This is a genomic window from Rhodococcus sp. A14 (assembly GCF_011603105.1).
Classification (GTDB): domain Bacteria; phylum Actinomycetota; class Actinomycetes; order Mycobacteriales; family Mycobacteriaceae; genus Rhodococcus_F; species Rhodococcus_F opacus.
Window position 1 is genome coordinate 1 of the sequence record NZ_JAAOQS010000069.1, and the last position, 49,661, is coordinate 49,661.

Sequence of the window (49,661 nt, forward strand, 5' to 3'; positions counted from 1 at the left end):
CCGCAGGGTGGTGGCCGTCCCCCCGGCCCGCCGCCTCGTCGTCCCGGTCCGCCGCCACAGGGTGGTGGCCGTCCGCCGGGTCCCCCGCCGCGTCGTCCGGGCCCGCCGCCCGGACGCCCCGCAGGCGCTCCCCCGGTGGCGCGTAACCAGTCGGGCCCCGGTGGGCGCCCGCCGGGACCTCCGCCGTCGAACGGTCGCAAGACCGGCGGCGGCCGCGGTGGCGAACCGCCCAAGGGTGGAAAGAAGACGGCTGTGAAGAAGTCGCGGTGGAAGATCGTTCGCCGGACGGCGTACGCGTGCGTCGCGATGGGTCTGATCATCCCGATCCTGCTGTTCATGGCGGCGTACGTCGTCCAGGACGTCCCGCGGCCCGGCGACCTCAAGACCAACCAGGTGGCCACGATCTACGCATCCGACGGAACGTCGGTGCTCAGCAAGGTCGTGCCGCCGGAGGGCAACCGCACCGAGGTGACGCTCGACCAGATCCCGAAGCACACCCGTGACGCGGTGCTCGCTGCCGAGGACCGGGACTTCTACTCGAACCCCGGCTTCTCGATCGGTGGTTTCGCGCGTGCCGCCCGCGACAACGTCCTGGGTAAGGACAGTGCCGGCGGTGGCTCGACCATCACGCAGCAGTACGTGAAGAAGACGATGGTCGGTTCCGAGCGTTCGCTGACGCGAAAGATGAAGGAACTCGTCATCTCGTCGAAGATGGCCCGCGAGTGGTCCAAGGACGACATCCTCGCCGCCTACCTGAACACCATCTACTTCGGGCGTGGTGCATACGGCATCGCGGCCGCGTCGAAGGCGTATTTCAACAAGCCCGTCGACCAGTTGACGGTCGAGGAGAGCGCGGTGCTGGCGTCGTCGATCCAGCTGCCGTCGCTACTCGATCCGGAGACCAACCCGGAGGGTGCGCAGGCGCGCTGGAACTACGTGCTCGACGGCATGGTGTCGGCGGGAACGCTCGAGCAGTCCGCCCGGTCCGTGATGCAGTACCCGCCGTATGTGCCGATCGCGCAGGTCGACAACGGCAACCAGGATTCCGGACCGGAGGGCCTGATCAAGAACCAGGTTCTGCGTGAGCTGGGTGAGGCGGGGATCAGCGAACAGCTGCTCAACACCGAGGGCCTCGAGATCACCACGACGATCGACCCGGTCGCCCAGGCGGCGGCGGTGGATTCGGCGCGCTCCAACATGGAGGGTGAACCGGACAACCTGCGTACCGGTGTCGTGTCGGTAGACCCGAAGACCGGCGCGGTGCGCGCGTACTACGGCGGCGAGGACGGCGGCGGTTACGACTTCGCGAACGCCGGACTGCAGACCGGTTCGTCGTTCAAGGTGTTCGGTCTGGCCGCGGCCCTGGATCAGGGCATCCCGCTGTCGCAGATGTACGACAGCTCGGAGCTGACGGTCAACGGCATCACCATCAGCAACGTCGAGGGCGAGGGCTGCGGCACCTGCACCATCGCCGAGGCGCTGAAGCGGTCGCTGAACACCAGCTTCTACCGTCAGGAACTCGAACTCGACGGTGGACCGCAGGCGATCGCCGACATGGCCCACAAGGCGGGCATCCCGAAGGAGATCCCCGGCGTCGGGCCGTCGCTGACCGAGCCGGACGGCAGCGGTCCGAACAACGGCATCGTGCTCGGCCAGTACCAGTCGCGGGTTCTCGACATGGCGTCGTCGTATGCCACGCTGGCCGCCTCGGGTACGTACCACGCCCCGCACTTCGTGCAGAAGGTCGTGAGCGCGGACGGAACGGTCCTGCTCGACCGCGGCGGCGACACCGGTGAGGACCGCATCGACAAGGACGTCGCCGACAACGTGACGTCGGCGATGGAGCCCATCGCCGGGTACTCGCGCGGCCACAACCTGGCGGGCGGACGCCCGTCGGCGGCTAAGACGGGTACTGCGCAGCTCGGTGACACCGGAAAGAACAAGGACGCCTGGATGGTCGGGTACACCCCGTCGCTGTCCACGGCGGTCTGGGTGGGCACCACCGACGGTCAGGCGCTGGAGAACAGCAGCGGCGCCATGATCTACGGTTCCGGTCTGCCTTCCGACATCTGGAAGGACACGATGGACGGCGCCCTCGAGGGCACCGACGTCGAGAAGTTCCCGAAGCCGGGTGCGATCGGTGGCCAGTCGGGTATCCCGGCCTATTCGGCGCCGGCACCGACCAAGACGTCGGCGCCGCCGGCGAGCACGTTCCAGCTGCCGACGGAGCTCGTGCCGCCGGTGGTCGTGACACCGTCGCCGGTGGAGATCCTGCCCGGGATCACTATTCCGATTCCGGGTCTGGCACCGAGGCCGACCACGGCGGCCCCGGCCGTTCCGGCGGAACCGGAGACGACCACGCCGCCGAACGCCGGTAACGGCAACGGCCAGCAGCAGGTTCCGGCCCGTTAACGGCGACCGGTAACCTCGCGGAGTGGCCGACAACCCTGACGCGCACGCCGTCCGCGACGCGGGCGAGACGGGATTCGTCTCGCCCGCGCCGCTGGCTGAGGATCGGCGTTCCGCGGATTGGCGGGACCTTCCCGGGCGCACCGACCCGCTGACCGCCGACCTCTCCGGGGTGATCGGCGGTCCGGTCGGACGGCATGCGGTCGTCGGGCGCAGCCGGTTCTTCACGCCGATGCGCGCCATTCTGTTGCTGGCGATCGTGTTTCTCGCGCTCGGCTGGTTCGCGAAGGCGCCGTGCATCCAGCAGGCGCCGGTCGGTGAGAACGGCGCGCTCGGGCTCGACTGGAGTGGCAGCAGGCAGTACGTCGCCATGTGCTATTCGGACACGGTGCCCCTGTACGGGGCGGAACGGTTGAACGAGGGCGCCTTCCCCTACAAGAAGTGGTGGGAGGAAGACGCCGGCAACGGCCAGATTCAGCGCCGCTACATGGAGTACCCGGTGATCTCCGGGCTCTACCAGTACGGTGCGATGACGATCGCGAAGTCGTGGGATGCGGTGCACTGGCTGCCCGGTGCGCTGCAGGTCGCGATCTATTTCAACGTCGTCGCGCTCGGTCTGGCGCTGGCGTGGCTGGTCACCGTCTGGGCGAGTGCGCTGCTGGCCGGACGCCGCATCTGGGACGCCGCGCTGATCGCCGGTTCCCCGCTGGTGATCGTGCACGCGTTCACGAATTTCGATCCCCTCGCAACGGCTTTCGCGGCGGGTGGGCTGCTGGCGTGGTCGCGGAAACGTCCGGTGCTCGCCGGGATCCTGCTCGGGCTCGGTGGTGCCGCCAAGCTGTATCCGCTGCTGCTCCTTGGACCTCTGCTGGTGCTGTGCCTGCGCACGGGCAAGGTCCGCGAGTGGTCGGTGACGGCACTGACCGGTATCGGCGCGTGGCTGGCGGTCAATCTGCCCATCGCCCTGCTGTTCCCACACGGCTGGGCCGAATTCTTCCGGCTCAACTCCGAACGCGGCGCCGACCCGGACTCCGTCTACAACGTGATCTCGTCGTTCACCGGCTGGACCGGATTCGACGGCATCCTGTCGGCCGGTCAGGCGCCCACCGTGCTCAACGCCGTGTCGTTCCTGCTGTTCGCCGTCGTGTGCGTCGGGATCGGGTACATCGCGCTGACGGCACCGAGACGGCCGCGACTGATCCAACTGTGCTTCCTGCTGGTCGCGGGTTTCCTCCTCACCAACAAGGTGTGGAGCCCGCAATATTCGCTCTGGCTGGTGCCGCTGGCCGTGCTCGCGTTCCCACACCGGCGGATCCTGCTGGCCTGGATGACGATCGACGCGCTGGTGTGGGTGCCACGGATGCTCTACTACCTCGGCGTGTCCAACAAGGGACTCCCCGAGCAGTGGTTCACCGCCGCGGTGGTGGTCCGCGACGTCGCGGTCGTGGTCATCTGCGCGCTCGTCATCCGCCAGATCTACCGGCCCGACGAGGACCTCGTGCGGTACGGCTTCATCGACGATCCGGCGGGCGGCGTGCTCGACCAGGCGACCGATGCACAGCCACGGTGGCTGCCCGCCTGGCTACGGCCGCGGCAGCCGGTAGAAGCGGCTCCCGCTCACAGCGTTTCGCCGGCAACCGGTTAGGGCGTCGACAGCACCAGAGCCGCCCCGACCGCGAACACCGCGATCGACAGACCGAGGGCGAGCGCGCGGATCGACCACTGACGGGCGTCGGCGGCGGCGCGCACCGAGAGGTCGTACTCGCCCCGCTCCCACAGTCGGTGGACCGTGAGCGAGCGCAGCAGTGCGACGACGCCGAACGGCACGAACGCGATGATCGCAAGAATGGCGAGCGGCAGACTGCTGGCGGGCGGCGGTGCCAGCGGTCCGCCGAGGTCCGCCGAGGTGTCCTGCTGCTGCGACGTCATGCGTTGCCTCCCCGTGGTGGAGCCCACGACCGTGGGCGACGAGGTGGAGTATAGACCGTCGAGATTCCCGACTGTGCAGGGCCTTTCGCGCTGTCGGCGGTTACGTCCCGGCTATCGGCCGGTCTCCACTACGGGTGGATGTGCCCGGGCCGCGACCCACGCCGCCACCTGGGTGCGGGAGCTGACGGCCAGCTTGTCGAAGATGTGCTCGACGTGTCCGTCGACGGTGCGCCGCGAGATCACCAACGACTCGGCTATCTGCCGATTGCTGAGGCCCTGGGCGAGCAGGCCGGCGATCTCCTGTTCCCGTTTGGTGAGCGGCGACGCCTCGGCGCGGGGTGGCGCCCTGTGCTCGGTGGGGGTTCCCAGCGCGAGATCGACGGCCTCCTCGATCGTGAGCCGGACCGCAGGCGTTGCGAGTTGGGCGAACTCGTCGGGTCCCACGATGCGGGCAGCGTCGCGCTCCGACGACAGCGAATCGTCGGTGATGTGCGGGCCGAACGCCGCGACGGACGTGCCGAGCCGATGCCACACACCTTTCGCGGCTCCGCACAGCCTCGCCGCCGCGTTCGCGTCGCCGCTCGACGTGGCCACCCACGACAGCACCTCGATCGACAGGGCCGTGCAGATCTTGTCCTTGAAGTCGCGTTGGATCCGCAGCGCTTGCTGGGCGGCATCGACGGCGTCGTCGCTCCGGCCAAGGTGGAAATACGCGACGCTCGAAACCCACAGGGCGTAGGCCTTGTTCCACTTCTCACCGTGCGCATCCGCCACCGCGATCACGTCACGGCACGTCTCGAGGGCATCGTCGAGCCGGCCGTCGTAGGTCTGCGCCATGCCCATCTCGAACGACGCGGTCAGCACCGAGGCAGTGTCGCCGACGGCGCGGTGGACGGCGATGGCGTCACGGAACAGCCGGATGGCGTCGTCGGGATGGCCGGAGAACACGGCGTGGATCCCCGCCCAGTGGTCGGCGTGCGCGCGCAGTCGTTCGTCACCGAGCGCGGTCGCGATCGCCGTGCATTCGTCGAGGTGTTCGCGCGCGGCGTCGCGGTCGCCCTGGATAAGTGCGGTCCACGCGGTCACCCACAGCACGTCGCCCCGCTCCCGGGTGGGTTCGGTGAGCCGTAGCAGTATCCGTTCGAGCCGAATCCGCCCGTCGGACAGGTTGCCGCCTGCGATCCAGTGGTACCGCAGGGCGACGGCCAGTTCCGCGGCCGCCGCCCGCTGTGAGTCGTCGTGCAGGGCCCAGTCAAGGGCAGCCACGAGATTGGGGTGGTCGATCCGCAGTCCCGCGAGGATCTCGGATTGTCCTGGCCCGCACCAGTCGAGCGACGACCGGCGGGCGCGCTCCGAATAGTGCTCGAGATGTCGCCGGTACAGCTCGTCGTGCTCCCCGCTCAGCACGAGGAGCTCGTGCCCGTACTCCCGTACCGTCATCAGCTGCGAGTAGCGGAGTCGCTCGGTCGAACGGTCCACGGTGACAAGACATTTTCCGACCAGCCGATCGAGAACGTCGATGACCGGCGTGTCCGTCAGCGCGCCGAACCCACTGATCGCCTCCGCGGCTTCGAGATCGAAGCTTCCGGGGAACACGGCGAGCCGGGACCACAGCAGCCGCTCGGTGTCCGAGCACAGTTCGTAACTCCAGTCGATGAGGGCGCGCAGCGTCTGCTGCCGGGGCATCGCCGCCCGGTCGCCACCGGTGAGGAGCGCGAAACGCTGGTCGAGGCGTTCGACGAGCTGCGACGCGGACAGCGACCGCAGCCGGGCCGCGGCGAGTTCGATCGCGAGCGGGATCCCGTCGAGCTGATTGCACAGCTGCGCGACGGCGGGGGCGTTCGCGTCGGTGAGGCGGAAGTCGGCGACCACGCCCTGCGCGCGTTCCACGAGCAACGACACCGATTCGAACGGGGCGATGTCCGCGGCGCGGCAGTCCTCGATGTCACCCGGAGTGTTCAGCGGTGGAAGGACGTACGTGAATTCGCCGGCGATCCCGAGCGGTTCGCGACTCGTGGTGAGGATCCGGACCTCCGGCGCCGAGGCGAGGACGGCACCGACGAATTCGCTTGCCGCGGACAGTAGGTGCTCGCAGTTGTCGAGGACGATCAGCAGGTGCCGGGACTGCAGCTGGTCGATCACCTTGTCCATCACCGCACGGCTCGACTGGTCGGTGACGCCGAGGGCGGCCGCGGCCGCGGAGGGCAGCGCGGCGGGATCGCGGACGGGCGCGAGGTCGATCCACCGGACGGAGTCGCGGAAGGCGCGCGCGGAGCGGACCGCGAGTTCCTCGGCCAGCCGTGTCTTGCCCACGCCGCCGGCACCGAGCAGCGACACGAGCCGGGACTGTTGCAGTCGTGCGCGGGCTTCCTCGATCTCGCGGCGCCGGCCGACGAAGCTGGTCATCGACCTCGTGAGTTCTCTCGAGTGAGTCAGTGGATCTCTCCCGTGTCCGGTTGGCCAGGTGGCACGAACCTACCCCCACTGGATGTGACGGACAACACAGGTAACCGAGGGGGTGATTTACCCGGTGTGGGGGTGATGTGACGTGGGTCATTGTCGTTGGCATACCCCGGTTGCCCGCTCGACTCCAGCCGGAACCCATCGCCTCGAGGAGCTCAACACCATGTCAAAGACCCTTTCTTCCGCCGACGTCGATGTCGTCGTCGTGGGTGCCGGATTCGCCGGCCTCTACGCGCTGCGCAAGTTGCGCGACACGATGAAGCTGTCGACGCGGGTGTTCGAGGCCGGCTCGGACGTGGGCGGCACCTGGTTCTGGAACCGGTACCCCGGTGCCCGCTGCGACATCGAGAGCGTTCACTACTCGTACTCGTTCGACGAGGATCTGCAGCAGGAATGGCAGTGGAGTGAGAAGTTCGCCGGACAACCGGAGATCCTCCGCTACCTCGAACACGTCGCCGACCGCTTCGACCTGCGTAGAGACATCACGTTCGACACCCGCGTGGTCGGCGTGCATTGGGACGACGAGAACTCGGTGTGGACGGTCCGCACCGACGACGGCGCCGTCGTGCGTAGCCGGTACTTCATCTCGGGGGCGGGCAACCTGTCCGTGCCGAAGACGCCGGAGTTCGGCGGCATCGACAACTTCCGCGGGGAGGTGCTGCTCACCGGCAACTGGCCGCGTGAGGGCGCCGACTTCACCGGCAAGCGGGTGGCCGTGATCGGGACCGGGGCCAGCGGCATCCAGGCCATCCCGTTCATTGCCGAGGACGCGGCCGAACTGGTGGTCTTTCAGCGCACCCCCAACTTCGCGACCCCCCTCGGCAACGGTCCGATCGACCCGGACGAGATGGCCGGCGTCAAGGCGAACTACGGTGCGGTGCGCGATGCCGCCCGCAACCACTTCCTCGGGGTCCCGTTCGACCAGGTGCAGCCGTCCGCGCTCGCCGTCGACGCCGAGGAGCGCCGCCGCACCTTCGACGCGCGCTGGAACGCCGGCGGGTTCCGGTTGTTCATCGACTCCTACCAGGACATCCTGTTCGACAAGAAGGCCAACGACACGATCGCCGACTACATCCGGGATCGGATCCGCGAGCGGGTGCAGGATCCGGAGAAGGCCGCGACGCTGGCGCCGACGGGCTATGCGTACGGCACCAAGCGTCCCCCGCTCGAGACCAACTACTACGAGGCGTTCAACCGCGACTCGGTGAGCGTCGTCGACGTCAAGTCCACCCCGATCGACGAGATCACCGAAACCGGGGTCCGGGTCGGTGACCGCGTCTACGAGGTCGACACCATCGTGCTCGCAACCGGGTTCGACGCGATGACCGGACCGTTGATGGCCATGGACATCCGCGGTCGCGGTGGGCTACCGCTGGCGCAGAAGTGGGAGCACGGTCCCAAGACCTACCTCGGCATCATGGTCAACGAGTTCCCGAACCTGTTCCTCATCACCGGACCGCAGTCGCCGTCGGTGCTCTACAACATGCCCCTCGCCATCGAGGACCACGTCGACTTCGCGACCGACGCGATCGACTACCTGGACCGCCGCGACCTCGACGTCATCGAGCCCACCGTGCAGGCCGAAAGCGATTGGGGTGCTTTGACGAACGACATCGCCAACCAAACCCTGCTGCCGGAGACGAACTCCTGGTACATGGGCGCGAACATTCCCGGCAAGCCTCGTGCCTGCATGGTCTACCTCGGCGGAGCCCCCACCTATCGGGCGACGTGCGCAGAGGTGGTGGCCGGCGGTTACTCCGGTTTCGCGCTCACCCGGGCGGAGGCCCGCGTGGCCTCCACCGTGTCCTGAACCCCGAACCCCGAACCCCGACGAAGGAGACCGACATGGCACTCGACGCACACGCAGCAGAACTGATCGCCGGACTACAAGCGCAGGGGCTGAAGGCTTTCGAGCACAGCACCGTGGAGGAGGTGCGGGCGGTCGTGGCGACGTTCGCCGGACTGCAGGCGCCGCCCGAACCCGTCGCCCGGGTGGCGGACGCACACTACGAGAGCGGCGGAGCGCAGATCGCGCTGCGGGTCTACGTGCCGGAGGGCGAGGCTCCGCACCCAGTGGTCCTGTACTTCCACGGCGGTGGGTTCGTCGCCGGTGACCTCGATGTCATCGACGAACCGGCCCGCGCGGTCGCGAACGGCGCCGGCGCGATCGTCGTCGCCGCGACGTACCGCCGCGCACCGGAACACCGGTTCCCGGCCGCCGCCGACGACGCGTCCGCTGCCCTGCAGTGGGTGGCCGACCACGTCGGAAGCTACGGCGGTGACGCCGGCAACGTCGTCGTCATGGGCGACAGCGCCGGCGGCAACCTGGCCGCCGTCACCGCGCTGCGGGCCCGGGACGAGGACGGGCCGCGCCTGCGGGGACAGGTGCTGATCTACCCGGTGATCGATCCGAACGCCGACCTCCCGTCCCGGCAGGAGTTCGCCGAGGGCTACGTGATCGGCGACGGGGACCTCGACTGGTTCTGGAGCAACTACCTCTCCTCGCCCGAGGACGCGGAACATCCGTATGCGGTACCGAGTCGCGCCGCCGGCCTCGAGGGGTTGCCGCCGGCCCTCGTGCTCACCACCGAGAACGAGGTGGCCCGCGACGAGGCGGAGGCGTACGCCGAGTCGTTGCGACAGGCCGGGGTCGACACCGAGGCGATCCGCTTCGACGGGCTGATTCACGGCGCGTTCTGGATGTCCGGGGCGGTTCCGCGCAGTGCCGAGATGCGCTCGGCGGTCGCCGAGTTCGTGAAGAGGGTGACGGCCACCGCGCCCGTCGCGTGACGTGACCGACCGTGTCAGCCCTCGACTCGTGCCTCGAGTCGGGGGCAGACACGTGGCCACTCCTCGTCGATCATCGAGAACAGTGCGGTGTTGCGCCAGGTCCCGTCGCGGCGACGCCGATGCTTGCGCAGGATTCCTTCGAACTCGGCCCCCAGTTTCGCGATGGCGCCGCGGGAGTGGGCGTTGCGTTCGTCGGTGTGCCATTCGACGCGGACCGCGCCGAGGTCTTCGAACGCCCGCCGCAGCAACAGCAGTTTCGCCTCCGGATTGATGAGCGTGCCCTGCGCGGAACGGGACAACCAGGTGTGCCCGATCGCGAGGCTGCGGTTCTTCGGGTCGATCAGATACAGCGACGTCGAGCCGACGATCCTCTCGGTGGTGATGTCGATCTGCGCGTACGCGAGGCGGGTCGGATCCTCGTCGGCGGTGCGGACGAACGCCACCGCGTCGTCGCGGTCGGCGATCGCTGCGGACGTCCAGTGGAAGATGCGGGGGTCGTCGACGGCGTCCAGCAGGCCGTCGACGTGGTCCTCGCCCAGTGGTTCGAGTCGTACGTGCCGTCCGGTCAGCGTGGGGTGCGCGAACCAGGATTCGCTCATCGCACCGGCTCGGGAGATTTCAGCACCGGCCGCCTGCCGGATTCGGGACCGGTGCGCCCACGGACGGGCGGATGCCGTTGGGCGGCGCGCAGGAACACGAAGAACAGCACCACCAGCAGTCCCGCGCGGCCCCACACCCCGAACTTCACCAGAACCTCGAACGTCGACGCGTCGGTCTGGGCGGCGAGGGCGCCGAAGTATTTGAAGACGCCGATCCCCATCGACAGGTCGGCCACGAGATACGCCGCGACGAGCCCCCACGGGACGCGCAGCAGGACGAAGAACGGGATGAGCCACAACGTGTACTGCGGCGAATGCACCTTGTGCAGCAGCAGGAATCCGCAGAGCATGGCGGCGCTGACCGCGATCCACGGGTAGACGCCGTCGCGTTGGAACCGCAGCCAGCCGAGCCGCAGGGCGATCGCGAACGCGGCGCAGACGAGGAGTGGCGACAGCAGGCTCACCGTCTGGTCGTACGCGGGGAGCGGGACGTCGTCGGCGACCGGACCGAACAGCGGCCGCAGGCCCCAGTACCAGATGGAGTTGGTCGTGAGGTCGGCCTGACGGTTCTCCTGGAACGTGAACGACGCCCGCCATCCGCTGTAGGAGATGAGGGCGAACGGCAGGTTCACCGCCACGACGGTGGTGATCGCGGCCACCGCGACCATCACCGCGCCGCGCACGTCGTAGCGCCGCCCGGCGATGCCGTTCCGGGTGAGGACGTAGGCGATCAGCGGCAGCACGAACGCACCCGGATACACCTTCAGGCAGAAACCGACGGCGAGGAGCACCGCCGCGAGGACGGCCCGGCCGCGGAGCGGGACCCGTTCGAGTGTCATGACGAAGATCGCGGCCACCGACGTCGCGACCACCGGCAGTTCCCAGTTGTGGAACGCGTACAGCACCAGCGGCGGAGTGGCCGACCACAGCAGCGCCCACCAGCCGGCCAGCCGTCCCAGCATCCACGCCGTGAGCAGGCCGAACGGAGCGAGGATCAGCGCCGAGTGCAGCAGGAAGTCGGCGTCGGTGTGTGAACCGATGCCGCCGAGCCACATCAGCACACCGCTCAGCACCGGGTACTCCACGGTGCCGCCGGTGAGGATGCCGTCGGCGTTGATTCCCCCGGTGACGTACGGAAAGACGTGCAGGTTGACGTCGCGTCCGAGCCACAGGAACTGGATGTCGGAGTAGCAGACCTGTGTGTCCTTGATGCGGTCGAAGATCAGGCTTCGCCCGACGCCGTCGAACGGCGCCCCGGCGCACCGCGCCTTCTGCAGGTAGCCGGCGAGCATGGAGAGGCCCGCCAACCCGACGACGAGCGCCGTGATCGGCGACCGCTGCCGAGCTCCGATATGCATGAATCCACATTAGGGTGCGCGGGCCTCCGCGTGCGAAGCGGAAACGCCGCGGGTGCGGACGTCAGTCGCTCGGCCGGCGCAGGGCGTCGGGTTTGTGGACGGCGTCCCGCCCGCTCTTGTCGCTGACGACGCGGTACTGCGGGTCGTCCTCGGACGCCCGCACCGTGCGGCCTGCCGCCTCGGTGTCCTCGGTGATCTTCTCCTCGACCGTCCCCGACGTGGTGGTGCCGTGGGTCTTCCACTCCACCTCGTCGCCCTGTCGGAATTTCTTCTCTTCTGCCATCGTGTCGGCGTACCCCACGGTTCCCGGCGTCACACCGGTCGGGCTGATTTCGCTGGTCAGGGGCTCGTCGTGTAACCTGCAAAGGTTGCTGACGCAACGACCCTCCTGCCACGGACAGTCCGTGGCCGTTTTCACTAGTCCATAGGAGGTGATGAGGTCTTATGCGTCATTACGAATTGATGGTCATCCTTGACCCCAGCCTGGACGAGCGCACTGTTGCTCCTTCGCTGGATACGTTCCTCAATGTTGTTCGCCAGGACGGCGGCAAGATCGACAAGGTCGATGTCTGGGGTAAGCGTCGTCTCGCCTACGAGATCCTGAAGCACAGCGAAGGCATCTACGCGGTGATCGACATCAGCGCTACTCCCGCCACCGTCGCAGAGCTCGACCGTCAGCTCGGTCTGAACGAGTCGGTGCTGCGTACGAAGGTTCTGCGCCACAACAAGTGATTTCTGTCGGTCACCAGCCCTAGGCTCGTGCCCAACCGAACTCCACATTCTGCAGGAGGAACCATATGGCAGGCGACACCGTCATCACCGTCATCGGAAACTTGACGGCTGATCCGGAGCTCCGATTCACCCCCGCGGGTGCCGCGGTCGCGAACTTCACTGTCGCGTCCACGCCCCGCACCTTCGACCGTCAGACCAATGAATGGAAAGACGGCGAAGCGCTGTTTCTGCGTTGCAACATCTGGCGCGAGGCAGCCGAGAACGTCGCGGAGAGCTTGACCCGTGGCTCGCGAGTGATCGTGAGCGGCCGGCTCAAGCAGCGTTCGTACGAAACTCGTGAAGGTGAAAAGCGCACTGTCGTCGAGCTCGAGGTCGACGAGATCGGCCCCTCGCTGAGGTACGCCACGGCCAAGGTCAACAAGGCCAACCGTGGTGGCGGCAGCGGCGGTGGCTTCGGTTCCTCCGGCGGATCGGGCGGCGGACGTCCGCAATCCAACACCGGCGGAGATGATCCGTGGGGCAGTGCGCCGCAGGCGTCCGGCTCCTTCGGAGGCTCTGGTGGCGGGAGCGACGAACCCCCGTTCTGATCCGTACCTGATCGGAACATCCAGAAAAGAGCAAACTAATGCCGAAGCCGCCCTTGCGCGACAAGGTAATGAAGAAGAAGATCTGCATCTTCTGCAAAGAGAAGAACACGCAGATCAACTACAAGGACACGACGCTTCTGCGTAAGTACGTCAGCGACCGCGGCAAGATCCGCGCGCGCCGTGTCACCGGCAACTGCGTCCAGCACCAGCGCGACGTTGCCATTGCCGTCAAGAACTCACGTGAGGTGGCGTTGCTGCCTTACGCCACCGTGGCTCGCTAAGGAAAGGGAGGAAAGACATGAAGCTCATCCTCACCGCTGACGTGGACAACCTCGGTGCGCCTGGCGACACCGTCGAGGTCAAGGACGGCTACGGCCGCAACTACCTGCTGCCCCGCGGCCTGGCCATCGTCGCCACCCGTGGCGCCGAGAAGCAGGTCGAAGGCATCCGTCGTGCGCAGGAAGCCCGCGCCGTGCGCGGACTCGACCACGCCAAGGAGCTCAAGGACGCCATCGAAGGCCTCGAGAACGTCTCGCTGTCGGTCAAGACCGCCGGTGACTCGGGCAAGCTCTTCGGTTCGGTTACCGCCGCCGACGTCGCCGGTGCCATCAAGGCCGCCGGTGGACCCGTCGTCGACAAGCGCAGCCTGGAGCTGCCGAAGGCTCACATCAAGGCGACCGGCAAGCACGCCATCGTCGTGAACCTGCACCCCGACGTGGTTGCGAAGTTCCACCTGAACGTCGTCGGCGCCTAGTCGACTCGTTTACTCACAGGCCCCCCGGACGCCTCGGCGTGTGGGGGGTCTGTGCTTGTCGATTCCGGCTTACAGCCGCTCTCTCGAGCCCCGTTTTCACCGGTGTGAAGCACGCAGAGGAGCGGCTTCCAGCTGTGTCTGGAAGTTAGCCGCCCCGCCGACGATCTGTGAGGTGAATCATATTGCCACGCAGGGGCGACCAACTCAACACGCCCGAGTCGTCAACGCGAAAGACACGCCGAACGGGTTTTCATCCACAGTGGTGAGAATCTAAAAAACGGCCCTGATCTGGGTCTTTGGGATTGTGAAATGCACTTATCCTCAGGTTATCCCCATGGGGTTAACAAACGTACCCAGCAGTTTCCACAATTTGTCCCCAACTGTGTACACAGGCTGGTTTGAACAGCGGGTAGCTAATCCCTAACGTCGTCCCGGCGTGTCTCGCGATCACGACGCCGGCTGCCGCGACGAGCCTGCGAAGGTTGTCGGTAGGGGCGAGTACAAAGAGTTCGGGGCACCAACACCGGGAAGCATTTTCCGGGGTGGCGCAACAGTGATGGGGAAGGTCGGTCGAGTGGCTGTAGTAGACGATCGGGGCCGTTCCGAATACCCGGGTCCGCCTGACGCGGAGCCCGGCGAAGAGTTCGGCCGGCAGCCACCTCAGGACATGGCGGCGGAGCAGTCGGTGCTCGGCGGCATGCTCCTCAGCAAGGACGCCATCGCGGACGTGCTCGAGGTGCTCCGTCCCGGCGACTTCTACCGTCCCGCGCATCAGTCGGTGTACGACGTGATCCTGGACCTCTACAGCCGCGGTGAGCCCGCCGACCCGGTCACGGTGTCCGCGGAACTGGACCGTCGTGGCGAGCTCCGCCGCATCGGTGGAGCGCCCTATCTGGTGACACTCACCCAGACGGTGCCCACCGCCGCCAACGCCGGCTACTACGCCGAGATCGTGGCGGAGAAAGCCATCCTGCGTCGCCTCGTCGACGCCGGCACCCGCATCGTCCAGTACGGCTACACCGGCGCCGACGGTCAGGACGTCGCCGAGGTCGTCGACCGCGCGCAGGCCGAGATCTTCGAGGTCACCGAACGCCGCACCACCGAAGACTTCGTCCCCCTCGAAGAGCTCCTGCAGCCCACGATGGACGAGATCGACTCCATCGCCAGCCGCGGCGGCATCTCCCTCGGTGTGCCTACCGGCTTCGTCGAACTCGACGAGATCACCAACGGCCTCCACCCCGGCCAGATGATCATCGTCGCGGCCCGACCTGGTGTGGGTAAGTCGACACTGGGAATGGATTTTTTGCGCTCCTGCTCCGTGAAGCACGGCATGGCCAGCGTCATGTTCTCGCTCGAGATGAGCAAAACCGAGATCGTCATGCGTCTGCTGTCGGCGGAGGCGAAGATCAAGCTCGGCGACATGCGCTCCGGCAAGATGACCGACGACGACTGGACGAAGCTCGCCCGTCGTATGAGCGAGATCAGTGAGGCGCCGCTGTTCATCGACGACTCCCCCAACCTCACGATGATGGAGATCCGCGCAAAAGCCCGGCGGCTCAAGCAGAAACACGACATCAAGCTCATCGTGATCGACTACCTGCAGCTGATGAGCTCGGGTAAGAAGGTCGAGTCACGTCAGCAGGAAGTCTCCGAGTTCTCCCGTAGCCTCAAGCTTTTGGCGAAGGAACTCGAGGTTCCCGTGGTCGCGATCTGCCAGCTGAACCGTGGTCCCGAGCAGCGACAGGACAAGCGCCCCCAGGTCGCCGACCTTCGTGAGTCGGGATCGCTCGAGCAGGACGCCGACATGGTCATCCTTCTCTACCGTCCCGACGCCACCGAACGCGACGACCCTCGCGGCGGCGAGGCCGACCTGATCCTCGGCAAGCACCGTAACGGACCCACAGCGACAATCACTGTGGCGCACCAGCTTCACTTGTCGAAGTTCGTCGACATGGCGCGGGGTTAGGCCCTCCTCCCCCTGCTGCTGCTGCCGTAGATTCCGGAGCTAGATGTTCTCTTGCGTCGTATTCCGATAAACGGAACTAGTAGTACTTTGTTAGCTCGGCGTGTCGGCTCGAGTTTTCGTGGCTTTCTCGAGAGCATGCGGGCATGGATACAGCCGCTCTCGCCCGTGTCGGGGAACAGTTGGATACGTTTGTCGGTGAGGTGTTCTCGTCGCTGGCGCGCAAGGATCAACGCGAGAAGGCGGGACTGTATGCGCGGGGGTTGATGCTCGACGGCCGGCGGAAATCGATGCAGCCGATGGCGCAGCGGTTGCGGGTCGATCATCAACAGTTGCAGCAGTTCGTGACCACCTCGCCGTGGGATGTCACACCCGTGCGGAAAACGCTGTCCCGCCGGGCGTGTGGTCTGATCGACCCGGATGCGTGGGTCATCGATGACACCGGGTTCATCAAGGACGGACCCGCCTCGCCGGGCGTGGCCCGCCAGTACTCGGGCACCCTCGGCAAGGTCGGCAACTGTCAGATCGCGGTCAGCGTGCACGCCGCTACCGATGCGGCGTCCGCACCGCTGGACTGGCGCCTGTTCCTGCCCGAGACCTGGGACGATCAATCGACCACCGACCCCGACGCCGTCGCGGCGATCACCGCCCGCCGGCGACGGTCCGCGATCCCCGACACCGAGCACCACCGCCCCAAATGGGCAATGGCGATCGAGATGATCGACGAGCTGACCGAGTGGGGCCGGATCCCGCCGGTCGTGGTCGCAGACGCCGGATACGGCGACACCACCGCCTTCCGGCTGGCGCTGACCGAGCGGGGCATCGACTACGTCGTCGCCGTCAAGGGCGCGACCAGTGCCCATCCCGGCGACGCGGTCCCGGAGACCGCGGCCTACAGCGGCCGCGGTCGCCCGTCGACGCCCCGTTACGGCCCGCACGCGACCTGCAAGGACCTCGTCGTCGCTGCCGGACGCAAGTCCCTGCGCACCGTGACCTGGCGCAAGGGAAGCAAGGCCGACCCCACCAACCCCACGGCGGCGATGCGCTCGCGGTTCGCCGCGCTGCGAGTCCGCCCGGCGAACCGGGACATTCCCCGCGCCGAGGACGGAACCCTGCCCGCGGTGTGGTTGCTCGCCGAGTGGCCGACCGGAGCCGACGAGCCCACCGACTACTGGCTCTCCACCCTCCCCGAGGACACCCCGCTGCCCGAGCTGGTGCGGCTGGCCAAGATCCGCTGGCGCGTCGAGCACGACTACCGGGAGCTGAAAACCGGTCTCGGACTGGACCATTTCGAGGGTCGTTCCTGGCTGGGCTGGCACCACCACGCCACCCTGGTCACCGCCGCTCACCTGTTCCTCACCACCCTGCGGCTGGCCGACCCAAAAGCGTCTGGGCGGGGCTGACTCTGTACGCAATCGTGCGTGAACTCCAACGCGCACTTGCCCGTTGGATCGGTACCTGCCCACTATGCCACCACACCTTCCCCACCTAACAAAGTCCTACTAGTGCCACACCCGTGAAGGTTTGCCCTCTTGTAGCGACACACCGCTTGGTTGCGGAACTGGGGCTGGTGGGTGGGCCACGCTGTGGTGGTGGCAGAACGAGTGCGCGTGCGGGAGATCGATGACGACGAAGGAAGACGATTGTTGCGGATCGTGCGCCGCGGGAGCGGGTCGGTGGTGACCTGGCGGCGAGCGCAGATGATCTTGCTGTCCGCGCAGCGGATGCCGGTGGCCAAGATCGCCGAGGTCACGTTCACCAGCGCCGACCGGGTCCGTGACGTGATCCACAACTTCAACAGGGACGGTTTCGACTCGCTGTATCCGAAATACAAAGGCGGGCGGCCGGAGACGTTCACTCTGCCCGAACGCCGGGAGATCAAGAAGATCGCCAAGTCCACCCCGACCGAGCACGACCTGCCGTTCTCGACCTGGAGTCTGTCCAAGCTGGCGGACTTCCTGGTCGCCGAGGGGGTGGTCGACGACATCAGCCATGAGGGCCTTCGGGTTCTGCTCCGAGAGGAGGGCGTCTCGTTTCAAAAGGTGAAGACATGGAAGGCGTCCCGGGACCCGGACTACGCGGTGAAGAAGGCCCGGGTCGAGCACCTGTACGCGATCGCCGACCGGGAGGTCGTGCCCGAGCCCGGTGAGCCGGGGGTGGTGTTCTGCCTCGACGAGTTCGGCCCGTTGAACCTGCAACCGCATCCGGGGCGGCAGTGGGCCGAACGCGGCGGCAGGCACAAGGACGCCGAGCGTGAGCCGCGACGCCGCCGACGGGCCACATGCAACCGCCTACACGGAGTACGGCACCTGTTCGCCGCCTACGATCTGGCCACCGACAGGCTCTACGGGCACGTCAAAGACACCAAAACCCGCACCCAGTTCCTCACCTTCTGCCGCTACCTGCGCAGCCTCTACCCGGCCGGCGTGCGCCTGGCGATCGTGTGTGACAACTTCTCGCCGCACCTGACTACGAAGAGATGCCGCCGGGGCGCCAACTGGGCGGAGGCGAACAACGTCGAGATCGCATACACGCCGACGAATAGTTCGTGGTTGAACCGGATCGAGGCGCAGTTCACCGCGCTGCGCTACTTCGCGCTCGACGGCACCGACCATGCCTCTCATCGCGAGCAGGCCAGCATGATCCGCCGCTACATCATCTGGCGGAACAAGCATGCCGCCGACGAACGGTTACGGGAGATCGTCAACAAGGCAAACGTTGCCTGATACGGCACTAGCGACGCCGTCGGCCCGAAGGTCCTCGCGGCGGCGCGCCAGTTTCTCGCCGCTCGGGGATCCACCATCGGGGACTCACCCTTGTGCCCCGGCGGCACGGCCAGCGCCACGCGCACGGCTGCTGGCGGGTGACAGCACCATGTCGCGCCGCACGATCGTGCGGAACTCTGGGTTGACCGCAGCTTTGCCGCAAGAACATGTCGAGATCCCAGCCCCGGCTCCGTCCCAGCATCGAATCGGCAAGGCGACAATTGGAGGATGGATCCATGGCACACGTACAACGTTTCGACCACATCGGCATTACCGTCGCGGACCTCGACTCGGTAACGGCGTTCTTCGTCGGACAAGGTCTCGAGGTCGAGGGCACCGGATCCGTGGAGGGCGAGTTCGTGGAGACCGTCTGCGGCATCCCCGGCGCGCACTGTGAGATCGTGATGCTGCGGCCACCCGACGGAGGATCCCGGTTGGAGCTCGCGGCCTTCGTCACGCCCGACCACGTGCCCGGATCGCCCACGGCGATGGCCAACGAGCTTGGGCTGCGCAACGTGTCCTTCGAGGTCGGCGACCTCCAGGCGGCCGTCGACGCGGTGGCTGCGGATGGGTACGGGCTCATCGGCGGCATCGGCGAGTACGAGAACAGCGTGCGAATGGCCTACGTGCGTGGGCCCGAAGGGATCATCGTGTCCCTGTTCGAGCAGATCGGCTGACGCGCGAGCGTTACCCAATCCGTCGCCATGGACGCGGCGGTAGCTCGACAACGTTACAGAATGCCCGTCTGTAGCCGTCCCGTGCGCCGATGTCGCCCGAGACGCCCGGTGGTTGCTGGACACCTCGACGACGATCCTGACCACAAGGCTCACCGGATTCCGCCGGGGGTTTCGCCTGAGGAGCACTTACGCCCATTACGCCCTGACGACTGAGAGGGCCGATCAACCGATCCGCAACGGACGTCCAGGCCTGTTCACAGACAGCGAGTCGCCCCACCCGTGCGGGCATCGGCTGCGAGGGGCAACGACGATCTGCGACGCTGATCAGACAACAGCGGAACACTTGAAGAGGCTGGAGATGACCGAAGCCCCGAGCAACGGCTCCACATCAGGTGACGAAGCGGTTACTGTTCGTGCCGAAGCGATCCGGGCCGCGGCAATCAGCGCGGCACCGAAGCACAGACGGCTGCTGCAATCGGCCAGGGGTGGTCGCATCCTCAGCGCAATCACGCTCCGGGTCTTCGCTATCTTCACACCCCCTGGGCACGGGTGCTCACGACGACCGGACGAAAGACCGGCCAGCAGCGCCGGAACTACGTTCGTGCGATCCGGCGCCACGACAAGGTGTACGTCGTAATGCTCCGCCCTCCCGCATTGGCAATCGAGAGACCCCTGGCCGTCTCGTTCTGGGTGTGGAACATGCGAGGCAACCCGAACATTCGCCTGCGACTGCGGCGCCGAACCTGTGCCGGTGTCGCGCGAGAGATCAGTGACCCGACCGAGCTGCAACAGGCACGAGAAGCAATCTGCGAGACAGTGCACCTCATCGACTACGGCGAGTGCCGTCTTCATCTGCGCGGCCGCCCTTCCCGGACCAAGATCAAGGATCTGCACCGCTACTGGTTCGACACCGGCATCCCACTCGTAATCGAACTCGCGGAGTAGGCGAGGTATCGGTGGAAGGGGCACCCGCACGCTGCCGCCGATACCTCGTGAAGTACGGGGCACGAACCAGGACCCGGGACGAATCGGACGGACGTCGAGCCTCCAGGTGGTCCCGCAAGAGGTTCTGTCACCGTCCGAACCCGCTGCGCGACAGGGGATCGAAGTACACCCTGGTCGCGTCACTTCGGGGATGCCGACTACACGAGGTCGGCCAGTAGCCGGGCGTCGCGGTCTACGGCCCAGAGGTGGGCACCTTCGTCGGCGAGTCTTTCAGCGGTGGCGATCTGTCGATCATCGCCGGTCAGGCGTCTACACCGCTGTTGCCGCAACCGCGTCCGGTTCCAACCGGGAGTACGTGAACTCGCTCGGCGCTGACGAGTTCGTCGACTACCGCGAGCAGCGGTTCGAGACGTCGGTGGCGCCGGTGCATGCCGTGATCGACACGGTCGGCGGCACAGTCCAACAGCGGTCCCTCGACGTGTTGAAGCGAGACGGGGTTCTCGTCGCCCTGCCAGCGGAGGTCCCGGACGAGGTCAAGGCCGAAGCCGAGCGACGCGGTAAACGGACGCGATACTTCAGCGTCGAACCGAACGCTGACACGCTGACCAAGATCTCCCGGCTCGTCGCTGACGGCAGAGTGCGGCCCACGGTCAGTTCGGTGTATCCCCTCGCCGAGGCTCGAGCTGCCCACGAAGAGGGCCGGGCAGGACACGTCCGAGGGAAGCTGGTCCTCGACGCGACCACGGTTGCTTCCTGACCAGCGTGCTTCGGGACGGGTGCGACTGCTTCCCGAAATGCGCTGGGCGCCTATCTCGCCCGGTTGAAGTTCGGCTTCCGGACGTCGGTGAGCACCGGATTCTGTCGGCTGCGCCCGACGGCGGCTTACGGTGCGGAAGCCACCTGTTGGACGATCCTGTCGTCGGCTCGAACCATTGACTCGAAAGTGTGTTCGAACTAGAATTCAAGGATGGGGCTCGGGGGAGATATCCAGGGGGCGTTGTCGGACGAGATTCTGGCGACCGCGGTCGGTGATGCGTGGCGTCTGGCCGAGGCGGAGTTGCTCGATTCGGTCGTTCGTATCTCGGAGGAGATTCAGCGACTCGAAGCCTTGCGCGTCAAGCTCGTCGGGGCCGTCGACCACCGCTGCAAGGTCGATGTGCTGGGGTTTCCGAACGCCAAGATGTGGCTGGCTTCCAAGACGTTGCTCGAGGTGGGCGCGGCGGGGCGAATCGTGCTGTTGGGCCGAGGTTTGCGTCTCCAGCCGGAGATCGCGGACGAGTACTTCGACACCAACATTTCGGCGGAGCACGCAGCGCTGATCATGAAGTTCTGCGAACGGCCACCCAAGGGCATGCCGCTCGAAGCGTTGGATGACTGCCGAAATGCGTTGCTGTTCGCCGCAACCGGTCCCACCGCGAACACGGACGCGGTGCGCGCCGTGATCGCCAGGCTGGAACGCGCCTTCGAGTCCGACGATCCGCCGCCCAGTGAAGACACCGACCTCAACGAGTTCCACGCGTCCAAGACGCTCAACGGCCGTGTCGCCGTCAGAGGCGACCTGGATGCCGTGACCGGTGAGATGCTGCTGTCGGCGCTCTCCGGACTGTCCAAGCCACGGCCCGCGCAGGACGGAACCAAGGACCCCCGCACTCCCGGGCAGCGGCGGGCCGACGGATTCACCGAACTCCTGCGCCGCTATCTCGACTCCGGGATCGCGGGCGAAGAAGGCGGCGAACGACCGCACGTCTCCGTCCACGTCAACGCCAAAGATCTCGCCGACCACACCGACTGCAGTGCACGAGCACAGCAGGATGCCGCTTCGTCCGACGACTCGCTCTTCACCGTCGATGGGGTGGCGTGGACCGAGTGGATGGGGCCACTGAGTCTCAGGGCAGCCCGGCTCCTCAGCTGCGATTCGATCTACACGCCGATCGTGCTCGACGACAACGGAGCGCCACTCGACCTCGGCATCTCCACCCGGACAGTCACGAAGAGGCAGCGAAAAGCGTTGGTGGCGCGGGATCGAGGATGCGCGTTCCCCGGGTGTGGTGCGCCGCCGTCCTGGTGCGAAGGTCACCACATCATTCACTGGTCCGCAGGCGGGCCGTCCGACATGGGTAACCTGGTGCTGCTCTGCGGATTCCACCACCGGCTGCTGCACCACAGTGACTGGGAGATAGAGATGGGAGCCGACCGGCACCCCACGTTCATCCCACCGGGGCAGGTCGACTGGGAACGAAACCCGATACCGGCGCACAACCGGGCCCGGCCCCGAGCGTCCTGACCGCGCGACACAGCGCACGCCGACTCGGTGACAGGACAAATCCTGTCGCCAAGCCGGCATGCCGTCGTGGCGGGGTCCGCCGGCCATCTGTGGGAGTACTGGATCGGTCGGCTGCGGCAACCGGCACCGGCGCGATCGGTCCGCAGGTACAGCCCAGCGGACCGAGTGCGCTTCCCTGCGGTTGTGTCCGCCCCCGACACGCGGGTAGGTGGTAATTCTTCGGCCAGGATGCGGCCGCCATAGCTGTCGCGTCCAATCGCGCGGACCCCACTGCGTCGATTACCGCCGAGGTGACTTGTGCGCAGCAGGGCAGGCGGATGCTCACCGCTGACGACATGTCCGCCCCTAAGAAATGAAACAAACCGATTGGCCCGTTTTCTGGTAACGTCTGCTTCGTCATGGTGGTCACATGACGACGCGGACGTCTCGGGCACACGAGTCGGCACACGCGAGGGGTGGAGTGCAGGTGTCGCCTGAGCTGCTGGTTGGGCGGCACCTGCACCCAACGCGCTCGCACACGCCGAAACGCACCGCTCTGGCAGGACGGCAACGCGCTGACCGTCGCGGCGCACCTCGAATGGGCGGGCGAGCCGGTGTCCACATTCCCGCTGGCGGGTGTACCCGGCGAAACAGTGCATTCACGCCACCGTTGGGACGACAATTCGAAGATGAACTCCACCACCGAGGAACAGCACATCAGCGTGGTGCGACAACGCCTGGCGGCACGATTTCCGACCATCGATTCCGGAGTGATCAACCAGGCGATCGACACCGCACACCACCAGTTCGACGGACGACCAGTACGTGACTTCGTTCCGTTGCTCGTCGAACGCGCTGCTCTCAGGTCCCTCACTGACGACACCTAGCGCACGGGTTCGGTGTTGGGCTCACTCCCGACGCGGAGGCACTGGTCGGCCGCAACGTCTCGACATACGGGACCCCGCCGAGCCGCTGGTGTCGGTTCGGCACCGACGTCAGCGAGGCGGGGTCGAGGTGTCGCATCCTGATGGGTCGACGTGGGTTGCCGCGACACTCCCTCAGCGTAAGCGTCGCCCAGAAGTGTGGGAGAGAAAGCGACCGGGAAGTCTGGGTGAACGTTCTCGGGCGCCTCGGTGGTCGAACTCCCGGTGCCGCTACGACCGACCCGCTCCGCGCTGGCCGCCGTCGACCGCCCTCGTCCGGCCCATCGTGCCACGGAATACCAGGTCAGCGGTGGTGGATTACGCGAAACGCTCGTGAACTTCTGAACAACACGAAGACGCCGAGGGGCTCGAATGGTTACGCTCTGCATGCTTTTTCGTATCGGTTGCAGTACGTACTGAATGGGGATCGGCATGACGAACATCAGCACAGCTCGGCCCGGATACAAATCCTTCACCCGCCTGGCGGCGGTCGCAGGTATCGCCGTACTTGCCATGGTGATGGGTAACGGCACCGCCTCGGCCGGTGTCGACAACTCCAGTTCCGTCATCGACGCGGACGGCAACCGCATCGAGGTCCTGCAGGGCGACACGCAGTATCAGGTCGTCCCGCCGCTCGACGGCGTACCGACCAGTGTCGAGTTCTTCCACAACGGATACGCCGCGGTGAACATCAGCGGTCCCGACGCCGCGGAGTTCGAGGCCACACAGCTCACCGTCGGATACCAGATCGGTTACCCGGTTGCGCTGGCCGGTGCGACCATCGTCCTCAATTCGCCCGGCCTCGGGTTCGCGATCGGGTCGGACACCGGAATCGACCTGGGGCTCGTCCCTGACTTCACGCTGGATCTGAGTGCGGGGACCAACGCGGAGCTGGCGGGTGACATCATCCCGTCGCAGGAGCTGGACATCGACCTGGAGCCGGGAGGTATCACCGAGGTCCCGCTGCTCGAGGGTCAGGAGTTCGACGGACCCGAGGCGCTGGTCCGGATGCAGGGCGTTCACGGTTCCATCTCCGGAGCGATCGGACCGGTCACCATCCGACCGTATGCGAAGGCCGTCACAGCCAACGGTGACACCGTCATGACCTACGGTGTGCCGCAGAAGCTCAACTGACCGGTGCTGGAACAGGTTTCCGTGGAACGCAACGGGTCGCCATCCCGATCGTGGATGGCGACCCGGCGCGGTTGTTCGCCTGGCGCGACAACGCCTACGACGCCACTAGTTCCTGGATCTTTTCGCGGGCAGCCCGCTCGATGAGCAGGAGCACGAAGTCGTGTACCTTCCGGTCCGCGAAGCGGCTGTGCGCAGAGCGTACAACCTCGTCGATGGTGTCCCGGGAGACGTCCGGGTACCGAGACTGGAGGCCGTCGATGACCCTGGTGAGATGGAGCCGCTCTTCATCGTTCCGCCGAATTCGGCGATGGGGTCAAGCCGCACCGAAGTCACCGGTTCGCCTCGTCCTCGGCGGGTCCCGCTCTGGCCGAGACGCTGTTCACACCGCGGGTCGGGTCGCTGACATGGGCAAACGCACCGCAAGCCAGGGCCTGCCGCTCCCGTCAGAAGCACGCGTCACGGGGGATGCAAGAACTGGTGTGCGCGAATCTGTGACGAAGGGCATCACCGGAGCGGATCGTCGAGAATGGTCAACTTGCACCGGCCGACGGAGGCCGCACGATGTCGGCGCCGGGTCGCCTGCCGCTTTCGACCCCTCACCTTGACTCGCGACAGAACTGCCGGAGTCGGTGAAGGCTCGCTGAGCGAAAGTAGCTAATCGTCACTCATTTCCACTGCGCTTGGCGATTGTCCCATCGGCCACGCGACAGCGGACGTGCGGAATTTCCTATCGCGCGGGCCTACTCCTCCTATCGTCGCTGCATGCCACCGCCCCGGCGCGGGCCGGGACGGTAGTTCGCGGCGCGGCGTTCACCGCACCGTCACCCCCGGCTGCTGAGGTGTCTCCGGGAAACACGGAACAACCGAGGAGATGCGGGTGGCGCGAATAAGACTCGAAGGTGTGTCCAAACAATTCGGCACCGCGCAGGTAGTGCGTGAGGTCGACCTCGACATCGCCGACGGAGAGTTCATGGTTCTCCTCGGACCGAGCGGGTGCGGGAAGTCGACGCTGCTGCGTCTGATCGCCGGCCTCGAGAGCCCGTCGTCGGGCCGCATCCTATTGGGCGAGAACGACATCACCAGGACACCACCCCGACAGCGGGACGTTGCGATGGTGTTCCAAAGCTATGCCTTATACCCGCATTTGACCGTCGCGAAGAACATCGGCTTCCCCTTGCGTGCCCGCAGACGGTCGAAGGACGAGATCCGGGAGCGGATCACCACCGTGGCGTCGGCGCTCGGTCTGCAAGACCACCTGGACCGGCGCCCCGCCCAGCTTTCCGGCGGACAACGCCAGCGGGTGGCGCTGGCACGGGCGATGGTTCGCGACCCCGGGGCGTTCCTGATGGATGAGCCGCTGTCGAATCTCGATGCCGCGTTGCGTAGCGCGACCCGCACCGAGCTCATCGACCTGCACCACCGGCTGAGGTCGACATTCCTGTACGTCACCCACGACCAGGTCGAGGCGATGACGATGGCGACACGAATCGCGTTGCTGAACAATGGGACGATCGAGCAGGTCGGTACACCGACTGAGCTGTACGACACTCCGCGTTCGACGTTCGTCGCCGCCTTCCTCGGCGCGCCACCGATGAATCTGTTCGACGCAACGGTGATCGAGCGGGCCGGGAAACTGCACCTCGTCGCCGACTGCGTCGACGCGCCACTCGGGTTGTTCGCCGGGTCGGCGATCGGACCGCAGAAGGTGACCGCCGGCATCCGGCCGGAACGCATCCGGCTGAACGGCACCGATGTCCAGCTCCGCGGTGTCGTCACCGCATCGGAGAACCTGGGCAGCGAAGAGATCCTGCACGTCACCGTGGGCAGCAGCGTCATTCGCGTCCGCGCTCCACGCCCGGTTGCCGCGCAGGTCGGCGACGCCGCCGCGTTGAGTGTCAGCCCCGAGGACATTCAACTGTTCGACTCCGGGACCGGCCGTCGGCTGGTCTGGCACGTTCCCCACGAGCAAGGGGCATCGCCACGCGATGCCTCGCTGTCGGTGGCATGAGCGCCGGCACGGTTCACGAGCCCCCACACACGAACAACAGGAGAACCTCAGTGAAGAAGACCCTGCCCGGGCTGGGCGTGCTGGTGACCAGCGCGTTGGTCCTGACCGCCTGCGGCGGCCTCGGCACCACAACCACGGATCCCGTGGCGAACAGCACCGATCCGGTGCCGGAACTCGCTCCGGACCAGAATGTGTCGATCGTGTTCGAAAGCTACAACTACGGTATGGCGGGAGCGTGGACCGACACCTTCAACGCCCTGATCGACGACTTCACCAAGCAGAATCCGAACATCCACGTCACAGCGCAGAAGCCGCAGGGCAACAGCCCGAACCCGGCCACCGACACGATCTCGAGCATCCAGAGCCAGACCGTGGCCGGATCGCCCCCGGACGTCGCGCAGCTCGGGTTCAGCGACCTGGACTTCACGATCCACCAGCTCGGCGCCCACTCGCTCGACGACCTTGTCGGCAAAGATGCGGTGCAGAAGAATTTCGACGGCGCGAAGCACTCGTACGCCCCGACCGCGCGCACTCTCGGGGACTGGGGAGGCGCCACCTACGGTGTGCCCTTCGTCTTTTCCACTCCCGTGTTCTATTACAACGCAACACTGTTCGAGCAGTCCGGGCTCGACCCGGCGACACCGCCGAAGACGTGGGACGAGGTCGCGGCCGCAGCGGCCGCGATCACCACCAGAACCGGCAAGGGCGGCGTGTACCTCGACTGCCTGACCAAGACCTCGAAGGACTGGTGCTTCCAGAGCCTCGTCCGGTCCAACGGCGGGCGGGTCATCGCCGAGGACCGGTCGTCACTCACGTTCGCTGACGACCCCGCGGTGCAGGTAACGGAGATGGCCCAGAACCTGGTGCAATCGGGATCGACCCCCAAGCTGAGCCAGCAGCAGGGCTACGAGGCCTTCGCTCGCGGAGATATCGGCATGATCCTCGAGACCAGCGCGATCCAGGGCACCTTCGTCAAAGGTGCCAAGGACAAGTGGGACCTGCGCGCCACCACGATGCCCATCTTCGACGGCACGGCCCCTGTGCCCACCAACTCCGGGGCCTCCCTCTTCACATTCGCATCCGATCCCGCCAAGCAGCGCGCCTCGTGGGAACTGATCAAGTTCCTCACCAGCGAGGAGGCCTACACGAAGATCGCGCAGGGAATCGGGTACCTCCCGCTGCGCACCGGACTCGTCGACGATCCTGCCGGATTGCAGGAGTGGTCGCAGAAGAATCCGCTGCTCGCACCGAACATCGCCCAGCTCGGCTCGATGGAGCCGTGGATCTCGATGCCCGGCAACAATTACCTGCAGATCCGGGACGGCATGATGGATGCCGTCGAAGCGGTCGTCTACCAGGACGCCGACCCGAAATCCACCCTCGACGCCGCCCAGAAGCAGGCCACCGCGCTTCTGCCCACCCAGTGACCCCCGCCGACGTCACGGTGATTCACCTGACGGACACCCACATCCGCGCCGAGGGTGACCTCGTCCACGGCACGATCGACACCCTCGACAACCTCGCCCGCGCACTCGACCGCATCGTCGGATCCCGGCAGCGCGTGGACGCGGTGGTGTTGTCGGGCGATCTCACCGACAACGGGGCACCGGAGGCTTACCGGCGGTTGCGCGAGGTTGTCGAGCCGGCGGCCGCCGAACTCGGGGCGCAAATTGTCTACGCCATGGGCAATCACGACGACCGCACCGCCTTCCACACCGAACTACTCGGACTCGACTCCGGCAGTGGTGATCTCGAGGCCCCACACGACGCGGTCCACGACATCCACGGTCTCCGGGTGATCGTGCTCGACAGCACCACACCCGGGAGACACGAGGGTTGGCTGACGGACGAGCAGCTGGCATGGCTCGACGAGGAACTGTCCCAGCCCAGCGGGCGGGGAACGCTCCTCGTCCTGCATCACCCGCCGATTCCGTCGCCGGTCGCCACGGTGAACTACCTCCGCCTCCAGGACCCCGACCGGCTCGCGGCTGTTCTGGCCGGCTCCGATGTGCGGATGATCCTCTGTGGGCACTCCCATCTGACGAGCTCAGGGGCGGTCGCGAGGATCCCGGTGTGGGTCGGCCCGGCCCTGTCCTACCGGGTGGACCCGATCGCGGGGGTGGGCAGCCACCGCGGCGTCGCCGGCCACGGCTTCAGCCGGATCGATGTCCTCGAATCCACGGTGGTCGCCACCGCGGTCGAGACGACCCCCGCCGAAACGGTCTACGACATCCCCGAACAGGACATGCTCGCCCGGTTGCATGCCCTCCAGCTCCGGGCGGGGTGAGGAGGCGATCGTGTTCGTTGCCGTACCGGATCTTGCTGACGCGACAACACCCGTCCGGGAACCGGTGGCGGTGCCTGCCATCCGTACCCACCCTCTGCGGAGGGTGGTGCGGGTGGCCGAGCCGTACCTGTACCTGACACCGGCTGTCGCATTGTTGGTCGTGTGGACCTACCGCCCGCTCGTTCAGGCGGCCCAACTCTCCACCTACTCCTGGAACCTGCTTCCGACCACCCCCATGGTTCCCGTCGGCCCGGACAACTACCGCCGGCTGCTCGAGCTGCCGGCGGTCGGTGGCTCCGTCTGGCGGACAGTCATCCTCATCGTCGGTCTGTTGCCGTTCACGCTCGTGTTACCGGTGGTCGTCGGATTCGCCACCCGCGGCGTCCACGGCCGGGCCCGGGCGATCTACCAGAGCCTGATCTTCGCACCCTTTCTCGTCGCCCCTGTCGCGAGCGCGGCGGTGTGGCAATGGCTCCTCGACCCAGGTGCCGGAATCGTGAACCGGGTGCTGGGCTCAAACACCAATTGGATTCACGAACCGGCGACGGCGCAATGGGTGATCGTCGCCATCACCGGGTGGCATTTCATGGGTTTCGCCGTGCTGGTGGTGTCGGCCGGGATGGCCGGCATCAGCGGGGACTACGCCGAGGCCGCGCAAGTCGACGGCGCGACACGGCGGCAGATCGACTGGTGGATCACCCTGCCACTGTTGTCGCCCACCCTGGTGTTCCTCGGACTCATGACCGTGCTGCTGAGCGCGCAGTGGACCTTCCCGCTCATCGACACCCTGACCCAGGGCGGACCGTCGCAGGCGACGACCAACATCTACTACTTGTTGTGGGACTACGGGTTCCACAGCTTCGACGCGGGCCTGAGTGCCGCCGCGGGCATCATGCTGTTCGTCGGATTCGGTCTCGTTGCGGGTGTTCTCGTGTGGATCTCGGAAAGGATCTCGTTCCATGACGACTAGCCAATCACTCGCACCCGAGCCGTTGTGGCGGCGAGCACGGGGACATGCGGTCCTCGTCGCCATTGCCCTCGGGTGCATCTTTCCCATCTATTGGCTGCTTGCGACGTCACTGCGACGGCCCGACGACGTCGGCTCCCTCTCCCCCGTTCCGTGGCCGCTGTCATTGGGCAACTATGTGGACGCGACCGAGAAAGTCGACGTGATCCGCCTGCTCGCCAACACGTTCGCCGTCTCAGGCGTCTCAGCGGCTGGTCAGCTCCTCGTGGCTCTGCTTGCCTCGTACGCGTTCGCGATGTATTCGTTCCGCTTCCAACGGCTGATCTACCTTGCGTTCGTCGGAACCTGGTTGGTGCCGTTCCAGGTCACGATGCTCCCCAACTATGTACTGCTGTACCAAATGGGACTGATCAACAACCTCGTCGGTGTGATCGTGCCGACACTGTGCTCCGCGCTGGGTGTCCTGATGCTCCGCCAGCACATGGCCAGCTTCCCGAAGGAACTGGTCGCAGCGGCCACACTGGACGGCCGTTCCTCGTGGTCGATCCTCTGGACCGTCGTGGTACCGAATCTGCGTCCCGCATTGGCGGCGCTGTCGATCCTGCTGTTCATCAATGCCTGGAACGAGTACTTCTGGCCCGCGGTGGTCTTGCAGCGCAGCAACGCCGTCGTTCAATTGGGGCTGAGGAGTTTCATGGGAACCGAGGGCAACGACTGGGGGCCGATGATGGCCGTCGCGGGTCTGGCATGCCTCCCGGTGTTCGCGCTCTACGTCGTCCTGCAGCGGCACATCGTCAACGCGTTCGTCCGATCCGGACTGAAATAGGTCTCGGAACATGGGGCGGAACAGTGACCGGGCCGCCCTCGCCGCGTTCCAGTTCGTCGGAATCGTCGACGCAGTCGAGGAAGGAGAACACCGCAGGATTCACCTCGCCGCCCCGCCATACCGCGTACAGGTCGATCGTCGGAATCGGATCGACCAATCTCACCGCCACAGTATTCACGCCCATCGCATCGAGTCCGCCCGAATTGGCGCGCGGCAGCGACGCGAACCCGACCAACGGCTTGACCGACACCATGTGAGCCGTCGCGCCCGGGTCGTCGGCGGTCTGAGCGACGTCGAGCGAGATTCGAGAATCGGACGCCGCGCCGAAGATGGAGTCGTACATAGCGGGGCACTGATCGCGCGAGAACATCACGCACCCCTGGGTCGCCAACTCGGCGAAACGAACCGCAGCCCGCCCCGCCCATCTGTGGCCCTTGCCTACGACGGCGACGAGTGGAATTTTCCCCAAGACCAGCCGGTACCGGAAGTCGGCCGTCCGCGGATGCCCGTACACCAGCGCTATGTCGAGCGTGCCGCCCGCGAGATCGACGAGCTGCGGTCCGGTTCGCTTCTCCCACAACGACACCACGACATCCGGGTGCTCTGCGCTCATCCGCGCCAGCGCCGCCGGCAGGACGTGCCTGCTGGCCGGCATGTTGTATCCGATGTAGAGGGTGCCGGAGCGGCCGTCCGCGGTGGCTTTCGCTATCCGCGTCGCCCTCTCCATGTGGGAGACGATCAGCCTGGCCTGTGTCACGAATTCCCGGCCCGCGGAGGTCAACCTGACCTCGTGCGAGTTCCGCGCGACGAGTCTCACACCGAGAGACTTCTCGAGCTTCTGTAGTTGTGAGCTGAGGGACGGCTGGGAGAGGTGCAGCCGCGAAGCGGCCCGGCCGAAATGTAATTCCTCGGCAATCGTGATGAACGCGACGAGATGTCTGAACTCCATAGTCACTCCCCGGCGACAGCGCCGCCTCGTGTCCGGTGGCTCGCTCTACAAGGCTAGCGTCGAGTCGAAACCGGGGGTGAACTACGCGAGTACGGCCTTCGCCGCGGACGTGACTTCTTATTTCTTGTCTTCGGCCTTGCCGACGCCTCCTTGATGCGCGGGTCCCACTCCGGAGTCGCTGCCCTCGGTCTCGGCGGCGTGTGCGGCGGGCTTCTCCTCCGCGGGCGAGGCCACCGCACCGCGGGGTGTCTCCCCGGGTTTCGGCGACTGCATTCCGCCGGAGTCCACATGGTCGTCGTGCTCCGGGCGTCCTTCCTTCGTGCTGGTCGTCCGGCCGTCGTAGGGCGGTGTGGCCGGCTCCGCGTCGCCGGGAGGCAGCGAGCCGCCGGCGGGCGCAGGGTTCGTGCCCGATTCCGCGGAAGAGGTGACCTCTTCCTGATCCAGAGACCCCGGCTTGCGGCCCGTCTGGCCTGCTCCGGCCTGGTCCGGTCCCGCGTCGCGTGAGCCCTTGGGGCCGCGCTCGGACTGTGGTTCCTCGTTCAACTGCGTGCCTGGTTCGGTGCCCATGATCACTCCTTTCCGACGTAGCACAACGCCGGATTCCTACTTCGTGTGTGATTGATATCTGTTGTAGCTATGCCCTGGGGCGCGAATGCGAAACCGCGTCTCCCGATCGGGGCACGGTGTGGCGCTGCGCCCCTCCTGATTCGGTTTGCGAACGGTTGGGCACTCCGAGAAGAGCGGACCGTACAGCAACGATGCGGCGCCGATCCCACGGATTTTTCAGCGAGGAGCTACGCCCGTGCCCAAGAACAACCCGCCCATTCCCGGTACTCCCGGTTCCGGTACCCCGTCGCTCGCCGAGCCCACGGAACCCACCGAGCCGTTGCCTCCCAAGCCCGATCAGCGGGCTCCCGCGCTGGGAACCGCGACCGGGCAACCCGTCGAAGGTCCGGATACGGCCCGCGGCCAGCAGGGTGAGCACCTCACCACGGCGCAGGGCGCGCGGCTGTACGACACCGATCACTCGCTCAAGGCGGGAACCCGGGGACCGACCCTGCTCCAGGACCACCATCTCCGTGAGAAGATCACGCACTTCGATCACGAGCGGATCCCGGAGCGGGTGGTGCACGCACGCGGTGCGGCCGCCCACGGCGTCTTCCGCGGATACGGTTCCGCCGAACCGATCAGCAAGGCGGCGTTCCTCGGCAAGGACGTCGAGACGCCGGTCTTCGTGCGGTTCTCCACCGTCCTCGGCTCCCGGGGGTCGGCCGACGCTGTACGCGACACCCGAGGCTTCGCGACCAAGTTCTACACCGGCGAAGGCACTTTCGACCTGGTGGGAAACAACATTCCGGTGTTCTTCATCCAGGACGGCATCAAGTTTCCGGACGTCGTTCACGCCGCCAAGCCGCACCCGGATCGCGAGATTCCGCAGGCGCAGAGCGCGCACGACACGTTCTGGGATTTCGTGTCCCTGCACACCGAGGCCACCGCGCACACGTTGTGGAATATGTCCGACCGCGGCATTCCCCGCTCGTACCGGATGATGGAAGGCTTCGGCGTCAACACCTTTCGGATGGTGAACGCGGCGGGTGAGAGTTCGCTCGTCAAGTTCCACTGGAAGCCGAAACTCGGTGTGCACTCACTGGTGTGGGAAGAAGCGCAGATCGTCAACGGCATGGACCCCGACTACCACCGCCGCGATCTCGCCGACGCGATCGAGTCCGGTGCGTACCCGGAATGGGAGCTGGGCATCCAGGCGTTCCCGGACACCCCGGACCAGACGTTCGAGGGCATCGACCTGCTCGACCCGACCAAGATGGTGCCCGAGGAACTGGCCCCCGTGCAGCCGATCGGGTTGATGACGCTCGACGCGAATCCGACGAACTTCTTCGCCGAGACCGAGCAGGTGGCGTTCCATCCCGGGCATCTCGTTCCCGGGATCGACGTCACCGACGACCCGCTTCTGCAGGCGCGGCTGTTCTCCTACCTCGACACCCAGATCAGCAGGCTCGGTGGGCCCAACTTCGGGCAGATACCGATCAATCGGCCCCAGGCCGAGGTCAACGACATGCTGCGCGACGGCATGCACCAGACGGGAGTCCACCCGGGTGTCGCGCCGTATCGACCGAACTCCCTCGACGGCGGTTGCCCGTTCCTGGCCGGCGCGGACGCTGCCTTCGTGGAGGTTCCGGTGCCGATGCCGGAGTCGACGAAACTACGCGCCGCCCCCGCGAGCTTCGACGACCACTTCTCGCAGGCCCGACTGTTCTATGCGAGCCTGAGCCCGGTCGAGCAGGCGCACGTCGCGGAGGCCTACACGTTCGAGCTGGGCAAGTGCTACGAGCAGGTGATCAAGGAGCGTGCACTCGAGGTCGTCGCGAACATCGACCCCGGTCTGTGCGAGCAGGTGGCGACGGGTCTCGGCCTTCCGGCGCCAGCGCCGAGCGTCGCCTTCGACGTGGCACCGACGCCCAGTCCCGCGCTGTCGCAGGTCGGTGCCGAGTGGCCGCTGGACGGGAGGATCATCGGCATCGTCGCCGATGACGAGTCGGATCTGTCCGAGGTGGCCGACGCGGTCGAGATGATCGGCAAGAACAGCATGGTGCCGCTCGTCATCGGACCGCACGGTGGCGAACTGGGGTCGGGCAAGGGCGCCGTCCCGGTGTCCCGGACGTTCCTCACGATGCGGTCGGTGGAGTTCGACGCGATTCTCGTCGCGGCGCCGGCGTCGGACCCGCGGGTGCACGTGTTGCTGACGGAGGCATTCCGGCACTGCAAGGCGATCGGGGGTTGGGCCGCCGGTCGCGGCCTCCTCGAAGCCGCCGGAATCCCGGCCGAGGCTCCGGGCATCGTGATCGCCGACGACGCGTCCGCACTGTTCGACGGGATCACTGCGCTGATGAAGTCCCACCGGGTCTGGGAGCGTCAGGTGTGACGTGACCCGGTTGTGAAGTGAATGGTGTGGACGAGAACCGCGAGAACTTGCTGTCCGCGCAGTGCGCCGTCCTCGGTCGAACTACCCGGCGTCCGGCGCGTCCTCGACCTTGCGGCGCACACCGAACACCCGACCTCCGGAGCAAAGGATGAAAGACAACACGCCACTGCGGGTGGCGGTACCGTCGCCCGCCCGAATACCAGGAGGACATAGTCATGAACGAGCAGAACACGTCCGGACAAGCGCGCAAGGGTCTCCTCGACTCGGTCAAGGGCAAGGTGAAGGAAGTGGCCGGGGCCGTGACCGGCAACGACTCGCTGGCCACCGAAGGACAGCTGCAACAGGCGCAGGCGCAGCAACGTAGAGAGGCGAACAGTGCGGAGGCCGTGGCCAGGGCGGAAACCTCGCAGGCCGCAGAGGAACTCGGCCAGGTGCGTCGTGAGAGTGCCGAGGAACGCGCTGCGATCGGGGCCGAGACGGCGGCCGCCGAAGAAGCTGCCCGGAACCGGCAGCAAGCAGAGCACCGGGCCGCGGAGCAGCAACAGCACCGCCAGGTCGCGCAGGAGCAGTCCCGCGCGGCGGCCGACGCCCGCGACGAAGCGGCCCGGGCGGAGACCGTCGAACGGGCGAAGACGGTCGCCGCCGCCGAAGAAGCCGTCGACGCCACCGACGAACACCGGCGGGCTGTCCGTGAAGCGAACGCCGCCCGCGACGAGGCAGAACGAGTTCGGCGCGCCGCCGAGGGCCTCAGCAACGACGCCGGCCTGTCCTGATCCACTCCCTACGAATAATCGGAGATTCCATGAACGTCCTTACCGTCCCCATCACGCTCTTGCGGTTGCAGTACACGATCCTGCGGATTCCTCTGCAACTCGTCGAAGACCAGTTGATGTCCCGGCTGGCAACCGAATCGCCGGCCCGGCTGATGTACGAGCGCACTCTGGGCGTGCTCGACGGCGCCGTCGGCAGTGCACTCGGGGACCGTGACACCGAGCGGCGCGGCGACGCACTGACCGAGCGCAGCGACGCACTGGCCCGGGCGGCAAAACTCGAAGAAGAGGCTGCACGCACCGAGGCCGAGGCCGACACTGCACTGGAAACCAAGCGTAAGCAGGTTCAGAAGGAGCAGGCGGCAGCGCGCGAGGCGAAGCAGCGGGACGTCGAACAGGCACGCCGACGCGAGGTCGAGCGCAAACAGGCGGCTGAACGGGACGCCGAGCACCGCAAGCAGGTCGCGAAGAAGAACGCCGATCAACTTGCCGCCCAACGCACCCAGGCGGCAGAGGCCGAGCACCGCGCCGAGCAGACCGAACTCCGGGAAGCCGAGAAGGTGGCGGCAGTGCCGGCCAAGGCCCGGCTGAAGGACGCCGCGAACAAGCAGGACGAGGCAGCGGACAAACGTGCTCGTGCCGACCGCGCCGAGAAGCTGGCCGAGGCGGAAAAGGACAAGCGCCGGAACGAGACGGCAGTCAAGGGGCAACGGTGATCTGACACTCAGGCTCGCTCGGCGCGAGTCCCGTCCCTTCTGAGTCGAGCGTTGTCGCTCTCGAGCCGGCTATTGGCCTCGACGAGGCGATCGTTGTCGCTCGCGAGCTCGGTGTTGAGGTGCTCGAGATCGAGGACGCGAGCGATGCCCGTCAGGTTGACCCCGTCCGCGATCAGCTCGGCGATGCGCCGCAAGCGAAGGAGGTCATCGTCGCTGTAGCGGCGTGTTCCGCCGCTGGTGCGGGCAGGGTTTATCAGGCCGTGCTGCTCGTAGAAACGCAGCGCCTGGGTGCCGAACCCGGAGAGCTCGGACGCCACGGTGATGCCGTAGACCCCCTGTTTGGCTCGCGACTTGTCGTCGTTCGACATCGCGTCCTCCTCGAGAATCGAGTCCGCCGAACCCTCTTGCGAGGAGCTAGAGCGTTTGCTATAACGAATCTACAGCATTTGCTGAAGGTTACCTATCACGATTCGGGTTTCTGGAGGTGGAAACAATGTTGATGCGCACTGATCCATTCCGCGATCTCGACCGCCTGACTCAGCAGATCCTCGGCACCACGGCGCGACCGGCGGCCATGCCGATGGACGCGTGGCGCGAAGGCGAACAGTTGGTGGTCGAGTTCGACCTGCCAGGGGTGGACGCCGATTCCGTCTCGCTCGATGTCGAGCGCAACGTTGTGACCGTTCATGCTGAACGCCCCGCGCGCGCCGACAACCAGGAAATGCTGGCCTCGGAGCGACCGAGGGGCGTATTCAGCCGGCAGCTGTTCCTCGGCGACAACCTCGACACCGACCGGATCACCGCCAACTACCAATCGGGGGTGCTCCGGCTGACGGTCCCGGTGGCCGAACGCGCCAAGGCCCGGAAGATCGAGATCACCCACAGCGACGACAGAAAGGCCGTCAGCGCCTGACCCGCGCCGATCCGACACACAGCGGGAGGGATGACCACGATGGTGTACGCACAGATCAGCCCTTCGACCGTGGAAGCGGAACTGCCACAGGTCGAGTACGTGTGGGATGACCTCGAATGCCAGCTGTTGGCAGCCGAGGTGGACCTGATCTTCGCCGACGCGCCCGCACCGGTCCTCACGGACGTGGCACCGACTTCGACAACGGACGTCCCCGGCGAGAAGACGAGGCCGCCGCTGCACGCGGTGGCACCCACCATGCGGCGCAGGGGTCCGAACCCGGCAGTAGATGCCACCCAACGCTCTCCGCCGCACGGGAACACTTGACGTTGTCCATCCGTAGTCCCCGGCCTGCCGTTCTCGCGCTGGACGGGCCGGGGGCTACTTCGCGCTCGCACGCTGGGCATTCCCGCCGTGAGCTCCTTGCGTTGAGACGTACCGCGTCGCACGATATCTTTATCGGGAACCATAGATTAATTGGTGCAAACCACGTAGAAAGGGGTTTGGCGTGTCCGCGCACGGCGGCTGGGGCGGAGATGTCGAGGCGATCGGAAAGACACTCGACGCATTGCGTCGACTTCTCGAAGAAGAAGTGTCCGGACACACTCAGCTGCAACGACTGTGCGAGTGGGCCGTCGATGCCGTCAGCGGCGCGGAGATGGCTGGGGCGGTTCTTTCCTATGGCGCTGGGGGCAGTGGGTCGGTGGCGTGCACGGATCCTCGCATCGCCTCGATCGAGGGTGCCCAGATACGGACAGGCATGGGCCCGGGTCCTGTCGCTGCGGACACGTGCGCGGTACTGAGAGGTGAATTCGGTGAGGGGGTGGTTCGGCGCTGGCCCGCGTTGGCGTCCGCGGTTGAAGCTGCCGGTTTCGAGTCGGGCAGTTTTCTATGTGCTCCGCTGTCCGTGGGAGACGTCCTGGGATCGCTGAATCTGTACAGCCGCGTCGGCCGAGCCTTCTCGGAATTCGATGCTGCCCTGCTCCGGGTGTACGCCAGCCTGATTGCGTCGACGATTCGGCTCGCACGAGATGGTCGGGAGGCGCGTGAGGAAGCGGCGGGTCTGGTCAAAGCCATGGAGTCGCGCAGCATCATCGAGCAGGCGAAGGGCATCGTCATGGCAACCGGGGGTGTGTCCGCGGACGAGGCCTTCGATTTCCTCGTCGTCAGCTCGCAGCAGAGAAACATCAAACTCGCTCGGCTGGCGAAGGAACTCGTCGATCTGACGTCCGGTGCCGACGGGGTGAAAGCAATTGCAAGGACACGGGATTACTCTCGCTCGCGGCAGGGTACTTCGATACTCACGTCTTCGTCGTGTCCGGACGCGACGACGGCCAGGCTCCCCGGTTAAGCCCATAGCCGGCGGAGCCGCCCACAAGGGATGTGGGGAGCGTGCGGACGGCGCGTCGGTGAGGGGCTCCTCAACCGCGGAGCCTTGTCCCTCAACTCCAGCATCCGCGCACCCATCTCCTGAAGTTGTTTACTCCCCAATTCTTCTCGTACCTTCGGGAACCACTCCTGCTCTTCTTCTTCGATATGATGCTCGACGCTTTCGATCGGGACGGTGGTCTTCGCGTCGAACCGCTCGTCGTCGGGTGACATCGCTGCCAGCTCGACGACCAGCACGTCCGCGACGTGGTGCTCTTCGTAGGATTCGAGGATGTCGTCCTCGAGGTCGGGGGCGAGATCGCGCACTTCCGGATACATGCCCTCGTTCTCGATATAGGTGTGCACCGTGAGGGCCTCGATGATCTCGTCGACGATGCGACCTTTTTCCACGCGGGCGTTCGGCCGTGACTGTTTCGCAATGGGGTGCTGGGGTACCACTCGGGAACAGGCATTCGAGTTCCTACCCTCCGGGAAAGGCACTCCATGACTCGACCGGTGCGTCATCGACGACGCACACACCATTCCGGCTCGACGCCCTGATCGTCGGTGCGGTGTTCCTCGGCGTCGCCATGGTCGCGCTCGGGTTCCGGCTCTCTCGTCACACCGCGGCGACCGCGTCCCGAGCCGGGACGCTGTAATTATCGGACCGTTCCCCAACTGGGGCGCCTTCCTGCAGCCATCTTTTCGACCGACCCGAGGAGTGGTAATGAGCGATTCCGGCGCGGGGGACCTCAGCCGCACCATGGCCGAGCTGGCCCGCAGTCTCTCCGGCCCACGCACCCTCGACGAACGCCTGCGCGCGGTCACCGCCGCAGTTGTCGAGCTGATGCCGCACGAAACGTGCGCGGGCATTCTGCTCATCTCCGGTGGCAATAAGTTCGAGACCGTCGCGCCGACATCCGAGCTGCTCCGAACGCTCGACCACGCTCAGCAACAACTCGGGCAGGGACCGTGTGTGGCGGCGGCGCTCAACAATCTCGTGGTGCGAAGCGAAGACCTTCGCTCGGAATCGCGGTGGCCGCAGTTCGCTGCCGCCGCCGTCGATGTGGGGATTCTCAGTTCGATGTCCTTTCAGCTGTATACGTCCGAAGGGAAGATGGGAGCACTCAACCTGTTTGCATTCTCGCCGAACGCGTTCGGTCCCAACGAGGAAGCAGCAGGCGAGGTTCTCGCCGCCCACGCCGCGCTAGCACTCACCGCTGTACGGACCGAAGAGCAGCTGCGATCAGCGGTTGCCTCACGCGACGTCATCGGGCAGGCGAAGGGAATGCTGATGGAGCGATTCGACATCGACGCGATCCGTGCGTTCGAGCTGCTCACCAGACTCTCTCAGGAAACCAACACCCGGTTGAGTGTTATCGCACAGCGGATTACCGAACGTAGATGAGAACCGGCCACGAACCACGAATCGGTGAAATCGCCCGTGCTCGAGTGGCGACCCGGCGGTGTCAAGCTCCCGCCCGTGCACGAAGCGCGGTCAACAGCCCACGGCGCGTGCCCGTGAGCGGATCGATCTGCGGGGGCGAGTCGGTGAACTTGCGTTCCGATGCAGTCTCGGGTGCGTCGTCGGCGGTTGCCCTGAGGAACTTGTTCGGCAGCGCCAGCTTGGCGATGGTCCGCCACGACTTGAAGTACTGCACCGGCAGCGAACCCGTCGTGTAGGGCAGGTCGTACTTCTGGGCCAGCGCCTGCACCCGCACGGAGATCTCACGCAGGCGGTTGCTCGGCAGGTCCGGGAACAGATGATGTTCGATCTGGTAGCAGAGGTTGCCACTCATGAACTCCATGACCGGGCCCGCCTCGAAGTTCGCGCTACCCAGCATCTGCCGCAAGTACCACTGACCCCGCGTCTCGTTTTCGAGGTCCTTCGTTGTGAACTTCTCGGCGCCGTCAGGAAAATGACCGCAGAAGATCACGGCGTTCGTCCACACGTTGCGGATCATGTTCGCCGTCAGGTTCGCGGTGAAGGTCGTCAGGAACGCCGGACCGGTGAGCGCCGGGTAGACGACGTAGTCCTTGCGCACCTGGCGGCCGACCTTCTCGAGCACCTCGCGGCACCTGCGCTCGAACTCCTCACGAGCGACACCGCCCGTAACCACCTTGCCGAGCTCGAGGTGCTGGAGGGCAACGCCGTATTCGAAGAACAACTGCAGCAACAGGTTGTAGACCGGGTTGCCGACGCTCAACGGCGTCCACTGCTGATCGCGAGTGACCCGCAGCATGCCGTAGCCCACGTCGTCATCCATCCCCAGCACATTCGTGTACTTGTGGTGAACGTAGTTGTGGGTCTGCTTCCAATGCTCCGAGAGCCCGGCGATGTCCCACTCCCAGAACGACGAGTGGATCTCCGGATCGTTCATCCAATCCCACTGACCGTGCAACACGTTGTGACCGAGTTCCATGTTCTCGATGATCTTGGCGGTGCCGAGCATCGCGGTACCCCCAAGCCACGCCGGTGGGAACAGGCTCGCGAACAACAGTGCACGCCCGCCGATTTCGAGTGACCGCTGCAGCCGGATCGCGTTTCTGATGTACCGGGCATCACTCTCCCCGCGCGAGGCTTCGATGTCTCGTCGGATCGTGTCGAACTCGATCCCGAGAGCCTCGACATCCGCCTCGGTCAGGTGGGTGTACATCTTGACATCCGAAATCGCCATGTCCTTACGCTACGGCAAGTTACGGAACCGTAGGTTACGCGCAGATGAGATGTGAGTTAGTTCGGAAGTCGTCGCCGGCGCGGTTTGGGTTCGGCAGCTGAGGGCAAGCTGTGCAGGAGGAGCGTTCGGACGACGATTCGGCTGACCGCTCGGGCCACACAACAGTCAGGAGACGTCATGCAGAAAGTGTTGATCTTCGCAGCGGGCGCGGCCGCGGGTTTCGTCCTGGGCACTCGGTCCGGCCGGCAAACCTACGAGAAGATGAGGCATCAGTCCCTCGAGCTCTGGCACAACCCCACCGTGCAGGAGAAGGTGAGCGAGGCGACGGAGACCGTGAAGGACAAGGCGCCGCAGGTGCAGCACAAGGTCGGCGAACTGGCGAAGAAGGCTACCCACCGTGGCACGGACACGAGCGCGACGGGCGCCCCGACCAACGGAGTGTCACTGGAGGACGCGGCGGGCCGCACTCCCACGGCCCCGCCGACCGTTACTTCACCGACGGAGGGCAAGCACACCCAAAGCCCGAACTGACCGGGTAGGCGGTGTTGCGGGCCGCTGAATTCTGCGCATTCCGACGTGAGTGCGCGGCATACTGTGGCAGTGGTTGCAGGGCGAGGATGGTCGAGCGCGCAGTGCCGTGGGTGTCGCTGTGGACACTGATGAGCTCCGTGGCTCGAATGCACCCCCACAGGGCGGAAGTTTCCGGTTCTACCTCGACGGCCAGCGCTGGGAATGGTCCGACCCCGTCGCCCGGATGCACGGCTACCACCCAGGCGAGATAGCCCCCACCACGGAACTGCTGCTCTCCCACAAGCATCCTGACGACCAACCTCAGGTCGCGGCCCTCTTCGACAAGATGATCCACGGCGGCGAGCCGTTCAGTAGCAAGCACCGCATCATCGACACCGAACGGCGCATCCACCACGTCATCGTGGTCGGCGATCGCATGCTCGACAAGAACAACCAAGTCGTCGGCACATCGGGGTACTACATCGACGTCACCGAAGCCTTGGAAACCGACCTCCGTGAGTTCAACGCGGCGCTCACCGAGGCCGTCGCCGAACTCGAACAATCGCGGGCGGTGATCGAGCAGGCCAAGGGTGCACTCATGCTCGTCTACGGCATCTCCTCAGAACGCGCCTTCGGCATCCTCACCTGGCGTTCACAGGAGACCAACACAAAACTTCATGCCCTCGCCGAGCGTTTCGTCGAGGCTCTCGCCGCCGAGGCGACCCTCCCCGAGTCGTTTCGCGCCCGGTTCGACCACTTGCTCCTGACCGCACACGAGCACCCCGACACCCAGCCGGGAGTACAGAACTGATCGTGGCCGGCACCCCCGCACGGCACCTGGGCCGAGCCAGGCGTCCCCCTATGCGGTGGTGACGTCGGGTGGGTCGGGAAGGTCGACGCCGAGAACGAAGTCGAGCCAGATGAGCGCGTCGGCCAGGGTTTCCGCGCGCATGGTGAGGTCGAATTGTCGCTCGGCCGCGGTGAGAGACCGCTCCACTTCCGCGTGATCCTCGGCGAGGACGGCCGACACTGTCCGCAGCACCCACCGCGCCGATGCCGGTAGGGCGTCGACGTCGACGTACCCGCCGTCCGCGAAGCGGAGGTCGAGGATGAACCTCTCCCCTGGGCCCGCGGCGCCCAGACGCGCGATGACCACGCCCACGATGGCATCGACGACCCAGGCGAGCACGTCGCCGTATTTCGGCCGCTCTCCGTCTGGGTGCGGTTCGGCGCACACTCGGGATATCTCGAACGAGAACCGGGCTGCGTCGCGGTCACCGACCAGTTGCATCAGCCGACCGCCGAGAGCTGCGGCCGTCGGGCTGGTGGGGTGGCCTGCGTTCGATCCCATACTGGAGAGTGCCCGGCCCCGGGAGCAGCCACACAGGCTGCCGTCACGCTCGTGCGCACATCACTGGCTGTTCCGGCAGCGTCGCAGTTGGCCGGACAGGTACCGCTTGGCGCGGCGATGTCCACCCACGTGGTCGAGTTCGGCGTCCAACGCGTTCAGGAGGGTCGCGAGCAGGCTCGCCTGCGGGGCCCAACCGTGTCGGCTCCGGCACTGCGCGAGCCAGTCGACCGGACCGGTATGGCCGCGGTCCGCGTTGCAGCGCCGACACGCGGCGGCCTCGTTGGCTGTGATGCTGGGGCCACCCTTGAGTCGTGGCACGAGGTGCTCGGTGGTCGGTGGAATCAACGGTCCGAAACGACGACCGCACCACAGGCATCGTCCGCCCTGCCGGTCGACGGCGAGGGCGAGTCTGGCGGTGCGGTCCACCCGTCGATCGTGACCGATCCGTTCGCCGATGGCCAGTACTCCGCCGGCACACAGGCCGAGACCAGTTTCGCTACCTCTGCTCCTCCGGCCTTGGGTGTCGTGAACGGAAGCACGAGGCTGGACCGGTGCGCGGCGTCCCGGTAGATCTTGTGGGTGACCGGGCGGCCGACCGGCAGATGGAAGGCTTCGGGTGGCAGTAGTGCGTTATGCGCGTCGGCCGGCGGTTCGTTGTTCGAGAGCTCCACCGTCAGAGAGTGTCCCGGTCGGAAGGTCGCGGCAAACGGGTAGAGGCGCAGCAAGCAATCTCTGCGGCTCCATTTCTCCGGAGATAATGGCCTGCGCCGTCGCGGTGATCTCCTTGGTGAAGAGCTCGGCGAATTTCTCCGCGGGCCACGGCGTCGGCGGATTGGTCTGCGGCGTCAGGGAAATAGCCGCCGAGCATCTCTTCCGGGCCCATGCCCGTCGACGCGACGATGTACCGGTCGAGCGGGAGAGTGCCTCGTACAGGTTCACGTCGCGACCGTGGAACTTGCCGGTGCTGTCGACGATCGTCCGTCCGCCGTGGTCTCGGAAATCCGTCAGCTTCGCCGCCAGGATCTCGAAGATCGTTCCAGCCGCCCACGAGCCGGACGCCGCGGCCAAGACCGAGCAGTGGTTCGAGGACGCGGTCGGTCAGATGACCGAGGGGCTGGACCGGGCGAAGCGCGTCGCGCCGCTTCTTCTCGGTCGGCTGGCGGATTTCCCGCGAGGTCTGCCTCGACGAACTCACCGACTCCTGGTGCAATCTGCTCGCGCCGGACAACTGAGGCTCGAAAGTCGTCGCTTCGACGAGGATCTCCCGCAACCGGCCGATGAAAGCGCGCTGGAAGAACTCGGCGCCCGGGGCGGAGTCGGACTCGCTTCCGAGTCGACCCGCTCGACGCGGAATTCGCGGTGGCACTACGCCTGCGAGGCTGCGTCGTCTGGACGGCCAGGCGAGACGCGTTCCGCAAGGGAGAGGACCGGCGGCAGGGCCGGGTTGTCCGAGGTGGGCCGCCACGCCATGCGCAGATGGATCGGCAGGGTCTCGTCGAGCACCCGCAGGAAGTGCACGTGCGGATCGGCCACGTTCTCCGCCACGGACGACACTGTCAGGGAGCATCCGACTTCGGCGCCCACCAGCGCCATCGCGGTCCACGAATCGGGCGCCCTCTGCACGATGCCGGGATCGGACCCCACCCCAGGCTCAGCCTGTGCAGTCGGTCTCCCAGGACGGATCCCTCGTGCAGAGGCAGGGCTACGAATGGCTCTCCGGCAAGCTCCGCCATGTGCACTTCCGTTTTCGAGGCGAGCGGGTGGGATGCCGGGACGGCCATGACGAGGTGTTCGTCGACGATGATGCGGGACCGGACACCGGCGGGCACGAAATCCCACCGACCGAGGCTGACCTCGACCTCGTCCCGGAGGACGCGGGCGAGCGCGGGGAGCGCGAAATCCTGGCTGTAGAGCCGAAATTCAATCGCTGGGTGAGCCTTTCTGGCCTCCCGGGCCAGTACTCCCACGAGTACGTGGGTCGATGCACCGGCATAGGCGAACGTGACAGTCCCTGCCTCCCCTCGATCGGCGGCCAGCACGGTGGCGCCGGCCAGCTACGACCTCGTGCCCCCCGCATCGACGCCGACCGGGGTGACATCCTCGAGTGGCTGCACGCGGCCGCTCCTCGGACCTAGGTGTCGAGCAGCGCACGCGCCCGAAGGATGGCCTGTTCGACGTCGTCGTCGAGACCCCCGGCGGGCAGTGAACCGATTTCGCCGCGGAGTAGTCCGACGTCCTTGAGCAGCAGGTCGTACTGGACGTCGACGAGGTTGTCACTCATCCAGCTCTGGCCGGTCGACACGCCGATGACGTCGAACAGGCCCTTGGCGGGCATTCCGAGCTGCTCCGCGAGGGTGAGCATCCGTGCGGTCGCGGCCAGGTTGTAGGTGGCCAGCGCGTTGTTGAGGAGCTTGACCAGCGCCGGTTGCCCATAGGATTCCATGCGGAACACGCGGCCGGAGATGTCGGCCAGCAGCCGGTCCTCCGCCGGGGTGGCGTCGGGTCCGGCGAGGAAGACGGTCATCGAGCCGTGGCGTGCGCCCTGGGGTCCGCCCGACACGGGGGCCTCGAAGACGCGCCAGTTGTCCGGCGCCCCGGACAGGATGTTCCGGGAGTCTTCCGGTGCCAGGGTGGTGTGGACGAAGACGGTCAACGCCCGCGCCGTGTGGTCCCGGAGCGCCGCGAACACGGACGACACCTGGTCTGCCAACCGCACCGCGACGTGGACGCTGTCCACGGATGGCCACTCGAGAGCCGCCAGGTCGCTGCCTGCCGGCGACCGGGTCTCCTGCGACCACTCGCGGACGCGCTCCGCCGCGAAGTCGTAGCCGTACACCTCCTGCCCCAGCTTGGCGAGATGTGCGCCGATGTTTCCGCCGATGGGTCCGAGTCCAATTACCAAGTGCATGAGCGTTCCTCGAGTATGAGAGAAGGATGTGCCGGGGTGGTGCGAAATCGGCTCAGTCCGTGGGGGACCCCGGTGCGAGACCCCGCTCCGCCATGACCTGCTTGACGAGGGTCAGGCCGTTGAGTACGCGCGGGAACCCGATGTACGGAATGCAGTGAATCAGGGCGCCGACGATCTTCTCCTTGGTCAGGCCCACGTTGAAGCCGGTGTTGATGTGCAACTTCAGCTGGGGTTCGGTGCCCAGGGCGACCAGCGTGGAGATCGTCACGAGCGTCTGCTCCTGCTGGGACAGGCCGTTTCGGGAGTAGATGTCTCCGAATGCGAAGGAGACGATGTAGTCGGACAAGTCCGCGTCCAGGCTCTGGTAGGACTCCACGAGCTTGACGTGGTCGAAGGTGCTGGCGTGCTCGGGGGAGACGAGTTCCATCATGCGGTCGAGGCCGCGCTGATAGCGATCTGTGGCCATGTGGGTATTCCTCATCAGCTTGTCGGAGAAGGATCTGCGCGGGAACCACCGGGCGGTGGTGTAACTATCTCTGTCCCTACGGGTTTCGCACCAGCTTCTTGTTGGCGAACTCGTTGAAACCGTATCGGGCGAGCTCGCGGCCGATGCCGGAACCCTTGACGCCGCCGAACGGTAGGTCCGGCGAGCTCTTGCTGGTGCTGTTGATCCACACCATGCCGGTCTCGAGCTCCTCGGCCACGCGGTCGGCCTTCTCCGGGTCCGAGGTGAACACGCTCGACGCAAGGCCGAACGGGGAGTCGTTGGCCAGGTCGAGCGCCTCGTCCAGGGAGCTGACGCGGTGGACGACCGCCACCGGGCCGAACAGTTCCTCGCTGAACGCGCGCATCTCGCGCGTGACGCCTGCCAGGACGGTGGGCGGGTAGTAGGCCCCCGGTCCGGCCGGCCGGCTACCGCCCAGCAGTACGTCGGCACCGCGGGAGATCGCGTCCTGGACAAGCTCGTCCAGTTCCTCGATCCCCGCGTTCGATGCCAGTGGTCCGAGTTTCGTCTCGGGGCTGGTCGGGTCGCCGGGCTGCCAGCCGGCCATCCCGTCGACGAATTTACCGACGAATTCCTCGTACACGCGTTCATCGACGAGGAACCGCTTCGACGCGGTGCAGGCCTGCCCGCCGTTGCCGAGCCGGCCGACGACGGCGGCGGCCGCCGCCGCGTCGACATCGGCGTCGTCGAGCACGATGAACGGGTCCGAGCCGCCGAGTTCGAGTACGCATTTCTTCATGTGCCTGCCGGCGACCTCGCCGACGGCGGACCCGGCCTTCTCGGATCCGGTCAGCGACACACCCTGGACACGGGAATCCGCAACGGTATTCGCGACCTGAGCGGAGGAGATGAAGGCGTTGAGGTACACGTCCGCGGGCAACCCGGCCTCGGTAAGGACCCGTTCGATGGCGAGAGCGGACTGCGGGCAGTTCCGCGCATGCTTGAGGATGATCGTGTTGCCCAAAGCGATGTTCGGGGCGGCGAAACGGGCGACCTGGTAGTAGGGGTAGTTCCACGGCATGACCCCGACGAGCGGGCCGATCGGCTCGGTGCGGACGACGGCCCTGCCGGACCCCGTGATGTCGAGGGGTTCGTCCGCCGTGTACTCCTCGACATGGTCGGCGTAGTACTGGTAGATCGACGCGACCAGCGCCACCTCGCCCTTGGCCTGCGCGATGGGCTTGCCCATTTCCGAGGTCAGGAGCTTGGCCAGCTCTTCGGCCTGCTCGCGGTGGATCTCGGCGGCCCGGGTGAGGACGGCGCGGCGCTGCTCCAGCGGCGTTGTGCGCCAAGAGCGGTAGGCCGCCGCGCTGCGTCCGATGAGATCGTCCAGCGCGGCATCCGAGATCTCCGGGTACCGCGCGGTCTCTTCCCCGGTGACCGGGTCGATGGTGGTGTACACACCCATGGGTGGTTCTCCTGTGTGGTGGTGAAGGGTGTCAGGCCGCGATGGTGTCGGCCGACTCGAACCCGCGGTATCCGTTGGCGGCGACGTCGGCGAGGACGGCACGGTAGTTGCCCAGGCCACCCAGGTAGAAGAGGACGCTGGGCTTCTTGCCCGGGATGTTCGCGCCGAAGATCCACGAGTCGACCTTGGTGAACACCGTCATGTTGGCAATCTCGGTGCAGGTCTCGGTCCATTCGGCCTCGGCCTCCGGGGTGGGCTCGATCGCACGCAGCCCGTTGCGCTCCGCGTAGTCGATCGTGTCGCTGATCCACTCGACCTGGGTCTCGATGCTCGGTGGCAGGTTCGTGAACGGGCCGTTGGGACCCAGCACCATGAACCAGTTGGGGAAGTTCGCCGTGGAGATGCCCAGGTAGCTGGTCGGCTGCCCGTCCCAGTGGTCGTTGATGTTCAGGCCGCCTCGGCCGCGGATCTCCATGCGCCGGTAGTTGCCGTCGACGGCGTCGAACCCGGTGGCGAAGACGAGCACGTCCAGTTCGTGAAGGACGCCGTCCTCGGTGATCACTCCGTTGGCGGTGACCTCGCGGATGGGGTTCTCCTTGATGGCGACGGCCTCCACGTTCGGCCGGTTGAAGACCCGGTGGTAGCCGTCGTCGCACAGCGGGCGCCGGGCGAACAGGCCCGTCGGCGTCAGCTTGCTGGCCGTCTCCGGGTCGTCGATGACCTCGGCGATCTTGGAACGGATGAAGGACGCCGCAGCCTCGTTGGCGTCCTCGTTCGTGGCGATGTCACTGAAGGTGGCGAACATGAAGCGGAAACCGCCGCCGTGCTGCCAGGCTTCCTCGAAGACACGGCGGCGCTCCTCCTCCGAGACACTCATCGCCGGCACGGTGCTCTCCTCGAAGCCGAAAGCCACGGAGGAACCCTTGACCTGCGTCCAGATCCGGTCGTAATCGGCCTTGACCGCGTCGATCTGCTCCGTGGTCACGGGCCGCTTGCCGACCGGGACGGAGTACTGCGGGGTCCGGACGAACACGGTCAGGTGCTCGACCTCCGGTGCCAGGGCCGTGATGACCTGCTGGCCGGTGGAACCGGTGCCGATCACACCGACCCGGCGGCCCGCGAGGTCCTTGCCCTCCGGCCAGGTGGCGGTGTGGATGGTTTCGCCCTCGAAGGTGTCTAGACCGGGCAGGTTCGGGAAGTTGATGGCGGAGAGCAGGCCGACGGCGTTGATCACGTAGCCGGCCCGGTACACATCACCGGTATCGGTGGTGACCTCCCACACTCCCTGGTCGTCGAGGTAGATCGCGGACTTGACCTCGGTGCCGAACCGGAAGTGGCGGCGCAGGTCGAAACGGTCGACGACGCCCTCGAGGTACTCGAGGATCTCGGGCTGGGTGATGTACGTGTGCTTCCACGTGCCGTCCTGCAGCAAATCCTCGTCGAACGAGAAGCGGTAGACGTGGCTCTCGGTGTCGGAGAGGGCGCCCGGGTAGCGGTTCCAGTACCACGTGCCGCCGGGGCCGTCCGCCTTGTCGAAACCCACTGTGGTGAGGCCGAGTTCGTTGTACAGCTTGTGGACGGCGTAGATGCCGCCGAATCCGGCGCCGACGACGACGGCGTCGACGGTGTGGAAAGTGGTCTGTGCAGACATGGCGAACTCCTGGGTCGTTCTGATGCGGGGAAAGGAGCGGTGAAAGATGTAGGGGCCTGGGGTGTTACGCGCGATACCAGGCGGCGAGCTTTTCCAGCTCCTCGGCGACGAGGTCGGAGCGTCCGGCCAGGAACGGGTAGACGTGCTGCTGGCCCTCCCCGATGGACAGGGTGGCATCCACGCCTGCCGCCTTGGCGCGCTCCTTGACGCGGGTGGCGTTGTCGAGGAGCGATTCGACGCTGCCTGCCGTGACGTACAGGCGCGGGAAACCGGTGAAGTCGGCGTGCAGCGGGTTCGCCAGCGGGGTCTTCGGGTCGACGGTGTCCCCGAGGACGCCGGCGATCATGCCTTCGAGCAGTTCTGGGGTGATCAGGGCATCGGTGTCGTTGTTGGTGGCAAGCGTCTCGCCCTGGTTCTCCATGTCGAGCCACGGGGAGAAGGCGATGACCCCGCCCGGGCCCTGCTTGCCCTGTTCCCGGAGGGCCAGGGTGATGGCGATGGCGAGGTTGCCGCCCGCCGAATCGCCGATGGTTGTGATGTCCTGCGGGGCGATGCCGGATACGACGAGCGCATCGAAAGCGGCCACCCCGTCCTCTACCTGGGCCGGGTGCTGGAAC

Annotated in this window: 49 protein-coding genes and 2 pseudogenes; 31 read left to right on the top strand and 20 right to left on the bottom strand. The window is 66.3% G+C overall.

Going from position 1 to position 49,661, the window contains the following annotated elements; genetic code table 11:
- The first annotated feature begins 135 nt into the window (after positions 1–135).
- Together G9373_RS29195 and G9373_RS29200 are read left to right on the top strand one after the other, a co-directional pair.
- Complete coding sequence (locus G9373_RS29195; protein WP_133985755.1) at positions 136–2,412, top strand: transglycosylase domain-containing protein; 2,277 nt, start codon at positions 136–138, stop codon at positions 2,410–2,412.
- Positions 2,413–2,434: 22 nt separating this feature from the next.
- Positions 2,435–4,054 carry a glycosyltransferase family 87 protein gene (locus G9373_RS29200; protein ID WP_133985754.1) on the top strand — a complete coding sequence of 540 codons (1,620 nt, stop codon included), beginning with the start codon at positions 2,435–2,437 and terminating at the stop codon, positions 4,052–4,054.
- On the opposite strand, the gene G9373_RS29205 is transcribed toward G9373_RS29200, so the two are convergent.
- Together G9373_RS29205 and G9373_RS29210 are read right to left on the bottom strand one after the other, a co-directional pair.
- Positions 4,051–4,338, bottom strand: a complete 288-nt coding sequence (locus tag G9373_RS29205; RefSeq protein WP_005264434.1) for a CD225/dispanin family protein — start codon at positions 4,336–4,338, stop codon at positions 4,051–4,053. The genes G9373_RS29200 and G9373_RS29205 overlap by 4 nt on opposite strands.
- A 111-nt stretch (positions 4,339–4,449) precedes the next feature.
- Positions 4,450–6,744, bottom strand: a complete 2,295-nt coding sequence (locus G9373_RS29210) for a LuxR C-terminal-related transcriptional regulator (RefSeq protein WP_133985753.1) — start codon at positions 6,742–6,744, stop codon at positions 4,450–4,452.
- A gap of 220 nt (positions 6,745–6,964) precedes the next feature.
- Here G9373_RS29210 and G9373_RS29215 point away from each other — a divergent pair, with 220 nt between their 5' ends.
- Complete coding sequence (locus tag G9373_RS29215; RefSeq protein WP_005572933.1) at positions 6,965–8,611, top strand: NAD(P)/FAD-dependent oxidoreductase; 1,647 nt, start codon at positions 6,965–6,967, stop codon at positions 8,609–8,611.
- A 35-nt stretch (positions 8,612–8,646) separates the two neighbouring features.
- Positions 8,647–9,591 (top strand): alpha/beta hydrolase, encoded by a 945-nt coding sequence (locus G9373_RS29220; protein WP_167118116.1) that lies wholly within the window; start codon positions 8,647–8,649, stop codon positions 9,589–9,591.
- Positions 9,592–9,605: 14 nt separating this feature from the next.
- Here the strand turns inward: G9373_RS29220 and G9373_RS29225 are convergent, their stop codons facing one another.
- The 3 genes from G9373_RS29225 to G9373_RS29235 all read right to left on the bottom strand — a co-directional run bounded on the left by G9373_RS29225 (position 9,606) and on the right by G9373_RS29235 (position 11,831).
- Positions 9,606–10,190: a GNAT family protein gene (locus G9373_RS29225; RefSeq protein WP_005572931.1), complete on the bottom strand. Its 585-nt coding sequence runs from the start codon at positions 10,188–10,190 to the stop codon at positions 9,606–9,608.
- Entirely contained in the window at positions 10,187–11,548 is a 1,362-nt protein-coding gene (locus G9373_RS29230) for a glycosyltransferase 87 family protein (RefSeq protein ID WP_005264429.1), read from the bottom strand. Before G9373_RS29230 ends, G9373_RS29225 begins: the two co-directional genes overlap by 4 nt.
- A gap of 61 nt (positions 11,549–11,609) precedes the next feature.
- On the bottom strand, positions 11,610–11,831 hold the full coding sequence (locus tag G9373_RS29235) for a DUF2945 domain-containing protein (RefSeq protein ID WP_157792784.1): 222 nt from the start codon (positions 11,829–11,831) through the stop codon (positions 11,610–11,612).
- 161 nt (positions 11,832–11,992) lie between these two features.
- Here G9373_RS29235 and rpsF point away from each other — a divergent pair, with 161 nt between their 5' ends.
- The 18 genes and pseudogenes from rpsF (at position 11,993) to G9373_RS29325 (ending at position 30,379) form a co-directional block, all read left to right on the top strand.
- Complete coding sequence (gene rpsF, locus G9373_RS29240; protein WP_005249677.1) at positions 11,993–12,280, top strand: 30S ribosomal protein S6; 288 nt, start codon at positions 11,993–11,995, stop codon at positions 12,278–12,280.
- A gap of 65 nt (positions 12,281–12,345) precedes the next feature.
- Entirely contained in the window at positions 12,346–12,867 is a 522-nt protein-coding gene (locus tag G9373_RS29245) for a single-stranded DNA-binding protein (RefSeq protein WP_005249678.1), read from the top strand.
- Positions 12,868–12,905: 38 nt separating this feature from the next.
- Positions 12,906–13,148: a 30S ribosomal protein S18 gene (rpsR, locus tag G9373_RS29250; protein ID WP_005249686.1), complete on the top strand. Its 243-nt coding sequence runs from the start codon at positions 12,906–12,908 to the stop codon at positions 13,146–13,148.
- 17 nt (positions 13,149–13,165) lie between these two features.
- Positions 13,166–13,621, top strand: a complete 456-nt coding sequence (gene rplI, locus G9373_RS29255; RefSeq protein WP_005249695.1) for a 50S ribosomal protein L9 — start codon at positions 13,166–13,168, stop codon at positions 13,619–13,621.
- Positions 13,622–14,195: 574 nt separating this feature from the next.
- Positions 14,196–15,587, top strand: coding sequence for a replicative DNA helicase (dnaB, locus tag G9373_RS29260; protein ID WP_029539771.1), 1,392 nt, complete (start codon positions 14,196–14,198; stop codon positions 15,585–15,587).
- A 143-nt stretch (positions 15,588–15,730) separates the two neighbouring features.
- Positions 15,731–17,009 (top strand): annotated as a pseudogene (locus G9373_RS29265) (IS701 family transposase).
- 167 nt (positions 17,010–17,176) lie between these two features.
- Entirely contained in the window at positions 17,177–18,310 is a 1,134-nt protein-coding gene (locus G9373_RS29270; RefSeq protein WP_346842861.1) for an IS630 family transposase, read from the top strand.
- A gap of 275 nt (positions 18,311–18,585) precedes the next feature.
- Positions 18,586–19,026, top strand: coding sequence for a VOC family protein (locus G9373_RS29275; protein ID WP_167118121.1), 441 nt, complete (start codon positions 18,586–18,588; stop codon positions 19,024–19,026).
- Between the two features lie 549 nt (positions 19,027–19,575).
- On the top strand, positions 19,576–19,971 hold the full coding sequence (locus G9373_RS46800) for a nitroreductase/quinone reductase family protein (protein ID WP_240483111.1): 396 nt from the start codon (positions 19,576–19,578) through the stop codon (positions 19,969–19,971).
- Between the two features lie 190 nt (positions 19,972–20,161).
- Positions 20,162–20,728: a zinc-binding dehydrogenase gene (locus G9373_RS29285; protein WP_240960802.1), complete on the top strand. Its 567-nt coding sequence runs from the start codon at positions 20,162–20,164 to the stop codon at positions 20,726–20,728.
- Between the two features lie 210 nt (positions 20,729–20,938).
- A complete protein-coding gene (locus G9373_RS29290) occupies positions 20,939–22,255 on the top strand; it encodes an HNH endonuclease signature motif containing protein (RefSeq protein WP_120660134.1) in 1,317 nt (438 codons plus the stop codon).
- A 668-nt stretch (positions 22,256–22,923) separates the two neighbouring features.
- A complete protein-coding gene (locus G9373_RS29295) occupies positions 22,924–23,121 on the top strand; it encodes a hypothetical protein (protein ID WP_043790384.1) in 198 nt (65 codons plus the stop codon).
- 468 nt (positions 23,122–23,589) lie between these two features.
- A complete protein-coding gene (locus G9373_RS29300; protein ID WP_005567897.1) occupies positions 23,590–24,291 on the top strand; it encodes an MspA family porin in 702 nt (233 codons plus the stop codon).
- A 901-nt stretch (positions 24,292–25,192) separates the two neighbouring features.
- Entirely contained in the window at positions 25,193–26,299 is a 1,107-nt protein-coding gene (locus tag G9373_RS29305; protein ID WP_317611526.1) for an ABC transporter ATP-binding protein, read from the top strand.
- Between the two features lie 50 nt (positions 26,300–26,349).
- On the top strand, positions 26,350–27,726 hold the full coding sequence (locus G9373_RS29310; RefSeq protein ID WP_167118128.1) for an ABC transporter substrate-binding protein: 1,377 nt from the start codon (positions 26,350–26,352) through the stop codon (positions 27,724–27,726).
- Positions 27,723–28,586, top strand: coding sequence for a metallophosphoesterase (locus G9373_RS29315; protein ID WP_005567902.1), 864 nt, complete (start codon positions 27,723–27,725; stop codon positions 28,584–28,586). The genes G9373_RS29310 and G9373_RS29315 overlap by 4 nt, the downstream gene beginning before the upstream one ends.
- The gene (locus G9373_RS29320) at positions 28,561–29,556 is read left to right on the top strand and encodes a sugar ABC transporter permease (RefSeq protein ID WP_206032749.1); all 996 of its coding nucleotides are present in this window, start codon (positions 28,561–28,563) and stop codon (positions 29,554–29,556) included. The genes G9373_RS29315 and G9373_RS29320 overlap by 26 nt, the downstream gene beginning before the upstream one ends.
- Positions 29,546–30,379 carry a carbohydrate ABC transporter permease gene (locus G9373_RS29325; RefSeq protein ID WP_005567904.1) on the top strand — a complete coding sequence of 278 codons (834 nt, stop codon included), beginning with the start codon at positions 29,546–29,548 and terminating at the stop codon, positions 30,377–30,379. Before G9373_RS29320 ends, G9373_RS29325 begins: the two co-directional genes overlap by 11 nt.
- Here the strand turns inward: G9373_RS29325 and G9373_RS29330 are convergent.
- Positions 30,348–31,328: a LysR substrate-binding domain-containing protein gene (locus tag G9373_RS29330; RefSeq protein WP_167118131.1), complete on the bottom strand. Its 981-nt coding sequence runs from the start codon at positions 31,326–31,328 to the stop codon at positions 30,348–30,350. The two genes, G9373_RS29325 and G9373_RS29330, sit on opposite strands and share 32 nt — an antisense overlap.
- 117 nt (positions 31,329–31,445) lie before the next feature.
- Positions 31,446–31,895: a hypothetical protein gene (locus G9373_RS29335; RefSeq protein ID WP_043790345.1), complete on the bottom strand. Its 450-nt coding sequence runs from the start codon at positions 31,893–31,895 to the stop codon at positions 31,446–31,448.
- 235 nt (positions 31,896–32,130) lie between these two features.
- Here G9373_RS29335 and G9373_RS29340 point away from each other — a divergent pair, with 235 nt between their 5' ends.
- The 3 genes from G9373_RS29340 to G9373_RS29350 all read left to right on the top strand — a co-directional run bounded on the left by G9373_RS29340 (position 32,131) and on the right by G9373_RS29350 (position 35,755).
- Positions 32,131–34,269, top strand: coding sequence for a catalase (locus G9373_RS29340; RefSeq protein ID WP_005567907.1), 2,139 nt, complete (start codon positions 32,131–32,133; stop codon positions 34,267–34,269).
- Positions 34,270–34,484: 215 nt separating this feature from the next.
- On the top strand, positions 34,485–35,042 hold the full coding sequence (locus G9373_RS29345) for a CsbD family protein (RefSeq protein WP_005567908.1): 558 nt from the start codon (positions 34,485–34,487) through the stop codon (positions 35,040–35,042).
- Between the two features lie 29 nt (positions 35,043–35,071).
- Positions 35,072–35,755, top strand: coding sequence for an IF2 family translation initiation factor (locus tag G9373_RS29350; protein WP_167118134.1), 684 nt, complete (start codon positions 35,072–35,074; stop codon positions 35,753–35,755).
- A gap of 8 nt (positions 35,756–35,763) precedes the next feature.
- Here the strand turns inward: G9373_RS29350 and G9373_RS29355 are convergent, their stop codons facing one another.
- Entirely contained in the window at positions 35,764–36,123 is a 360-nt protein-coding gene (locus G9373_RS29355) for a MerR family transcriptional regulator (RefSeq protein WP_120660139.1), read from the bottom strand.
- Between the two features lie 125 nt (positions 36,124–36,248).
- Between G9373_RS29355 and G9373_RS29360 the strand changes: the two genes are divergently transcribed.
- The 3 genes from G9373_RS29360 (at position 36,249) to G9373_RS29370 (ending at position 38,016) form a co-directional block, all read left to right on the top strand.
- A complete protein-coding gene (locus G9373_RS29360; protein WP_005257842.1) occupies positions 36,249–36,668 on the top strand; it encodes an Hsp20 family protein in 420 nt (139 codons plus the stop codon).
- A gap of 30 nt (positions 36,669–36,698) precedes the next feature.
- Positions 36,699–36,992 (top strand): hypothetical protein, encoded by a 294-nt coding sequence (locus tag G9373_RS29365; RefSeq protein ID WP_005567911.1) that lies wholly within the window; start codon positions 36,699–36,701, stop codon positions 36,990–36,992.
- A gap of 181 nt (positions 36,993–37,173) precedes the next feature.
- On the top strand, positions 37,174–38,016 hold the full coding sequence (locus G9373_RS29370; RefSeq protein ID WP_167118137.1) for a GAF and ANTAR domain-containing protein: 843 nt from the start codon (positions 37,174–37,176) through the stop codon (positions 38,014–38,016).
- Here the strand turns inward: G9373_RS29370 and G9373_RS29375 are convergent.
- Positions 38,013–38,492 (bottom strand): hemerythrin domain-containing protein, encoded by a 480-nt coding sequence (locus G9373_RS29375; protein WP_133985739.1) that lies wholly within the window; start codon positions 38,490–38,492, stop codon positions 38,013–38,015. The two genes, G9373_RS29370 and G9373_RS29375, sit on opposite strands and share 4 nt — an antisense overlap.
- A gap of 268 nt (positions 38,493–38,760) precedes the next feature.
- Between G9373_RS29375 and G9373_RS29380 the strand changes: the two genes are divergently transcribed.
- Positions 38,761–39,441, top strand: a complete 681-nt coding sequence (locus tag G9373_RS29380; protein ID WP_133985738.1) for a GAF and ANTAR domain-containing protein — start codon at positions 38,761–38,763, stop codon at positions 39,439–39,441.
- 61 nt (positions 39,442–39,502) lie between these two features.
- Here G9373_RS29380 and G9373_RS29385 read toward each other — a convergent pair whose 3' ends face one another.
- Positions 39,503–40,711, bottom strand: coding sequence for a fatty acid desaturase (locus G9373_RS29385; RefSeq protein ID WP_133985737.1), 1,209 nt, complete (start codon positions 40,709–40,711; stop codon positions 39,503–39,505).
- Positions 40,712–40,888: 177 nt separating this feature from the next.
- On the opposite strand from G9373_RS29385, the gene G9373_RS29390 reads away from it, so the two are divergent.
- A complete protein-coding gene (locus tag G9373_RS29390) occupies positions 40,889–41,242 on the top strand; it encodes a YtxH domain-containing protein (protein ID WP_005567915.1) in 354 nt (117 codons plus the stop codon).
- Positions 41,243–41,348: 106 nt separating this feature from the next.
- Positions 41,349–42,032, top strand: a complete 684-nt coding sequence (locus G9373_RS29395; protein WP_005567916.1) for a PAS and ANTAR domain-containing protein — start codon at positions 41,349–41,351, stop codon at positions 42,030–42,032.
- A gap of 48 nt (positions 42,033–42,080) precedes the next feature.
- Here the strand turns inward: G9373_RS29395 and G9373_RS29400 are convergent, their stop codons facing one another.
- The 10 genes and pseudogenes from G9373_RS29400 to G9373_RS29440 all read right to left on the bottom strand — a co-directional run.
- The gene (locus G9373_RS29400) at positions 42,081–42,572 is read right to left on the bottom strand and encodes a hypothetical protein (protein WP_133985736.1); all 492 of its coding nucleotides are present in this window, start codon (positions 42,570–42,572) and stop codon (positions 42,081–42,083) included.
- A gap of 60 nt (positions 42,573–42,632) precedes the next feature.
- Entirely contained in the window at positions 42,633–42,998 is a 366-nt protein-coding gene (locus G9373_RS29405) for an HNH endonuclease (protein WP_133985735.1), read from the bottom strand.
- Positions 42,999–43,346: 348 nt separating this feature from the next.
- A pseudogene (locus G9373_RS46805) lies at positions 43,347–43,604 on the bottom strand (phosphotriesterase); the annotation flags it as partial.
- Between the two features lie 333 nt (positions 43,605–43,937).
- The gene (locus G9373_RS46810) at positions 43,938–44,216 is read right to left on the bottom strand and encodes a hypothetical protein (protein WP_240960806.1); all 279 of its coding nucleotides are present in this window, start codon (positions 44,214–44,216) and stop codon (positions 43,938–43,940) included.
- Positions 44,129–44,611: a LysR substrate-binding domain-containing protein gene (locus tag G9373_RS46815; protein ID WP_317611533.1), complete on the bottom strand. Its 483-nt coding sequence runs from the start codon at positions 44,609–44,611 to the stop codon at positions 44,129–44,131. Before G9373_RS46815 ends, G9373_RS46810 begins: the two co-directional genes overlap by 88 nt.
- A 92-nt stretch (positions 44,612–44,703) precedes the next feature.
- A complete protein-coding gene (locus tag G9373_RS29420; RefSeq protein ID WP_133985733.1) occupies positions 44,704–45,480 on the bottom strand; it encodes an NAD(P)-binding domain-containing protein in 777 nt (258 codons plus the stop codon).
- Between the two features lie 52 nt (positions 45,481–45,532).
- Positions 45,533–45,946, bottom strand: a complete 414-nt coding sequence (locus tag G9373_RS29425) for a carboxymuconolactone decarboxylase family protein (protein ID WP_133985732.1) — start codon at positions 45,944–45,946, stop codon at positions 45,533–45,535.
- 76 nt (positions 45,947–46,022) lie between these two features.
- The gene (locus G9373_RS29430; RefSeq protein ID WP_133985731.1) at positions 46,023–47,393 is read right to left on the bottom strand and encodes an NAD-dependent succinate-semialdehyde dehydrogenase; all 1,371 of its coding nucleotides are present in this window, start codon (positions 47,391–47,393) and stop codon (positions 46,023–46,025) included.
- 31 nt (positions 47,394–47,424) lie between these two features.
- On the bottom strand, positions 47,425–49,044 hold the full coding sequence (locus G9373_RS29435; protein WP_133985730.1) for an NAD(P)/FAD-dependent oxidoreductase: 1,620 nt from the start codon (positions 49,042–49,044) through the stop codon (positions 47,425–47,427).
- Positions 49,045–49,108: 64 nt separating this feature from the next.
- The coding region (locus G9373_RS29440) for an alpha/beta hydrolase fold domain-containing protein (RefSeq protein ID WP_167118139.1) at positions 49,109–49,661 on the bottom strand (553 nt) is incomplete at its 5' end.

What these genes read in the sequence shown, in the direction of transcription:
- G9373_RS29275 (WP_167118121.1), top strand. Translation starts at nt 18,586, where the DNA reads ATGGCACACGTACAACGTTTCGACCACATCGGCATTACCGTCGCGGAC.
- G9373_RS29350 (WP_167118134.1), top strand. Translation starts at nt 35,072, where the DNA reads ATGAACGTCCTTACCGTCCCCATCACGCTCTTGCGGTTGCAGTACACG.
- G9373_RS29345 (WP_005567908.1), top strand. Translation starts at nt 34,485, where the DNA reads ATGAACGAGCAGAACACGTCCGGACAAGCGCGCAAGGGTCTCCTCGAC.
- G9373_RS29295 (WP_043790384.1), top strand. Translation starts at nt 22,924, where the DNA reads ATGAACTCCACCACCGAGGAACAGCACATCAGCGTGGTGCGACAACGC.
- G9373_RS29285 (WP_240960802.1), top strand. Translation starts at nt 20,162, where the DNA reads ATGCCGACTACACGAGGTCGGCCAGTAGCCGGGCGTCGCGGTCTACGG.
- G9373_RS29230 (WP_005264429.1), bottom strand. Translation starts at nt 11,548, where the DNA reads ATGCATATCGGAGCTCGGCAGCGGTCGCCGATCACGGCGCTCGTCGTC.
- G9373_RS29400 (WP_133985736.1), bottom strand. Translation starts at nt 42,572, where the DNA reads ATGGGATCGAACGCAGGCCACCCCACCAGCCCGACGGCCGCAGCTCTC.
- G9373_RS29435 (WP_133985730.1), bottom strand. Translation starts at nt 49,044, where the DNA reads ATGTCTGCACAGACCACTTTCCACACCGTCGACGCCGTCGTCGTCGGC.
- G9373_RS29380 (WP_133985738.1), top strand. Translation starts at nt 38,761, where the DNA reads ATGAGCGATTCCGGCGCGGGGGACCTCAGCCGCACCATGGCCGAGCTG.
- G9373_RS29420 (WP_133985733.1), bottom strand. Translation starts at nt 45,480, where the DNA reads ATGCACTTGGTAATTGGACTCGGACCCATCGGCGGAAACATCGGCGCA.
- G9373_RS29355 (WP_120660139.1), bottom strand. Translation starts at nt 36,123, where the DNA reads ATGTCGAACGACGACAAGTCGCGAGCCAAACAGGGGGTCTACGGCATC.
- G9373_RS29300 (WP_005567897.1), top strand. Translation starts at nt 23,590, where the DNA reads ATGACGAACATCAGCACAGCTCGGCCCGGATACAAATCCTTCACCCGC.
- rplI (WP_005249695.1), top strand. Translation starts at nt 13,166, where the DNA reads ATGAAGCTCATCCTCACCGCTGACGTGGACAACCTCGGTGCGCCTGGC.
- G9373_RS29335 (WP_043790345.1), bottom strand. Translation starts at nt 31,895, where the DNA reads ATGGGCACCGAACCAGGCACGCAGTTGAACGAGGAACCACAGTCCGAG.
- G9373_RS29430 (WP_133985731.1), bottom strand. Translation starts at nt 47,393, where the DNA reads ATGGGTGTGTACACCACCATCGACCCGGTCACCGGGGAAGAGACCGCG.
- G9373_RS29390 (WP_005567915.1), top strand. Translation starts at nt 40,889, where the DNA reads ATGCAGAAAGTGTTGATCTTCGCAGCGGGCGCGGCCGCGGGTTTCGTC.
- G9373_RS29220 (WP_167118116.1), top strand. Translation starts at nt 8,647, where the DNA reads ATGGCACTCGACGCACACGCAGCAGAACTGATCGCCGGACTACAAGCG.
- G9373_RS29360 (WP_005257842.1), top strand. Translation starts at nt 36,249, where the DNA reads ATGTTGATGCGCACTGATCCATTCCGCGATCTCGACCGCCTGACTCAG.
- G9373_RS29215 (WP_005572933.1), top strand. Translation starts at nt 6,965, where the DNA reads ATGTCAAAGACCCTTTCTTCCGCCGACGTCGATGTCGTCGTCGTGGGT.
- rpsF (WP_005249677.1), top strand. Translation starts at nt 11,993, where the DNA reads ATGCGTCATTACGAATTGATGGTCATCCTTGACCCCAGCCTGGACGAG.
- G9373_RS29365 (WP_005567911.1), top strand. Translation starts at nt 36,699, where the DNA reads ATGACCACGATGGTGTACGCACAGATCAGCCCTTCGACCGTGGAAGCG.
- G9373_RS29235 (WP_157792784.1), bottom strand. Translation starts at nt 11,831, where the DNA reads ATGGCAGAAGAGAAGAAATTCCGACAGGGCGACGAGGTGGAGTGGAAG.
- G9373_RS29245 (WP_005249678.1), top strand. Translation starts at nt 12,346, where the DNA reads ATGGCAGGCGACACCGTCATCACCGTCATCGGAAACTTGACGGCTGAT.
- G9373_RS29210 (WP_133985753.1), bottom strand. Translation starts at nt 6,744, where the DNA reads ATGACCAGCTTCGTCGGCCGGCGCCGCGAGATCGAGGAAGCCCGCGCA.
- G9373_RS29205 (WP_005264434.1), bottom strand. Translation starts at nt 4,338, where the DNA reads ATGACGTCGCAGCAGCAGGACACCTCGGCGGACCTCGGCGGACCGCTG.
- G9373_RS29385 (WP_133985737.1), bottom strand. Translation starts at nt 40,711, where the DNA reads ATGGCGATTTCGGATGTCAAGATGTACACCCACCTGACCGAGGCGGAT.
- G9373_RS29330 (WP_167118131.1), bottom strand. Translation starts at nt 31,328, where the DNA reads ATGGAGTTCAGACATCTCGTCGCGTTCATCACGATTGCCGAGGAATTA.
- G9373_RS29425 (WP_133985732.1), bottom strand. Translation starts at nt 45,946, where the DNA reads ATGGCCACAGATCGCTATCAGCGCGGCCTCGACCGCATGATGGAACTC.
- G9373_RS29225 (WP_005572931.1), bottom strand. Translation starts at nt 10,190, where the DNA reads ATGAGCGAATCCTGGTTCGCGCACCCCACGCTGACCGGACGGCACGTA.
- G9373_RS29325 (WP_005567904.1), top strand. Translation starts at nt 29,546, where the DNA reads ATGACGACTAGCCAATCACTCGCACCCGAGCCGTTGTGGCGGCGAGCA.
- rpsR (WP_005249686.1), top strand. Translation starts at nt 12,906, where the DNA reads ATGCCGAAGCCGCCCTTGCGCGACAAGGTAATGAAGAAGAAGATCTGC.
- G9373_RS29290 (WP_120660134.1), top strand. Translation starts at nt 20,939, where the DNA reads ATGGGGCTCGGGGGAGATATCCAGGGGGCGTTGTCGGACGAGATTCTG.
- G9373_RS29320 (WP_206032749.1), top strand. Translation starts at nt 28,561, where the DNA reads ATGCCCTCCAGCTCCGGGCGGGGTGAGGAGGCGATCGTGTTCGTTGCC.